42 protein-coding genes are annotated in these 41,365 nt (G+C 63.0%); 20 read left to right on the top strand and 22 right to left on the bottom strand.

Translation table 11 applies throughout. From position 1 onward, the window contains the following. Positions 1-256: 256 nt before the first annotated feature. The 4 genes from J4D52_RS25530 to J4D52_RS25515 are packed head-to-tail and all read left to right on the top strand — an operon-like array spanning position 257 to position 3,531. On the top strand, positions 257-1,006 hold the full coding sequence (locus tag J4D52_RS25530; protein WP_025803994.1) for an SDR family NAD(P)-dependent oxidoreductase: 750 nt from the start codon (positions 257-259) through the stop codon (positions 1,004-1,006). A gap of 13 nt (positions 1,007-1,019) precedes the next feature. Next, positions 1,020-1,319 (top strand): hypothetical protein, encoded by a 300-nt coding sequence (locus tag J4D52_RS25525; RefSeq protein ID WP_025803995.1) that lies wholly within the window; start codon positions 1,020-1,022, stop codon positions 1,317-1,319. Beyond that, complete coding sequence (locus tag J4D52_RS25520) at positions 1,316-2,323, top strand: GTP-binding protein (RefSeq protein WP_102677872.1); 1,008 nt, start codon at positions 1,316-1,318, stop codon at positions 2,321-2,323. The genes J4D52_RS25525 and J4D52_RS25520 overlap by 4 nt, the downstream gene beginning before the upstream one ends. After that, a complete protein-coding gene (locus J4D52_RS25515) occupies positions 2,323-3,531 on the top strand; it encodes a PotD/PotF family extracellular solute-binding protein (protein WP_102677873.1) in 1,209 nt (402 codons plus the stop codon). Before J4D52_RS25520 ends, J4D52_RS25515 begins: the two co-directional genes overlap by 1 nt. A 118-nt stretch (positions 3,532-3,649) precedes the next feature. Here the strand turns inward: J4D52_RS25515 and J4D52_RS25510 are convergent, their stop codons facing one another. The 3 genes from J4D52_RS25510 to J4D52_RS25500 form a co-directional block, all read right to left on the bottom strand. Then, on the bottom strand, positions 3,650-6,223 hold the full coding sequence (locus tag J4D52_RS25510) for a TonB-dependent receptor (RefSeq protein ID WP_102677874.1): 2,574 nt from the start codon (positions 6,221-6,223) through the stop codon (positions 3,650-3,652). Between the two features lie 119 nt (positions 6,224-6,342). Beyond that, on the bottom strand, positions 6,343-7,302 hold the full coding sequence (locus tag J4D52_RS25505; protein WP_102677875.1) for a FecR domain-containing protein: 960 nt from the start codon (positions 7,300-7,302) through the stop codon (positions 6,343-6,345). Next, a complete protein-coding gene (locus tag J4D52_RS25500) occupies positions 7,299-7,838 on the bottom strand; it encodes an RNA polymerase sigma factor (protein WP_102677876.1) in 540 nt (179 codons plus the stop codon). The genes J4D52_RS25505 and J4D52_RS25500 overlap by 4 nt, the downstream gene beginning before the upstream one ends. A 215-nt stretch (positions 7,839-8,053) precedes the next feature. Here J4D52_RS25500 and J4D52_RS25495 point away from each other — a divergent pair, with 215 nt between their 5' ends. Beyond that, positions 8,054-8,389, top strand: a complete 336-nt coding sequence (locus J4D52_RS25495) for a YegP family protein (RefSeq protein WP_025803954.1) — start codon at positions 8,054-8,056, stop codon at positions 8,387-8,389. Between the two features lie 225 nt (positions 8,390-8,614). Here J4D52_RS25495 and J4D52_RS25490 read toward each other — a convergent pair whose 3' ends face one another. Both J4D52_RS25490 and J4D52_RS25485 read right to left on the bottom strand, forming a co-directional pair. Continuing rightward, positions 8,615-9,502: a dihydrodipicolinate synthase family protein gene (locus tag J4D52_RS25490; RefSeq protein ID WP_025803955.1), complete on the bottom strand. Its 888-nt coding sequence runs from the start codon at positions 9,500-9,502 to the stop codon at positions 8,615-8,617. A gap of 30 nt (positions 9,503-9,532) precedes the next feature. Then, positions 9,533-10,315 (bottom strand): aldolase, encoded by a 783-nt coding sequence (locus tag J4D52_RS25485; protein ID WP_102677878.1) that lies wholly within the window; start codon positions 10,313-10,315, stop codon positions 9,533-9,535. A gap of 159 nt (positions 10,316-10,474) precedes the next feature. Here J4D52_RS25485 and J4D52_RS25480 point away from each other — a divergent pair, with 159 nt between their 5' ends. Then, a complete protein-coding gene (locus tag J4D52_RS25480) occupies positions 10,475-11,017 on the top strand; it encodes a helix-turn-helix domain-containing protein (protein WP_007922237.1) in 543 nt (180 codons plus the stop codon). A gap of 114 nt (positions 11,018-11,131) precedes the next feature. On the opposite strand, the gene J4D52_RS25475 is transcribed toward J4D52_RS25480, so the two are convergent. Beyond that, positions 11,132-12,151 (bottom strand): DUF4917 family protein, encoded by a 1,020-nt coding sequence (locus J4D52_RS25475; protein ID WP_102677879.1) that lies wholly within the window; start codon positions 12,149-12,151, stop codon positions 11,132-11,134. Between the two features lie 157 nt (positions 12,152-12,308). Between J4D52_RS25475 and yiaY the strand changes: the two genes are divergently transcribed. Then, positions 12,309-13,457 carry an L-threonine dehydrogenase gene (yiaY, locus tag J4D52_RS25470; RefSeq protein WP_063428809.1) on the top strand — a complete coding sequence of 383 codons (1,149 nt, stop codon included), beginning with the start codon at positions 12,309-12,311 and terminating at the stop codon, positions 13,455-13,457. Between the two features lie 74 nt (positions 13,458-13,531). On the opposite strand, the gene J4D52_RS25465 is transcribed toward yiaY, so the two are convergent. Both J4D52_RS25465 and J4D52_RS25460 read right to left on the bottom strand, forming a co-directional pair. Next, entirely contained in the window at positions 13,532-13,831 is a 300-nt protein-coding gene (locus tag J4D52_RS25465; protein ID WP_102677880.1) for a type II toxin-antitoxin system RelE/ParE family toxin, read from the bottom strand. After that, the gene (locus J4D52_RS25460) at positions 13,821-14,060 is read right to left on the bottom strand and encodes a CopG family ribbon-helix-helix protein (protein ID WP_102677881.1); all 240 of its coding nucleotides are present in this window, start codon (positions 14,058-14,060) and stop codon (positions 13,821-13,823) included. The genes J4D52_RS25465 and J4D52_RS25460 overlap by 11 nt, the downstream gene beginning before the upstream one ends. Positions 14,061-14,195: 135 nt before the next feature. Between J4D52_RS25460 and fos the strand changes: the two genes are divergently transcribed. From fos to J4D52_RS25440, 4 genes are all read left to right on the top strand, one after another. Then, complete coding sequence (gene fos / locus J4D52_RS25455; RefSeq protein ID WP_102677882.1) at positions 14,196-14,612, top strand: fosfomycin resistance glutathione transferase; 417 nt, start codon at positions 14,196-14,198, stop codon at positions 14,610-14,612. Between the two features lie 127 nt (positions 14,613-14,739). Then, the gene (locus J4D52_RS25450; RefSeq protein WP_009047449.1) at positions 14,740-15,378 is read left to right on the top strand and encodes a LysE family translocator; all 639 of its coding nucleotides are present in this window, start codon (positions 14,740-14,742) and stop codon (positions 15,376-15,378) included. A gap of 111 nt (positions 15,379-15,489) precedes the next feature. Continuing rightward, positions 15,490-16,839: a sensor domain-containing diguanylate cyclase gene (locus J4D52_RS25445; protein WP_063428814.1), complete on the top strand. Its 1,350-nt coding sequence runs from the start codon at positions 15,490-15,492 to the stop codon at positions 16,837-16,839. Positions 16,840-16,977: 138 nt separating this feature from the next. Beyond that, the gene (locus J4D52_RS25440) at positions 16,978-17,502 is read left to right on the top strand and encodes a DUF4142 domain-containing protein (protein WP_097302291.1); all 525 of its coding nucleotides are present in this window, start codon (positions 16,978-16,980) and stop codon (positions 17,500-17,502) included. Positions 17,503-17,615: 113 nt separating this feature from the next. Here J4D52_RS25440 and J4D52_RS25435 read toward each other — a convergent pair whose 3' ends face one another. The 11 genes from J4D52_RS25435 to J4D52_RS25385 all read right to left on the bottom strand — a co-directional run bounded on the left by J4D52_RS25435 (position 17,616) and on the right by J4D52_RS25385 (position 27,990). After that, a complete protein-coding gene (locus J4D52_RS25435; RefSeq protein ID WP_102677883.1) occupies positions 17,616-18,155 on the bottom strand; it encodes an AidA/PixA family protein in 540 nt (179 codons plus the stop codon). A gap of 119 nt (positions 18,156-18,274) precedes the next feature. Then, positions 18,275-18,778, bottom strand: a complete 504-nt coding sequence (locus J4D52_RS25430) for an inclusion body family protein (RefSeq protein WP_025803965.1) — start codon at positions 18,776-18,778, stop codon at positions 18,275-18,277. A 281-nt stretch (positions 18,779-19,059) separates the two neighbouring features. Further along, the gene (locus tag J4D52_RS25425) at positions 19,060-19,959 is read right to left on the bottom strand and encodes an AarF/UbiB family protein (RefSeq protein ID WP_102677892.1); all 900 of its coding nucleotides are present in this window, start codon (positions 19,957-19,959) and stop codon (positions 19,060-19,062) included. 348 nt (positions 19,960-20,307) lie between these two features. Next, positions 20,308-21,549, bottom strand: a complete 1,242-nt coding sequence (locus tag J4D52_RS25420) for an MFS transporter (RefSeq protein WP_256581575.1) — start codon at positions 21,547-21,549, stop codon at positions 20,308-20,310. Positions 21,550-21,586: 37 nt separating this feature from the next. Further along, the gene (locus J4D52_RS25415) at positions 21,587-21,859 is read right to left on the bottom strand and encodes a hypothetical protein (RefSeq protein WP_009047454.1); all 273 of its coding nucleotides are present in this window, start codon (positions 21,857-21,859) and stop codon (positions 21,587-21,589) included. Between the two features lie 52 nt (positions 21,860-21,911). Next, positions 21,912-23,141: a dTDP-4-dehydrorhamnose 3,5-epimerase family protein gene (locus tag J4D52_RS25410; RefSeq protein WP_102677884.1), complete on the bottom strand. Its 1,230-nt coding sequence runs from the start codon at positions 23,139-23,141 to the stop codon at positions 21,912-21,914. A gap of 404 nt (positions 23,142-23,545) precedes the next feature. Further along, complete coding sequence (locus J4D52_RS25405) at positions 23,546-24,322, bottom strand: AraC family transcriptional regulator (RefSeq protein WP_025803970.1); 777 nt, start codon at positions 24,320-24,322, stop codon at positions 23,546-23,548. 113 nt (positions 24,323-24,435) lie between these two features. Further along, a complete protein-coding gene (locus J4D52_RS25400; protein ID WP_102677885.1) occupies positions 24,436-25,701 on the bottom strand; it encodes an FAD/NAD(P)-binding oxidoreductase in 1,266 nt (421 codons plus the stop codon). Then, entirely contained in the window at positions 25,698-25,931 is a 234-nt protein-coding gene (locus J4D52_RS25395) for a 2Fe-2S iron-sulfur cluster-binding protein (protein ID WP_023968126.1), read from the bottom strand. The genes J4D52_RS25400 and J4D52_RS25395 overlap by 4 nt, the downstream gene beginning before the upstream one ends. After that, on the bottom strand, positions 25,928-27,061 hold the full coding sequence (locus tag J4D52_RS25390; protein WP_102677886.1) for an FAD-binding oxidoreductase: 1,134 nt from the start codon (positions 27,059-27,061) through the stop codon (positions 25,928-25,930). Before J4D52_RS25390 ends, J4D52_RS25395 begins: the two co-directional genes overlap by 4 nt. Further along, positions 27,058-27,990, bottom strand: a complete 933-nt coding sequence (locus J4D52_RS25385; protein ID WP_102677887.1) for a 4-hydroxyproline epimerase — start codon at positions 27,988-27,990, stop codon at positions 27,058-27,060. Before J4D52_RS25385 ends, J4D52_RS25390 begins: the two co-directional genes overlap by 4 nt. Positions 27,991-28,449: 459 nt before the next feature. On the opposite strand from J4D52_RS25385, the gene J4D52_RS25380 reads away from it, so the two are divergent. The 7 genes from J4D52_RS25380 (at position 28,450) to J4D52_RS25350 (ending at position 36,078) form a co-directional block, all read left to right on the top strand. Continuing rightward, positions 28,450-29,370 carry a dihydrodipicolinate synthase family protein gene (locus J4D52_RS25380; RefSeq protein WP_009047461.1) on the top strand — a complete coding sequence of 307 codons (921 nt, stop codon included), beginning with the start codon at positions 28,450-28,452 and terminating at the stop codon, positions 29,368-29,370. A gap of 172 nt (positions 29,371-29,542) precedes the next feature. Beyond that, positions 29,543-31,111: an APC family permease gene (locus J4D52_RS25375; protein WP_102677889.1), complete on the top strand. Its 1,569-nt coding sequence runs from the start codon at positions 29,543-29,545 to the stop codon at positions 31,109-31,111. Positions 31,112-31,151: 40 nt separating this feature from the next. Next, complete coding sequence (locus J4D52_RS25370; RefSeq protein ID WP_102677890.1) at positions 31,152-32,726, top strand: aldehyde dehydrogenase (NADP(+)); 1,575 nt, start codon at positions 31,152-31,154, stop codon at positions 32,724-32,726. A gap of 119 nt (positions 32,727-32,845) precedes the next feature. Continuing rightward, the gene (locus J4D52_RS25365; protein WP_102677891.1) at positions 32,846-33,859 is read left to right on the top strand and encodes an Ldh family oxidoreductase; all 1,014 of its coding nucleotides are present in this window, start codon (positions 32,846-32,848) and stop codon (positions 33,857-33,859) included. Positions 33,860-34,034: 175 nt separating this feature from the next. Continuing rightward, positions 34,035-34,874, top strand: coding sequence for a DUF2971 domain-containing protein (locus J4D52_RS25360; protein ID WP_063428830.1), 840 nt, complete (start codon positions 34,035-34,037; stop codon positions 34,872-34,874). Between the two features lie 149 nt (positions 34,875-35,023). Then, positions 35,024-35,554, top strand: coding sequence for a GNAT family N-acetyltransferase (locus J4D52_RS25355; protein ID WP_063428832.1), 531 nt, complete (start codon positions 35,024-35,026; stop codon positions 35,552-35,554). Between the two features lie 182 nt (positions 35,555-35,736). Further along, positions 35,737-36,078, top strand: coding sequence for a YXWGXW repeat-containing protein (locus J4D52_RS25350; RefSeq protein ID WP_063428834.1), 342 nt, complete (start codon positions 35,737-35,739; stop codon positions 36,076-36,078). A gap of 90 nt (positions 36,079-36,168) precedes the next feature. Here the strand turns inward: J4D52_RS25350 and J4D52_RS25345 are convergent, their stop codons facing one another. Beyond that, positions 36,169-36,831 (bottom strand): NADPH-dependent F420 reductase, encoded by a 663-nt coding sequence (locus tag J4D52_RS25345; protein ID WP_063428835.1) that lies wholly within the window; start codon positions 36,829-36,831, stop codon positions 36,169-36,171. 99 nt (positions 36,832-36,930) lie between these two features. On the opposite strand from J4D52_RS25345, the gene J4D52_RS25340 reads away from it, so the two are divergent. Beyond that, the gene (locus tag J4D52_RS25340) at positions 36,931-37,824 is read left to right on the top strand and encodes a LysR family transcriptional regulator (RefSeq protein ID WP_173678573.1); all 894 of its coding nucleotides are present in this window, start codon (positions 36,931-36,933) and stop codon (positions 37,822-37,824) included. 235 nt (positions 37,825-38,059) lie between these two features. Next, entirely contained in the window at positions 38,060-39,838 is a 1,779-nt protein-coding gene (locus J4D52_RS25335) for a bifunctional diguanylate cyclase/phosphodiesterase (protein ID WP_063428837.1), read from the top strand. Between the two features lie 33 nt (positions 39,839-39,871). On the opposite strand, the gene J4D52_RS25330 is transcribed toward J4D52_RS25335, so the two are convergent. Beyond that, positions 39,872-40,786 (bottom strand): SGNH/GDSL hydrolase family protein, encoded by a 915-nt coding sequence (locus tag J4D52_RS25330; RefSeq protein WP_063428839.1) that lies wholly within the window; start codon positions 40,784-40,786, stop codon positions 39,872-39,874. A gap of 129 nt (positions 40,787-40,915) precedes the next feature. Continuing rightward, positions 40,916-41,365 (bottom strand): GAF domain-containing protein, encoded by a 450-nt coding sequence (locus J4D52_RS25325; protein WP_207272170.1) that lies wholly within the window; start codon positions 41,363-41,365, stop codon positions 40,916-40,918.

Raw genomic sequence — 41,365 nt, 5'->3', positions numbered from 1 at the left:
AGAGCATCGTCATCGATGGTGGCCTGACGGTGCGCTGGCCGGATTGAACCCGCCCGATGGGCATCGGTTTTCGCTCGTAGCCGCTGCCGAGCCCGCGAGGCTGCGAAAAGGTCCGCAGGACCTTGCTTGACGATCTCTGGTCAAACACCAGGGTCCTTAAGACCGCCGCGGCCGCTGCTACGTCGGTATGCCGCCCAACCCGTTCGCGGCCTGCGGCAGCGGCTACGGGGTTCCAACTTTTCAAGGAGTGCTGCACATGCAACATCTGCACAACCGTCGCGCTGTGATCACCGGCGCTGGCAGCGGCATCGGTGCCGCCATCGCCCGGGCCTACGCCGTGGCCGGCGCACGCCTGCTGCTGGCCGACCGCGATCCGGCGCGCCTGGCCGAGAGTGCCCAGGCCTGCCGCGAACTGGGGGCCGAGGTCTTCGAGTGCGTGGCTGATGTCGGTAGCGTCGAAGGCGCCCAGGCCGGGGTCGATGCCTGTGTCGAGCACTTCGGCGGCATCGATATCCTGGTGAACAACGCCGGCATGCTGACCCAGGCGCGCTGCGTCGACCTGAGCATCGAGATGTGGAACGACATGCTGCGGGTCGACCTCACCAGCGTCTTTATCGCCAGCCAGCGGGCCTTGCCCCACATGCTGGCGCAGCGCTGGGGACGGATCATCAACGTCGCCTCGCAACTGGGGATCAAGGGAGGCGCCGAGCTGACCCACTACGCCGCGGCCAAGGCCGGGGTCATCGGCTTCACCAAGTCCCTGGCCCTGGAAGTGGCCAAGGACAATGTGCTGGTCAACGCCATCGCCCCGGGGCCGATCGAGACGCCGTTGGTGGCCGGCATCAGCAGTGCCTGGAAAACCGCCAAGGCCGCCGAGTTGCCCCTGGGCCGTTTCGGCCTGGCGGATGAAGTGGCGCCCACCGCGGTGCTGCTGGCCAGCGAGCCGGGGGGCAACCTGTTTGTCGGCCAGACCCTGGGCCCGAACTCCGGCGACGTCATGCCATGAAGGAGGGCTGAGCATGTGCGGGTTATGCGGGCTGTTGGGTGAAGACGCGCACTGGAGCGATCCGCTGGGGGATGAACTGCCCCGGCGCCGCGAGCGCTTGCGCAGGATCGCCGCGATCAACCGGGTACTGGCGCCGTTCCGGCTCAAGGTCGAGGACTTCCAGGGTTCGGCCTATCTGCTGTTGGGGGCCACTGGCCGCCAGGAACTGGCCAGTGGCCTGGAGCAACTCTGGAGCCTGGCCGAGTCCATGCTCGGCCGGCCCCTCGATCCTCTCGACCCCGTGGTCCTCAAGCACCTGGAGCAACAGCCATGAGCATGCCCCTGAACGTCATCACCGGGTTTCTCGGCAGCGGCAAGACCACCCTGCTCAATCGCCTGTTGCGGGACGAAAGCCTGGGGGACACGGCGCTGCTGATCAACGAGTTCGGCGATATCGGCATCGATCACCTGCTGGTGCAGGAGGTGGCGCCGGACACCGTGCTGCTGCCCAGCGGCTGTGTCTGCTGTTCGATTCGCGGCGAGCTGAAAGAGGCGCTGCTGGGGCTCCTGGCGCGGCGTAGCCGAGGTGAGATCCCGGCCTTTCGCCGGGTGTTGCTGGAGACCACCGGGCTGGCCGACCCGGCACCGATCCTGGCCACGGTGAACAACGATCCGCAATTGCGTGGGCGGGTGCATATCGGCCTGCTGGTGACCCTGGTGGATGCCAGCCACGCGGCGTTGCAGGAACGCCTGCACCCGGAGTGGCTGGCCCAGGTAGCGGCCGCGGACCGCTTGCTGCTGAGCAAGACCGACTGCGTCGACGAGGCGACCCGGGCGGCCTTGCGTGAGCATTTGCAGCGGCTCAATCCGGGGGCGCCACTGTTGCTCGCCGAGGAGATCCAGAGCGGCGATCAGCTGTTGCTGGGGCAGGGACTGCGCGGCGTGACAGCCGAGCGGGAAGTGGCTCGCTGGCAGTTGCAGCGGCCGCTGCAAGCCAATGCGCCGCAGCATGGCGCGGCAAAAGTTTGCAGTCTGGAGTTCGACCGACCGCTGGATTGGGTGGGCTTCGGGGTCTGGCTGTCGATGCTGCTAAGATGCCACGGCGAACGCATTCTGCGGGTGAAAGGATTGCTCAACGTCAACGCCAGCCAGGCCCCCATCGTCATTCATGGCGTGCAGCATTGCCTGCATGCTCCCGTGCACCTGTCGCGCTGGCCAGGTGCCGATCATCGCTCGCGGCTGGTGTTTATCCTGCGTGGGCTTGAGCCCGAGCAACTGCGCCGTTCCTTCGAGGTGTTTGCCCGCAGCTTCGCTCCGGCCGCCAGGGAGTGTGCCTGATGACAGAGACGCAACCGGTCACCCTGCGGGTACTGGGCACCTCGGTGACCTTGCTCGAATCCCTGCGGGTGCGTGCCGAACAGGACCTGGGCATCCGCCTGGTGTATCAAGTGCACGACGTGGAGCAGGCCCAGCGCATCGCGGTGATGCAGCCGGACAGCTACGACCTTTACGACCAGTGGTTTCACAACGTCGATTTCGTCTGGCCGGCCCAGGCGATCCAGCCCATCGACACCCGGCGCATTGCCCTGTGGCACGAAATCAATGACCTGCCCAAGCGCGGGCGGCTGTCCCCTGGCGACCGTCTGGGCAGTGGCAGCGTGCCCTGCGAGCGTCTCTACGTGCAGCACGACGGCAGCCTGGGCAGTGCGGTCAGCGAGCGCATCAGCATGCTGCCCCTGACCCACAACGCCGACAGTTTTGCCTACCGCCCGGAGCGCCTGCCGGCGGGCTTTTCCAGCGCAAACGAGAGCTGGGGCTGGTTGCTGGAGCCAGCCTGGAGCGGGCGCATCGCCTTGCAGAGTGACGCCGCCATTGGCGCCCTGGATGCCGCCCTGGCGGTTCAGGGCTGTGGCCTGGCGTCGTTCAAGGACATTGGCAACCTGAGCATCGAAGAGATCGACCGGTTGGCAGAGATTCTGGTGCGCAAGCAACGCGAAGGGCATTTCGCTGCGTTCTGGTCGGACGATGAAGAAGCCGCGCAACTGATGCTCAGCCCGCGCATCGATATCCAGAGCCTGTGGTCGCCGACCCTGATGCACCTGCACCGCGCCGGGGTCAAATATCGCCTGGCGGTGCCCCGGGAAGGCTACCGTGCCTGGTTTGGTGGTTTGTCGTTGTCGCGCCATGCCCGGGGTGCGGTGCTCGACGCGGCCTATGCCTATCTCAACTGGTGGCTGTCGGGCTGGCCCGGTGCGGTGATGGCACGCCAGGGCTACTACATCGGTAACCCGGCGCGCAGCCGCGATCACCTGAGCAGCGCCGAGTGGGATTACTGGTACGCCGGCAAACCGGCCCGGGAAGAGCTGCCGGGCAGTGACGGCGAGCCACTGATCGATATCGGCGAAACCCGTGATGGCGGCTCCTACCAGCAGCGCATGGGGCATATCGCGGTGTGGAACTCGGTGATGGACGAGCACAACTACCTGGTGCGGCGCTGGGGGGATTTTCTCCGGGCGGGCAGAGCAGCAGGCAGGGGGAAAGGCTAGAGCGCCCGAAGGCATCTCAGTGGTTTTCAGGGGGGAGGTCGATCTTGGCCCGGCAGGTGCGGAGCCTGCTCGTGATCTGCATGCTGCGGTGCATCGAATGCACCGCAGCCGGATACAGTCAGAAGAACCGCGTCACGCTGATCTTGGCGTTACGCCCAAGGCTGGAGGCGTTTTCGCCGCTCAGGGGCGGGCGGTAATCGCGGTTGAACATGTTGTCCAGGGTGAAGTTGACCTCGGTGCCCTTGAGGTACGGCTGCTGCGGTTTCCAGTTGGCGAACAGGCCTTGCACGTTGTATCGCTTGTTCTCGTACTGGTCCCAGTAGGAATCGCCCGAGGCGCTGGCCGGGCCGCTCGGGTAGATGTCGCTCGGTACCCGGTCGGTCTGGCGTACCCACTGGCCCTGCCAGCCCACTTGCGCGTCCCACTGCGGGATTTTCACCCCCAGGGTGGCGACCCACTTGCGTGGCGGGATGTCCCGGGCCCAGACATTCGGCCCCCAGGGGTTGGTGTAGGCGCCTTCATGCTTGCCGGTGATCCAGGAGTAGGACAGCGAGCCGAACAGGTAGGTCGAATCGTAGAAGCTCTCGACCTCGAAGCCCTTGATGGTCAGGTCGCCGATATTGCGGTAGACCCCGATGGTCGGCTGGTTGCACACCTGGCCGATGTTCTTGCCGCTGCTCAGTTGCTCGGGGCAGCCGATCCCGAGGTTCTTCATGATTTCGTCCTTGATCTCATTGCGGAACACCGTGGTGCGGATCTGCACGGTATCGGCATCGCTGAACACATCGGAGAAGCTGGTGATGTTACCGGCGCGCAACGCGGTGATGCGCTCCGGGTCGAGGTCGCGGCTGGTGGACGAGCGGGTGGTGCCGGCCGCCTGGACTTCGTACTGCTCGTCGATCACCGGCGCGCGCCAGGTCTTGCTGTAGTCGGCGAACAGGGCGAATTGCGGGGTGACCGTCCAGAACGCCGACAGCCGTGGCGACCAGCCGGTGTAGGTCTTGTCGCCGTAATCGTGACCGACCACCGGGTTGGGGCTGTTGTAGACCGACGCGTCGTTTTTCTGCCCGCGGTTGCGCACATGGTCGTAGCGCAGGGACGGGGTCAGGGTGAAGTTGCCCAGGGTGATGGCGTCCTGGATATAGAAGGCGTTGTTGTCGACCTTGCCATGGGGCATGAAGCCCGGTTGGTAATGCCCGTAGTTGTACTTGGGCACCTCATAGGTCTTGCCCGGCATCCACATGTCCACTTCGCGGTTGTGTTTGCGGATCTGGATGCCATTAGTCAGGGCATGTTCCAGCGGGCCGGTGCTGAAGCGGCTGGTGTTTTTCAGCGAGAGGATCTTGTCCTCGTAACCCACGGTGATCTTGCGGCCACCGGAGGCCGGCTGGGCGTAGGCATTCGGGCCGCGCTCGTCGGTCTGGTCGGTCTTGGAGTCGGAGTACTTGGCCTCGAAGTCGATCCACGGGTTGTCCAGCGGTGTGTACTGGTACTTGGCCTGCCAGGTGGTGTCGATGGTATTGCGCTGGGCCAGGAAGCGCCGGGTGGCGCCGTCGTAGCCGTACTTGTCGATATCATTCTGGGTCGGTGGCGTCGGGTAGCTCTTGGCCGAGAAGGGCGCCCAGATATCGCTGTTGGAACGCATGTAACTGAAGCCCAGGCGATGTTCGTCGGTCACCTGCATGTTCAGCTTGAACAGCTCGCCGTCCAGGTCCTGGGCGGTGTTGGGCAGGCGCTTGGGGTTGATCGGGTAGGCGTTGCGCGGGTCCGGCTGGGCGCTGGCTAGCTTCATGTCGTCGCCGTCGCGTTTGGTCCAGTAGGCCAGGGCATCGAAACGCCGGTCCTCGGTGCGTCCGTACACCGCGCCGGTGTAGGCCTGCTCATGGCTGTTGCTGCTGTAGCCGTACTTGAGCATGGCGCCGGTGTCGCGGCCTTCCAGCAGCAGGTCCGGGGCGTCCTTGGTCTCCATGTGCACGGTGCCGCCGAAACCGCCGTTGCCGGTTTCGGGCGAGTGCGGGCCCTTTTCCACTTCGATGCGCTTGATCAGTTCCGGCTCGATGAAGATCGAGCCCTGCTGGTAGCGTTCGAAGCCGCTCTTGGTTGCGCCGTCGACACTCATCGGCACGTCTTCGGCATCGCCCAGGCCCCAGATGTTGATGGTCTGGCCGCCGGGCTTGAGCGAGCCGCCGAGGCTGACGCCGGGCAGGGTGGCGATCAGGCTGGGAATGTTGGTGGCCTGGTGGCGATCGATTTCGGCCTGGTTCAGGGTCGAGCGGCCGACCGTGGCGGAGTCCACTTCCAGGCCGCTGCCGATGACGCTCATGGCGCCCAGCTGCAGCGCCGAACTGCGGGTACTGCTGTTTTCCGCGGGGCGCACCACGTAGGTCTGGTCGACCTTGACCAGGCTGAACTCGCTGCCGCCCAGCAACTGCTGGATAGCCGCCTCGGGGCTGAAATTACCCTTCAGCGCCGGGGCCTTCACGTTGCGCAGCAACTCTTCGTCGAACAGCAACTGGATCTTCGCCTGCTGCGCTACCTGGCTCAGCGAGGCCGCCAGCGGCTGGGCGGGCAGGGCGAAGGTGATCTGCTCTGCCTGGATTTGCGCCTGGGCCTGCAGGCTGAACGCCAGGCAGGCGGCGAGCAAGGTCGGACGCGAACAGATGAGCTGCAAGTGATAAGACGCGCGAAACATGAAATCCCCCGGAGCGGCGACAAAGGCCAGAAAAGGTGTGCATAAACAACGCAGACCGGAGGAAGACGCGTCAGTAAACTAAAACCTCATATGCGAATGCAAAATATTCGCATATGAGTTCAGCGCCGGGCTTCGATGCGCACGCGGCCGTCGGCCAGGGCCAGGGTTTTCACCGGAATCAGGGCTGGCAGGGCCTTGATCAGGGCGTCCGGATCCCGCACATCGAGGTTGCCAGAGACCTTGAAGTTGCCCAGGGCGCCGTCGGCCAGTAGCACCGGCTGGCGGCGATAGAGGTTCAACTCGTCCACCAGGCTGGCCAGGTCGCGATTGCGAAAGGCCAGGTGGCCGCCGCGCCAGTCGGCGACCTCATCGACGTTCACGGTCTGTTCCCGCAAGGTGCCGCTGGCGTAGTCATAGATCCCGCGCTGGCGGGCGCCGAGCAGCAACGAGTCGGGCTTTTGTTCGTCGGGAACGAACGCCACCTGGCCATGGGCGACGCTGACCACCAGTTGTTTCTCGCCGCGTCGTACATCGAAGCCGGTGCCGACCACCCGCACCCGCGCCGCGCCGGAATGCACCCACAGCGGCCGTTCCTTGTCGGCGGCCACTTCCAGGTACAGCTGGCCCTGGTCCAGATAGAGGTTGCGTTGCTGCGCCGTGAAGTCGATGCGCAGGCGGGTGTTGGCGTTGACGTACAGGGTGCTGCCGTCGGGCAGGTTGAAGCTGCGCATGCCCTGGTCCTGGGCGGCGATCTGTTGCGAATAGATCGCCGGCGGGGCGCCCAGTTCGATGGCCAGCAGTGCGCAGACCAGCGCGGCGGCCACCGCCAGGGCCGGGCGCCAGCGCGGCTTTTTGCGTACCGGCAGCGGCGTCGGTCGGTTCAGGTGTTCGAGTTCACCCAGGTCGGCCCACAAGCGCTCGAACTCGGCATAGGCCCGGGCATGGGCCGGTTCGCTGGACCAGGCCGCGAAGGCGTCACGCGTGGCCTGGCTGCGATCGTCGCGATTGCGGGTGAACCAGCCGGCCGCCTGGGCATCGATGCTGTCGATCTGCTGCTCGGTGTCGCGGAGGCGGGTCATTGTGCTTGCTCCTTGCCGTGTTCCTGTTCCAGGCGCTGCTTGCAGTGCAGCAGGGCAAAGGCGATGTGTTTTTCCACCATGCTCAGGGATATGCCCATGCGTTCGGCGATCTGCCCCTGACTCAGGCCTTCGAAGCGGTGCAGCATAAGGGCTTCGCGGCGGCGCGGCGAGAGTTCGGCGAGCACGCTTTTCAAGCGCTCCAGGCGTTGCAGGCGCTGGGCCGCGGGCAGTGGCTCGTGGTGTTCGTCGGCCAGCGGCTCGGGTTCTGTTGCATGCGGTTCGTGGTGCACCTTGTGCCTGACCTTCTGCCGGCGCCAGTGATCGCGCAGCAGGTTGCGCGCCATCTGGAACAGAAAGGCGCGGGGTTGTTCGACCTTGGCCCGGTCACGGTAATCGAGCCATTGGGTGAAGACGTCCTGGGTCATGTCCGCCGCATCGCTGGCGTTGTCCGTGCGTTTACGCAGGTAATGCAGGATGTCCGCATAGAACCCGCGGACGGTGTCCGCCGAGGTGGGGTCGGGCTTGAAGCGAGACATGAAAATCCTTCGCAAGTACTGCCGGGCAGAAAAGTCGCGAATGATATCGAGAATTATTACTATTTGTCTGCATGAGTTTCGCGTCATGAACCGGATGCGGTTTTTCCTGTCTGATGCTGCGTGCCTCAGCAACACACCCCAAACGCTGGTAAATCAGCAAAGACAGGCTTTACTCCGAAGTGCATTCGCATCTTTGGACACTCAGGAGCAGGACCATGGCTGGATGGTATGAATTGAGCAAAAGCAGTGACGGGCAGTTCCGCTTCGTTCTCAAGGCTGGCAACGCTGAAACCATTTTGACGAGTGAGCTGTATTCCTCCCGCAGCGCCGCCGAAAACGGCATCGCTTCGGTGCAGACCAATAGCCCCACCGAGGCCCGCTACGCCAAGGAAGTCTCCAAGGACGGCAAGCCTTATTTCAACCTCAAGGCGGCGAACCACCAGATCATCGGCAGTAGTCAGCGCTATTCGTCCGAGGCGGCGCGCGACGGTGGTATTGAAAGCGTCAAGACCAACGGTCCAACCACCACCATCAAGGACAAGACTGTTTAATCTTCTGCCCTGAAACGAAAAAGCCCGACAGGACAACCTGTCGGGCTTTTTGTTGGACGCTGCTTTTTTGTAGGGGCCAGGCGTGTGTTGTGCCTGATAGATCGCGATCGCGAGCAATCGAGCGTCGACCGGCCGCTCCTACAGAAGCCAGGGCGCCACAGACCTGTAGGAGCCAGGCTTGCCGGCGATAAGGCCGGCAAGATCGCCCCTACAGCGAAGGCCCGATCAGCGGACTGCGTTCAACATGGCCTGCAATTGATTACGCCCAGCTTCACCCAGCGGGAACACCGGCAAGCGTGGGTCACCGACCTGCAACCCGGTCATGTTCAACCCGGCCTTGATGGTGGTTGGCAGGCCGCCCTTGAGGATGAAGTCGAGCACCGGCAGTTGGCGGTAGAACAGCGCGCGCGCGAGGTCCAGGTTGTTGTCCAGCACGGCATGGTAGAGGTCCAGGTTGAGCTGCGGGATCAGGTTCGCCGCGGCGGTGCACCAACCCTTGGCGCCGGCGGCGAAGGCTTCCAGGGCCAGCGGGTTGCAACCGTTGTAGAACGGCACCTGGCCTTCGCCCAGCAGTTGCAGCTTGTGCATGCGCTGGATGTCGCCGGTGCTCTCCTTGACCATGGTCACGTTTTCCACGGCATTGAAGATCCGCAGGATCAGCTCCACCGACATGTCGGTGCCGCTGGTGGCCGGGTTGTTGTAGAGCATGATCGGCACGCCGATGCTGTCGCCGATGGCCTGGTAGTGGCCGAGGATTTCGGCTTCGCTGAGTTTCCAGTAGGAAGCCGGCAGCACCATCACCGCATCGGCGCCCTTGGCCTCGGCAAACCGCGCGCGGCGCACGGCCTTGGCGGTGGTCAGGTCGGAAACGCTGACGATGGTCGGCACGCGCTTGGCGATGTGGCGGATGCTGAACTCGGCGACCTGGTCCCACTCGGCGTCGCTCAGGTAAGCGCCTTCGCCGGTGCTGCCCAGGGGCGCGATGGCATGCACGCCGCTGTCGATCAGGCGATCGATGGAACGGCCGAGGGTGTCCAGGTCCAGTTGCTCACCCTTGGCGGTGAACGGGGTGATGGTGTAGCCGATGATGCCGTGAATGTTGGTGTTCGACATGGAGACGCTCCTTTAGCGAATGAGGTGGTTTCAGTTCAGGCAATCGGCGTGTTGCTTGAGGTTCTGCCGAGCGTAGTAGTTGAAGGCGGCGGCGTGACGCTTGGGCTTGGAGATCCAGTCATGGGCCTCGCGGCCGAGCTCCGGCTGGATCGGTTTGATGGTGTCGGCGGCCATGGCCAGCAATTGCAGCTTGGCGGCGCGCTCGATCAACTGGGCGATCACACAGGCTTCCTCGATGCTGGCGCCGGTGGACAGCTGGCCGTGGTGCGAGAGCAGGATGGCGCGCTTGTCGCCCAGGGCCGCGGAGATGATTTCGCCTTCTTCGTTACCCACCGGCACGCCTGGCCAGGCCTCGAGAAAGGCGCAGTCGTCGTACAGTGGGCACAGGTCCATGTGGGAGATTTCCAGCGGCACTTCGATCATCGACAACGCGGCGACGTGGGTCGGGTGAGTGTGGATGATGCAGTTCACGTCGGGGCGGGCGCGGTACACCCAGCTGTGGAAACGGTTGGCCGGGTTGGGCATGCCGTGGCCTTCGAGCACCTCCAGGTCTTCGTTGACCAGCAGCAGATTGCCCGCGGTAATTTCATCGAAACCCAGGCCCAGTTGCTGGGTGTAGTAGGTGCCCGGCTGCGGGCCGCGGGCGGTGATCTGCCCGGCCAGGCCGGAGTCGTGCCCGTTCTCGAACAGGATGCGGCAAGTCAGCGCCAGCTTTTGCCGGTCGGTCCACGTATTATCCGCCAGGGTGTTTTGCATCTGGGTCAAGGCTTGCTTGACCAGTTGCTCTTTGGGTAGTGCTAATGTCTTGGCCATATCGGTGTCCTTTGGTCGTTTCAATGGACGTCGGATTTGCCAGCTCCCGCTGCTCGCAAGGTCGTTGGGTGAAAGCAAATGACACTAAAGAGGCTATATGACACTTTGTGTCATTGGCAAGGACAAATCGTCGCCTCCTTGATGGGTTAACCGTTCTAAATGTCTATCCGCTTGAAATTATTGAGAAAAAAACTTGGCGTGACACTGGAGGCCCTGGCCGAGAAATCCGGCATGACCAAGAGTTACCTGTCGAAAGTCGAACGCGGCCTGAACACGCCCTCGATCGCCGCGGCGTTGAAACTGGCCAAGGCGTTGAACGTGAACGTCGAGGAGCTGTTCGCCGAAGACAAGGTCAGCCTCGACAGCTACAGCCTGGTGCGCAGCGACGAACGCCAGTCGCTGGCGGCCAACGACCAGGCGCCGGGTTATGCGGTGCTGGCGCATCAGGTCAGCGAGCGCAGCCTGCTGCCGTTCATCATCTACCCGCCCAGGGAGTTCACCGACAAGAGCTTCAAGGAACACCTGGGGGAGGAGTTCCTGTTTGTCCACGAAGGGCAGGTGGAAGTGGATTTCATGAACGAGCGGGTGATCCTCAACCGTGGCGATGCGCTGCACTTCAACGCGCAGAAACCCCACCGCCTGCGCTCGGTGGGCGAGGTGCAGGCGCAGTTGCTGGTGGTGGTGCACAGCGGCGAGGAGTGAGCTGCTGCGCTGTCTGTAGGAGCAAAGCTTGCTCGCGATGGCGTCCTGGCAGGTAGACCGCGATGCCTGGATCGCGGGCAAGCCTCGCTCCTACAGATGACCCTTGGATAGCTTTCAGCGCTCGACCGGCACCGACAGCGCAGGCGCGCCCAGGGCATGGCTCTTCGAATCGAAGAAGCGCAGCGTCACCTCCATCCCCTCGAACAGCTTGGCGTAGCGCCGCTTCTGGTTCTGGATAAAGGCTTTGCTGCGCGGGTGGATCGAGATCGCCAGGGTCTGCACCCCGGCCTGGCGGATCGCCTGCACCAGGTGGCTGTCCTGGGGGCCGAGGTCGTGGCCGAAGATGCACAGCGCGTCGCTGTGGTTGAGCAACTGCTGGTAGCAGAACGACAGGTAGTCGCTGCTGCGAATGGTCTTGAGCTTGTCCGCCACCGGCCCCTCGCTGACGAACAGCGGCACATCGTCGAGGGTCTTCAGGGTGTTGTTGATGGCGAAGTTGCCCAGCAGGGTGCCTTCGGTGGAACCCAGCTTGCGCGCGGTGCCGTCCTGGTTACGCACCAGGTGCAGGCCGCCGTGCAGGTACAGCACGCGGGTCTGTTCGCTTGCGGTCTGGCAGATGTCGAAGCTCGGGTCGGCGCCCTGGAACAGGTCGTCGATGCCCTGGGTATCATGCTGGATCGCCCAGTAATTAAGCAGGTCGTAGTTGCTGGTGAATACCGTGCGGTAACGGCGCAGTTCCTGGTTGATCTGCGAAAGAGTCGCCGGCTGCACCAGGCGCCATGGGATGTGCACCGCGTGCACGGTATTGATCAGCGCTTCCTTGATCGCGTAGTAGCGATTGCGCGGCGCCGCAGAGCTGACGGCCAGGGCCTTGTTGACCCGGCTGGTAGTCTTCAGCGCGCCCAGCACCTGCTCGAAACTGCGAGTCTGCAGGGCTTCGAACACGCTCAGCTCGGATTGGCTCAAGGGCTTTTCTTCGACGGTGCGGGCGTTCTCGAACAGCGAGTCGTAGGCGAAGTCTTCCCACACCGCTCGGCTGGCGCCGTTGCCGATCAGCAGGCCGGCGATCGGCGTGCTGGCGCGCAAGGCGTTCCAGTCTTCAAGGTCGGTATCAAATTCCTGGAAATCCATCATCGCGGTTCGTCGTCTCAAGGCAGAAGGTGTACAGGGCGCCGACTTTATCACGACCGACCCTTGAGCCAGATCAACAACGCGCGTGACCGATGGGTCGATCCTGTGCGCATTTGCCGGATCGGCACGGCTGATCCGCCCCTAGCCTGGAGGACGCGCCATGAGCAGCACTTTTTTCATTCCCGCCGTGAACATCATGGGTATCGACTGCCTCGACGAGGCCATGGTCGCGATTCGTAACTACGGTTTTCGCAAGGCGCTGATCGTCACTGACGCTGGCCTGGCCAAGGCCGGGGTGGCCGGCATGATTGCCGAGAAGCTGGCGATGCAAGACATCGATTCGGTGGTCTTCGATGGCGCCAAGCCCAACCCGAGCATCGACAACGTCGAGAAGGGCCTGGCGCAATTGCAGCAGAGCGGTTGCGATTTCGTGGTTTCCCTCGGTGGCGGTTCGCCCCATGACTGCGCCAAGGGCATTGCTTTGTGCGCCACCAATGGCGGGCATATCAGCGATTACGAGGGCGTCGACCGTTCGACCAAGCCACAACTGCCGTTGATCGCCATCAACACCACCGCCGGCACCGCCAGCGAAATGACCCGTTTCTGCATCATCACCGACGAGAAGCGCCACGTGAAAATGGCCATCGTCGACCGTAACGTCACGCCGCTGCTGTCGGTCAACGACCCTGCGCTGATGGTCGCCATGCCCAAGGGCCTGACCGCCGCCACCGGCATGGACGCGTTGACCCACGCGATCGAAGCCTATGTGTCCACCGCGGCCAACCCGATCACCGACGCTTGCGCATTGAAAGCCATGACCATGATCAGCCAGAACCTGCGCCAGGCGGTGCACGATGGCAGCGACCTGGTGGCCCGGGAAAACATGGCTTACGCCCAGTTCCTCGCCGGCATGGCTTTCAACAATGCGTCGCTGGGTTTCGTGCATGCCATGGCGCACCAGTTGGGCGGCTTCTACGACTTGCCCCACGGCGTATGCAACGCGGTGCTGCTGCCCCATGTGCAGAGCTTCAACGCCATGGTCTGCGCCGAGCGCCTGACCGATGTGGCCCACGCCATGGGCGCAGACATCCGTGGCTTCAGCCCGGAGGAGGGCGCGCAGGCGGCCATCAGCGCCATTCGCGGCCTGGCCCGGGATGTCGAGATCCCCAGCGGCTTGCGTGACCTGGGCGCCAAGCTGACGGACATTCCGGTCCTGGCCGCCAATGCCCTGAAAGACGCTTGCGGCCTGACCAACCCCCGCAGCGCCGACCAGCGCCAGATCGAGGAAATCTTCCGCAGCGCGTTCTGATACCTACAGATGTTCTACCGCGCGCTCGGGCCCTTGCTGTCCTGGGCGCGCTGCCGCTGGCCCCAATGCACGAGCTATTGGCGGTCGTCTTGCCAACCGGCAGGCGGCAAGTGCCGGGTATGGAAAATCCGCAGTATCTGCAAGCGTCCCTGACGTACGCGGTAGGGGATCAGGTAAGGACGATTGGGTACCACCCACTCCCGGGTACCGGGCAGGCGACCTTCGCGACCACTGGCAGGAAAACGGCTCAGGTGTTGAATGCTACTCAGGATGGCTTTGACGAATTCCGCGGCGGCCTGAGGACTGTCCTGTGCAATGTAGGCGGCTTCGTCATCGAGGTTCTTGAGGGCGGTGCGCAGCCACTCAACGTGCATTGCCAGTCCATTTGTTGAGTACGCCATCCAGCTCTTCGGCGCTGGCGAAGTCGCCTGCCTCTGCTTCAGTCAGGGCTTTCTGGATCTCGTCGATTTGCCAGGCTTCACGGGCCAGATATTCTCTCAGTGCATCCACAGCGAGGAATGACTTGCTGCGGCCTGTCGCCTTTGCCAAGTGAGCCAGAGTATCGGCAACATCATCGGGCAGGCGCAAGGACATGACGGACATGGTGATCTCGATGTAGTGGTTTGTAATACAACATACTACATCGCCACCCGGGGCTCGCCGCCAGAGCCATTCGTCCAGTGCGAACGCTGCTTTGATTCAAGACGATTCAGGAACTTCCTCTTACAAGGACTTTGCATGCTCACCGGCTTCAACCACCTGACCCTCGCCGTTACCGATCTGAACCGCAGCCTGGGGTTCTACCGCGACCTGCTGGGCCTGCGCCTGGACGCCAGCTGGGACGGCGGCGCCTATCTGTCGCTGCCGGGCCTGTGGCTGTGCCTGTCGCTGGACTCGTCGCGCCGCCCGGCGGAAGTGCCGGACTACACCCATTACGCCTTCAGCATCGAGGCCGGGCATTTCGTGGCGTTCGCCCAACGCCTGCGTGCTGCCGGCGTGCGGGAGTGGCGCGACAACCGCAGTGAAGGGGCCTCGTTCTATTTTCTCGACCCTGACGGCCACCAACTGGAAGCCCATGTCGGCGATCTGGCCTCGCGCTTGCGCGCCTGCCGGCAGCAGCCCTATGCCGGGATGACGATCTTTACCGACGAATGACCGGCTGCCGCCGTTTCAAGACGCCTGACTGTCGCTGTGACGACCATTGTGGGGTGGTGCGGGGGCGCACAAGCCGGCAGAATCCTGCGATCAAAACCGCGCCACCTTCGGCGCTTCGGAGTGTGGCATGACTTCTTCGCTGTTACTGGCCGTCCTCGCCTCGGGCTTTATCTACGGCATTACCCCCGGGCCCGGCGTGCTGGCGGTATTCGGCATCGGCGCCGCGCGTGGGCGACGGGCCGGGGCCGGTTTTCTCTGCGGGCATCTGCTGGGCGATGTGGTCTGGTGCAGCACCGCGTTGATCGCCATCGTCGGCGCGCGGGAGATCGGCAGCAGCGCCTTCGATGTGCTCGGCGTGCTCAGCGGCCTGTATCTGTTCTGGCTTGGCCTGCGAGCGATCCGCAGCCAGCGCGGCAGCGGGCAGGAACCCCAGGGCCCGGCGCGCCAGCCGTTCTGGCACGGCATCCTGTTCGGCCTGACCAACCCCAAGGCTTACCCGGTGGCCGTGGCGACTTTCACCGCGCTGCTGTCCAGTCGCGCCGAGCTGCTCAACTGGTCGATGCTGCCCTGGCTGATCTTCCTCAGTTTCCTCGGTGGCATTGGCGCATACGCTATTCTCATTGGCATCGTCGGTGCGCGGCGGGTGCGGACCCTGTATCAGCGCCACGAACTGGCGATCACCCGGCTTTGCGGCGTGATGTTCATCGGGTTTGCCATCAACGCCTTGCTGCATGCCGTTCCGGGATTGCTGGCGAACAAGGCATAAAGGCTGTTCGCATGGTTGCGACAGTCACGGACAAGCAGCGGCTTTGCGCCGCTGCCGGAACCCAGGGATTGATACTCGGCGCTTTATCTTCACAGGCAGTGTCGTTCCCTGATGGCAACCAACAACTCCGCGCCCCTGGCCAGTTTCATCGACCTTCTGCTGGACGCCGTCTGTGCGGTGGATGTCGAAGGCCGTTTCGTCTTCGTCAGCGCCGCCTGCGAGCGGATTTTCGGTTATACGCCGGACGAGTTGGTCGGCCGGCGCATGATCGAGCTGGTGCATCCCGCGGATCGTGCGCGCACCCTGCAGGCCGCCGACCGGATCATGGCCGGCGAACCCATGCCCAACTTCGAGAACCGCTACCTGCGCAAGGATGGGCAGGTCGCCCATATCCTCTGGTCGGCGCGTTGGTCCGAGGTCGACCAGCTGCGCATCGCCGTGGCCCGCGACATCACCGAACGCAAGCAGGCCGAGTCGCGGCAGGCGGCGCTGTATGCGATTTCCGAAGCGGCCCATGCCGCCGAGGACCTGCTGGCGTTGTTCGGGCGCGTGCACCGGATTATCGGTGAATGGCTGCCGGCGCTGAATTTCTCCGTCGCCCTGTACGACGAGCAATGCCAGGCCCTGAGCTTTCCCTATCACGTCGACGACCGTGAGCGTTGCCCGGAGCAACCGGGCACGGTGACCGGCAGCCTGTGTGCCGAGGTGATCCGCAGTGGCCAGCCGTTGCTGCTGACCCCCGGCAATTACGGGCCGTTGCCAGCGCTGCCGGATGCCGTCGCCGACCAGCACTCACCCTGTTGGCTCGGTGTACCGCTGAACTCGCAGAAGGGCACCATCGGCGCGCTGATCGTCAAAAGCGCGCCGGGCGACGAGCGATACACCGAGCAGGACAAGGAGTTGTTGCAATACGTCTGCGCCCAGCTCGCCACCGCCATCGAGCGCAAGCAGCTGCATGCGCGCCTGCAGTACATGGCCCAGTACGACCAGTTGACCCTGCTGCCCAACCGCGAATTGCTGCGCGAACGCCTGCGCAGCGCCCTGGCCCGAGCCCGTCGCGAATCCGGGCGCATGGCTTTGCTCTACGTCGACCTGGACCGGTTCAAGCAGGTCAACGACACCTTCGGCCATGCCGTGGGCGACATGCTGTTGCAGGCCGTGGCCAATCGGCTCAAGGCCTGCGTGCGCGAGAGCGACACCGTGGCGCGGATCGGTGGCGATGAGTTCGTGGTGCTGCTCGGTTGTATCCAGCATGCGGAAGATGCCGGCATCGTCGCCGGGAAGATTCGCCAGGCACTCAACGAGCCGCTGCGCCTGGACGGCCATCAGCTGAGCATTCTGCCGAGCATCGGTATCGGCCTGTTCCCCGAACACGGCCATGATGAAAAGCAGCTGTTCAAGCACGCCGACGAAGCGATGTACGCCGCCAAGCGCGCCCAGCGGAGCCCGTCCCGCGCCTGAAAGAAGCCGCGGATCCGATGGTCTCGTTGGCAACCGTTCGTCGTGGCCGATGCAACTTTTTCAAACCTTCGATGGCCTGAAAGCTCTCACTCTGTGCAGGCGCCGTGCGCCGCCACCTGATCAAAGGAGGCCGACACCATGAGCTTCATGGCCACCCATCTGTCCCGCACCGGCTTCGCGTTGCTGCTTGGCCTGAGCGCCAGCGCGGCGTTCGCCCAATCCCCCGCGGAGTTTATCGACGACGCCTCGGCCAAGGGCATGGCCGACATCGAGGCCAGTCGCCTGGCCCACCAGAAGACGTCCTCCAAGGCGGTCAAGGACTACACCATCCTGGTCATCAACGACCGCACCACCGCCAACCAGCACCTGGCGAAAATCGCCAGGAAACTCGACCTGCCCGTGGCGCCCCGGGAAGAAGTGATCAGCAAGGCCAAGGCGCTGATCCCCGAGGTTCCGGAAGGCGAAGCCTTCGATGCCGCCTATGCCGAGAGCCAGGTCAAGGCCACCGAAGAGGCCATCGAGCAGATCCAGCAACAGGCCGAAATCACCGAGGTCCCCGAGCTCAAGGCCTTCGCCGAAGAGACCCTGCCGAAACTGCAAAACCACCTGCAAATGGCCAAGGCCCTCAAGGCTGGCCGGGCCTTGGATCAGTTGGATGGTTGATGCACCTGCAGGCGCCGCCTGAAGACAGCGGCGCTGCCGGAGTCCGGTAATGCAGAGCGTCGTTGTCGCGGCTGACTGGATCGGGAACTCGATCGAAGGGGTGAGCCATTGAATCAGCTTGCTGTCTGCTCCGTCAGCGTCACCTCGATCCCCCGCTTGAAATACCCCAGCACCTGGCACTGGGTGTCGACCAGCATGAAGCTGATCTCGCAGGTTTCGACGCCGGGTTTGAGATGGGTAACGCGCCAGAAGTGGTCGTCGGCCTGGTGGCAGATCGGCTGGTCGGGATTCTCCAGGTCGAGGGCCGGGATGTCCTGGTCCGGCTTGACCAGCAGTTCCGGCTGCGACAGCACGCCGGCGGCGCCAATGGCGATCTTGTAGATCAGCACGCTGTGCTCGGCGCGCAGGGCGATGGTCCGGCCACGGAGATGAAAGGCCTGACCGATGCTGGCAACCAGGTTCAAAGCGTCGTCGGTCCCGCCGGCGCCTGCCAGGTGGGCACCGCCGAGGGTGAAAATGAAGCCCAGGTCGATGGCGGTCGGATCGTCGGGGTCCTGGCTCGGTTGCGGGTAGCGCGAGAGCAGCGTTTCGGCGTCGACGATGAGCAAGAGGTGGGCTGCGCCGGAGGCAGAAACTGAAGTGTCGGTAGACATCACGTTTTCCTTTCATGATGTTGACGAGCAGCAACGGCTCCGGCTTGGGCGAGACATCCTGTTTCAGTCGGAACGGTCGCGGGGCAGGTTGGCCCCTTGTCGCCAAGGGGCCGCTTGCATCAGTTGCGGATGGTAATGAACGGATCCCACGAGCAGCAGCCGACGATCTGGCAGCTGCGATCCACGATCAGGAAGTTGAAGTGGTAGGTGACACTGCCGCAGGCCAGGGTTTCGGACGACCAGTAGTAGTTGTCCACTTTCTGACAGCTTGGCACCGACGGGTTGCTGGTGTTGGGAACTGCCACGCAGGCGGTGGCCTTGCGTGGGGTCGGGGTGGAGATCAGGTCGTTGCCCTGGTTGCCGATGAACTTGTAGAACACCACCGCGGTTTCGAAACTCTGCGACAGGCTGGTTTCGCGCCAGCGGATCAGGTCGCCGACCTGGGCCTTGAGGTTGAGCTCACCACCGGCCTGGCCGCTGACGACGTTGTTCTGGTTGGTCACCATATAGACGTGGTTGACGTCGATCATCGTCGGCGCAGCCGGGTTCTTGCTGATGTTCGGGTAGTTTTTCAGGATGGTTTCGGTGTCGATCGAAACGAGAATATCCGTGACTCGAGACATGGTGAAGCTCCTTTTCAGAGTAAGTGTCTGGCGCTTGCCAGAGACCACAACGTTGAATGCCTTGCGGCCGTTGTACGTGCGCACTTCTTTGCGGAACCCGTCTGTCACGGATACGAGCTGGCCTGGCTCCCTGCCTACTGTCTGACGACCCGGGTTCCTTCCAACAGGCCGCGTCTGGACTATAGATCTGTCGAAGGGGCTGTCAAAAAGGACCGTCGTGCTGGCGACGGACGGTTATTTTTGGACTAAGCACCTGCTACTTGGCGATAAAAAAACGCTTATCAAGAGCGCTTGAGCGGGGTAGTGGATTGGCCTCGGGGGCCGCTGATTTCACGCTGGAACGCCGCTTGTGCCCGGGCGCAGGTGAGGATGCGGTAGCGCGTGCTGCGTGAGACGTTTTGGTCGCGAAAGCGCTGGTACACCGGCTGGAAGATGGCGCGATCCAGGTTGGGTTGCGCCTCGTTCAGGTAGGCCTCGCAAAGCCGGTCGTAATCCTGCTGCGAGATGAAGCGTCGGAACCAGAAGCGGTAGAAGTAACCCAGCAGGAAACCCAGGCTGAAGTCGCGGTCGAGTACCGAGTGGGCGCAGCACTCGAAGTCGATCAGGCGCAGCCGGCCATCGGCGGCGACAAGAATGTTTTTCGGGTGGGGGTCCATATGTACGAAGTCGTCGTCGAGCATCTGGCCGAACAGCCGGAAGATCGCCGACAACAGGGTTTCGGCCTGCTCGGGATGGGCCAGCAGGCGGTCGTCGACACTGCAATGATCCGCCCAGAAACCCACCAGCAAGTACTCTTCGTGCAGGAACGGAAAGCGCCCCTTGTAGCCAAACGCCGAGACCTGGGGCGAGAGGGCGGATTTGCCCGACACCACCGACAGGTTGATGAATTCATTGGTCAGGTCGTGCAGGCCGAAGCTGCGCTTGAGCCCGAGGAAGTTCTGCAGCTGCTTTTTCCAGTGAGTCAGGCGGTTGCGCTTGAGCACCCATTGGCGTTCGCCTTCGAGCAGGAAGACGCCTCGGGTGTCTTCCGGAATATCCAGCGTGGGGTACTGCTCAGGCTTGGCAAAAAAGCGTCGTATCAGCCTGTCGAGTTCGTGCCTATGGGATGGATCGAAATGGAAGGTCACGCCATTGATCTGCTGCCGATGCAGCGTTCGGGTGAAGCTCCTGAGGTGAAGCATGTAGGGTTCCTGGCCTTGGATGGCGAACGAGGGGTGGCGCTGTGAGCCTGCGCTGATACGCGAGCCGAAAGGGCGCGCATCATAATTCATCGCAGGTCCTGGCGTTCACGAAATTCATCCGGGTTCTGCGGCCTTGTGTGCCCTGGCGATGGAAAAAAACCATGCAACGATTTGTCCGGCCGCTGCCGTGGGGTGAGGTGGAAGATGCGTTTGCAGTAGCGCTCCAGTTGGGCGCTATCCAGCCGTCTCTTTCGGTTACCTCCGCCTCCGGAGCGGGGAGTGCCGATAACGCTCCCCTTTGAAATCCCCCAGTACCTGGCGCTGAGTCGGACCGAGGTGCGCGCAGCCTCAGGTATTGACCAACCAGCGAGCCTGGCGACTGCTGCGCCAGTTGAAACTGCTCAGTGCCAGCAAGAGTAAGAGTATCGAGTAGATGGCGTAGGTCCCGAGCTTATCGTAGGCCCAACCCGCCAGCAGAATGCCAACGAGTCCGGCAAAGCGGCTGATGAAGTCTATCGAGCCATACCAGCTGCCAATGATTTCCTTGGGTACGGTGAGCTGGATGGCACTGGCCGTGGTACGAAAATACAGCGTGGTACCGAACTGGAATACGAACATGCCGGTGCCCGCGAACCAGATGTTGCCGCGCAGACATAACGTGATGCAGACCCCCGAGATCATGATCAGGTGGGACAGCAATATCGTGCCCGGCACCCGGGAGGCCTGGCCACTGGCGCGCAAGGCGAGTCCGCCGGCTATGGCACCTGTTGCTCCAACGGAGAACAGGTAGCCGGTCTGTGCTTCAGAAAACCCATGAAAGCCCCGAAGCAGGGGGACCCACAGGAGCGCCAGCACGCTGACCACCAGCAGGCAGGTGGCATAGGAGGCAAGGAAATACCGCCAGCGTGGAGCGCGCAATAGATCGACAGTGGCTCTTGACGCGCCGGTGACACTTTCCTGGAAGCGTTGGGCAAACGACGTGCTGCAGATATCGAGGGTCGAGGTCTTTTCATTCAAGGCGCTCAGGCTGATCGTCAAGGCGAGTGCCGCCAGCATGAAGGCAATGGAGGCCAGCAGTGAGATCGACAAGCCGAAGTTGAAGATGACCAGGGCGCCGATGACCGGCCCCAGGGTCCTGGCGATGCCATTGAAGGTGGCGAGCAGGCCGTTGATTCTGGGGATGTTGTCAGCGGTGAAAAGGAAAGGGATCAAGGCAAACATGAGCAGCCGTGAGTACTGATGGATCAGGTCGACGAAGAAGGCAAAAAACCACACCCACTCCACGGACCTGTCGTAGATCCTGAGGACAAAAACGGCCAGGGCAAACACCGCAATGTTGGCCAGTTGCGTGGCAATGAACAGTTTCCATTTGTTGAAACGATCGATAAAACCCGCGCCTAGCAGGGTCACCAATATTTCAGCGCTATAGCCGATGGCGTAGGTAGTAGTAACGGCGAGTGTCGTTCCGCTGATGGAGTAGGCGAGGTTGGCGAATACCAGGTCGTAGATGGCTTCGGAAAGTATGAGTAATACCCCCAAAGCCACAAAGGACCACACTGACCGCGTCGTTGAGTTGAAAGAGGTGTGCACAGAAATTTAATCCGTTAAATTTTTTATATGCCCGGTATCACGCAGCCAGGGCTTTGATATTGGCAGGCAAGAACGATTGGAGCTCTTCTATGCTGTTGAACTCCTTTTTGGATGTAAGGCTATCCAGCGCAACAATTTCCATCGCTTGTATCTTGCCCAGGAGTGTACGCAGTGCTCCAGGTTCTTGCAGATAAGGAGACAGCGCTTTCTCGAACGCTGCAAGGGCCAGAGACTCTTCTGCGTTTTGAGCCGAACCAACCAGGTCAGCCAGTTCTTCTTTCCAGGATACTGCTTCTTGAGTTGCTTTCATGTGAATCTCCATGCTGTAAGTAAGTTTGCAACTTGGGTGCACACCCCAAAAACTAAGTTCTTTCCAGTGTCTGCTGCTCGAACTTGGCCATCTTGTACAGCAGGATGTCCGGGCAGCGCATGTCAGGTAGTTTGATATTTGGATAGGGCTGGTCGACAGTGAATGGAATCAAGTCCTGACCGAACATGGGAATATCCGAGCGTGGCTCATTCTGACTGACGAAGACTTCATGTTCACAGCGAACCAGTGTCGGTTTACTGCAGTTGAACGTGTAGGCAATACCTTGCTCGATATGAATGCTGGTGCGTGGATCACAAATGATCTGGAGAGACTTGTGCTGACCGTAAGTGGCGGAGTCATGCCTGAGATCAATCAGGTTCAAGTCGATTTGCAGTTCCTGATTATTGAGGAAGGTATAGGTCTTTCTCGTTCTGGCATGCCAGTAATACTGCTGAGGACTGCCCGGAACGGACGTTGGAAGTACCAGGACGTCGGCCACGCAGGAGGCGGTATTGGGCACCAGCGTATAGGACTTGGCACCCGTCAGGGCATAGCGGTTGCGTTTTATCCGTACGCCGCAGAACTCCTCGTCCGTCAGCCGTTCAGCGACGCTGCGGGCATCGTCCGACCAGGTCTTGGGCTCGAACATCACATACTGTTCGGCGCCGCGGATGGTTACCGGGTATCGGGCCAGATAGGATTTGGGGTTCTCCAGCAGAGACTGGGAAATCTTCGAAAGAAAACGATGGGCTTCATCGGGCAAGCGGTATCTGTTGGCCTTGATAATTGGGAACTTTGCAAGTTCCGTAGTGCGAGGAACTGAAACCAGATCGTTGTCCAGATTCCAGGCCGTATTGTCTTGATCCGAGTGCCAGATTGGTTCGTCCCGGGTGACAATGTACTCCAGGTTATCGAAGGTATGAGCCACGCCTCGTGGAATGACCAAGTGTCGATACAGACTTGGCGAGAATCTGAGTTGGACAATGTGATGGATACTAGGGCTGCCTTCTCGACAATCGACAAAAAAACCTTCTATTTTCTTGCCGTTGTCCCCCATGAAGGTCAGGCGATCGTCCTGGCCGACATGTATGCCATAGGTTGAATAACTGAAGTCTGGCTCATGAGTGACGAAGTCCGATATGAGCGGACCCTTGCTGGACATTAGTTTTCGACTGAACCAGCCGTTTCCGGCATAGGTATTACTGACAGAGTTCTTTTCGAACCTGAGGCCTGGAATTAAAAAGTCGGCCTGATGAGTATCGTTGCCAATTTCCTCGAACATAGATCCCTCTTTCGATAGAAAAAACGTACCTGCACCAGCGTCTGTCCTGACGTCTTCGGTGTTGTTTGTGTGAGCAGCTGTGGTACTGGAAAGTGCTTGTCTGATAGAAGGCTGTCAATAACTTTTTTATGAGGCTGATGAATTTGTCTGGTCGCCATCTTATGGTGCGCAGCGGCACAAAAATAGTGCGAATCATAAAAATCATATGGAACATTAAGTTATAGATTTGAATGTTTCAGATCTAGTATATGTTCTTTTGTTAAGTGCTTAGATCGAACCAAAATGGATCGCTCAAGAGAGTGGACAGATGAAGAGAGCCAACTTTCTTCTTTTCAGACAGTCTCCGGTTTCCATCCCTGCGTATTCCTTCATCCGATAAAACTTCAATCTGCGGCCTGCCCAGGTCAGTGCGCAGCGTTCTGCCGGAACTGTCGTGGGCTGACGCCGGTCAGGGCCTTGAACTGGCGGCTGAAGGCGCTGTGGTCGGTGTAGCCGCATTGCAGGGCGACGTCGGTGATCGGCAGTTCGCCGAGCAGCAGGCGCGAGGCGTGTTCCAGGCGCACCTTGTGGATCATCTGCCGGGGTGTGAGGTGGAAGATACGTTTGCAATAGCGCTCCAGCTGGGCGATGGACAGGTCGGCGATGTGGGTCAGGTCGTCGAGGCGGATGGCTTCGTTGTAGTGCTCGCGGATATGCCGGTCGACCGCGGCCAGGCGTTCGTAGGCCGGGTGCGCGTCGCGGGCGGCCTGCAGGTCGAGGGAGATGCCGGCCATGCCGATGATCCGCCCATCGCGCCCATGCAGCGGCAGCTTGTGGGTCAGGCACCAGCCGGGTTCGCGGCTGCCGTACAGGTGCAATTCCAGCTGGCCCTTGATGGTGATGCCCTGGCGCAGCACGCGCTGGTCCTGCTCGGTATAGACCGGGCCGAGCACGGCGGGAAACACCTCGGCCGAGGTCTTGCCCAGTAGCGGCGCGACGTTCTTGAAACCGCAACGCTGGGCCAGGGTCAGGTTGGCGGTGAGGTAGCGGGCTTGCAGGTCCTTGATGAAAAACACCGCGTTGGGCAGGGTGTCGAGTAGCGGGATCACCAGGGCCATGCTGCCCAGGAGGCTGTGAATATCCTCGGGCGCCTGGCTGGCGATGGCTTCGGGCAGGCGGTGCAGCTGAGCGGTGTCGATCATCAAGGGCTGCTCTTGTTAGGGGGCAGGGCGCGCCCCGCGACTTTGGGTCTACTGGCTCATCCTTGAATCCCACAGCGGCTGCTGGCATGCGGCATGCGGTCGCGAACTGTTCCTCACTTCACGCCGGGCGTCGATGACTCCATCAGCAAGGTCTCGATCCGCGCCGGCACCAGGGGCGCTCGTGGTGTCGGCGCGGCCCAGCCGAACAGGGCCTGTGCCGCCGTGGCGCAGACCCGCCCCTGGCAGGCGCCCATGCCGCAGCGACTGTGCAGTTTGGCCTCGCTCCAGCCCGCTTCGCCAGCCACGGCGGCGTAAGGCACATCCTCACAGCGGCACAGCAGCGTATCAGGTCGCGCCAGGCGCAGAAGCGCGGGTTGCAGAGCGAAGGTTTCACTCACTCGCTCGGCGAACGCCTGCCAATGGGCCCGACGCTGGATCAGCGCCATGGCCTCCTGGGTCTGCCCGCTGGCGGCCAGCCCGGCGATCTCGCCTTCGACCCTCGCCAGCTCGCTGCCGCCGACCCCGGTGCATTCGCCGGCCGCGTAGACCTGGGTGAGGCTGGTGGCCTGGTAACGGTCCACTGCGATGGCGTTGGCCTGTAGCTGGCAGCCGAGGTGGCTGGCCAAGGTGGTGTTGGGCACCAGGCCGAAACCGCAGGCGAGACGTTCGCAGGGTATTTCCCGAACCTGCTCGCCCTGTTGGATGCGCACCGCTTCCAGGCGATCGTCGCCCAGGGCTTCGAGCACATGGGCGTTGTAGCGATAGGCCGTGGTGACCAGCCCCGCGGCCTGGCCGAGCTTGGCCGGCCAGCGCCAGAGCCCGGCGGCGAATCTCGCCAGCGCGGCCAGCGGGGCTTGTTCCAGGACCGCCTCGACCCGGGCGCCGGCCTGGCGGGCGGTGGCGGCGCTGGCCAGCAGCAAGGGCCCGCTGCCGGCGATGACCACCCGCTCGCCGGCCATGGCCAGGCCGTTTTTCAGCAGGGCCTGCAAGGCCCCGGCGCCTGTCACTCCGGGCAAGGTCCAGCCGGGGAAGGGCAGCAGCAGTTCGCGGGCGCCGCAGCACAGAATCAGGCTCTGGTACTGGACGAGCAAAGCCTGCTCGGCATTTTCCAGGAGCAGGGCATTGGCGCCGGCGCCGGCCACCACCCGGGTGCCCGGCAGGTAGCGCAGCCGCGGATGCTCCAGCACCTGCAAGGCGTCGCGGGCGATACCGGGGAGCGCGACGCCGGGCCCGTTGCGCCAGATCTGGCCGCCGGGGCGCGGGTTGTCGTCGAGCAGGACGATGGAGAGCTCGCTGCGGCTCGCCGCCCGGGCTGCCGCGAGGCCGGCCGGGCCACCGCCGACGATAAGGATGTCGCAGCTCAGGCGCTGTGGGTTCATGGCGTGCGCTCCACATGCATGCCTTCGCGGCACAGGGTCTGGCAGGCCAGCTGGCGCCGGCCGTCGATGGTCATGCGGCATTCCTGGCAGATGCCCATGCCGCAGAAGGGCGCCCGGGGCTGGCCGGTGCAGGAGGTTCGGGTACGTGGGTCGCCGCTACCGGCGATGGCCGCGGCGACGCTCAGGCCATCGCCCACGGTCAGCGCCTGACGGTCCAGGTAAATGATCATGGGGCGCTTCCTGTCAGGGGGGCGGTCAGCTCGGCGAAGCGTTCGGGGCGATAGGCCCAGGCGTCGATATCCGGCCGTTCGCCGAGCATCAGGTGGGTCAGCAGCCGGCCGCTGCCGGGGGCGGTGGTGACGCCCAGGCCTTCATGACCGACCGCCAGCCACAGGCCTCTGTGTCGTGGGTGTTCACCAAGGATCGGCAGGCCATCCGGGGTGGCGGCGCGAAAGCCGGTCCAGGCGCGGATGCCGTTCAATTGCGCCAGGCCCGGCAGATAGGCCACGGCCCGTTGCAGCATCGGCCGAAGCACCTCGGGCTCGATGGCCGGGTCGAGAGTGTCGAACTGGCGGGACGAACCGATCAGCAATTGCCCGGTCGGCCGTGGTTGCACGTTGAACGCCACCGAGGTGCCGTTGCTGGCGTGGGCGCTGGCGGCATAGCCCAGCTCCACCAATTGGTGGGACACCCGTTGCGGGTAACGATCGGTGATCAGCAGATGGCCTTTCTTCGGCCGCAACGGCAGCTCCGGCAGCAGGCTCCGCGCCGCCAGACCGTTGGCCAGCACCAGGTACTCGGCACGCAGCACGCGGCCGTCATCCAGCTCCACGCGCTGGGCGGCGATGGCGCTGACCCTGGCCCGCTCGCAGCTGATCCCCGGTGTGTTGTGCAACAGCCAATGGGCCGTGGCTGGGGCGTAGAGAATGCCGTCGCCGGGGATCTTCAGGGCGCCGCCAAGACCTTTGCGCAACATGGGTTCGAGCTCGGCCAGGGTTGCGCTGTCGAGCAGTTCGCCCGCCACTCCGTGTCGGGCCAGGGTCGCCTGCTTGGCCCGGGCCAGGTCCATTTCCGCCTGGTCGGCGGCCAGCCACAGGGTGCCGCAATTGCGGAAGGCGCAGGCGGCCGGCAGGTGCGCGCGCAGCTGGTTCCACAGGCCGATGGAGTAGTGACTCAACGCCAGTTCGGCGGGGTTGTCGTCCATCGCCACCAGGTGGCCCATGCCCGCGCCGGTGGCGCCGCCGCTGGCGTTGTCGAGCACCCGCACCCGCAGGCCGCGGCGGGCCATTTCATGGGCGCAGGTGGCCCCGACTATGCCGCCGCCAATCACCAGCACGTCAGCTTCGGCCGATTCGCTCACGAGACAATGCCCCAGCCGAAGGGATCGCTGTCTTCGATCAGCAAGGTGGCTTCGGCGCTGATATGGGCGGTGCCGCGAATGGTCGGGATAACCTGCTCGCCGGCCTGCTCGTAGCTGGCGCTGAACTGGCTGCCGATCACGCTGGCCTGACGCCAGGTCGCCCCGGGCGCCAGCTTGCCGTCGGCGGCCAGGCAGGCCAGCTTGGCGCTGGTGCCGGTGCCGCAGGGTGAGCGGTCGTAGGCCTTGCCGGGGCACAACACGAAGTTGCGGCTGTCGGCGTGCGAGTCGTCGGCGAACAGCTCGATATGGTCGATCACACCGCCGTCGGCGCCGCTGATACCGGCGGCCTCCAGGGCTTCGCGCACGGCCCAGCTGTAGTGGGTCAGGGTTTCGACGTTATCCAGGGCGATGCGCTGGCCATGCTCGCTGACCAGGAAGAACCAGTTGCCGCCCCAGGCGATATCGCCGCGGACGGTGCCGTGGCCGGGCAGCTGCAGTTCGACGGCGCTGCGGTAACGGTAGGCCGGCACGTTGCGCACGCTGACCGAGAGGTCGTCGTGCAGGGTGGCACTGACGGTGCCCACCGGGGTTTCGATACGGTGCACTCCAGGTTCGATGCGGCCCAGGTGATACAGGGAACGCACCAGGCCGATGGTGCCGTGGCCGCACATGCCCAGGTAGCCGCTGTTGTTGAAGAAGATCACCCCGGCACAGGCATCCGCCGCCTGGGGTTCGCACAGCAGGGCTCCCACCAGCACGTCGCTGCCCCGCGGTTCCAGCACGCAGGCCGTGCGCCAGCGATCGTGATGCTCTTGCAGGATCGCCAGCCGTTCGGCCATCGAACCGCTGCCCAGATCGGGAAAGCCGTCGACAACCAGGCGAGTCGGCTCGCCCCCTGTATGTGAATCGATGACGGTTATTTTTTTCATGGCATCACCTGGCGGAAAAGGCCTACAGATTGGCTCGGGAAAGGGCCGTGTTGCTTGTGGGTTTTCTCTGCGGCGGATGACGAAATCGGCACAGTGGGGTTTTCCGTTAACCCTGTAGCCGCTGCCGCAGGCTGCGCACGGACGCGCAGCGTCCGCCAGATCAAGCGACGCAGTGCAACAGAAGGATCGGGGATACCGGCTCTGCGTCTGCTGCGCAGCCGTACGCAGCCTGCGGCAGCGGCTACAGGTGCGCGCTGGTGTTGGGATTTTCGGCGGGTCGAGGGGCGTGGTTCTGCGGGAAAAAGCTCGGGAAAGTTCTGTAGGTGATTGGGCAAATGTGCCGATTTCGTCTTGCTTAGACGGGAAAAGTCTCAAGCTCCAAGGCGGCGAAAGGCGGAATCTGTTTTTCGTTTCCAACGCCTGTCGGCCCCGACCGACTCAACCAACAAGGACAAGACCATGAGCCGTAAAGCCATCCATTGGAGCGGTGTGTTCCCTGCTGTCAGCACCCAGTTCAAAGCTGACTTTTCCCTGGACCTGGACGCCACCCACAGCGTCATGCGCAACCTGGTGGCCGACGGTGTGTCGGGCCTGGTGGTGTGCGGCACCGTGGGCGAAAACACCTCGCTGAGCACCGCGGAAAAACTCTCGGTGATCGAGGTCGCCAAGGACGCCGCCGGCGGTCGTGTACCGGTGATCGCCGGGATCGCCGAGTTCACCACCGAGTTCGCCCGCAACACCGTGCGCGAAGCGGCCAAGGTCGGGGTCGACGGGGTGATGGTCATGCCGGCCCTGGTGTATTCGGCCAAGTCCCATGAAACCGCCGCGCACTTTCGCAGCATCGCCACCGGCACCGACCTGCCGGTGATGGTCTACAACAACCCGCCGATCTACAAAAACGACGTTACCCCAGACGTGCTGATCGCCCTGCAGGACTGCGAAAACATCGTCTGCTTCAAGGACTCCTCCGGCGATACCCGGCGCTTTATCGACCTGCGCAATGCCGTCGGCGACCGCTTCGTGCTGTTCGCCGGCCTGGATGACGTGGTGGTGGAAAGCATCGCTGTCGGCGCCGAAGGCTGGGTCTCCGGCATGTCCAACGCCTTCCCGAAAGAGGGCGAGACCCTGTTCCGCCTGGCCAAGGAAAAACGCTTCGAGGAAGCCCTGGCGCTGTACCGCTGGTTCATGCCGCTGCTGCACCTGGATGCGCGTCCGGACCTGGTGCAGTGCATCAAGCTCTGCGAGGAACTGGTCGGTCGCGGCTCCTCGATCACCCGTCCACCCCGCTTGGCCCTGCAGGGCGAGACCCTGGCCGAGGTCAAGGCGATAGTCGCCAAGGCCCTGGCCGAGCGTCCGCAGTTGCCGGACGTCGGTCTGTAAGCCCGCCAACAGGGTGCTCCCGCGCGCTGGGTGGCGGGGGCGCCCTGGTCCACGAGAAGAACAATCAGGTACTCGCGCAGTGCCGTGTTTCACCACGTCGGTACCCCGTCCGCGGGAGGCCGGCGCGACATTCGATCTGCCTACTCCAATAACTCAATAAGAAGGCGCGCCTATGTCAGGCCAAGGCAAATTCAAGAAACAGCTCTCTCTGGTTGACCTCACATTCATCGGCCTGGGGGCGATCTTCGGCTCTGGCTGGTTGTTCGCCGCCAGCCATGTCTCGGCCATCGCCGGGCCGGCGGGAATCTTCTCCTGGCTGCTCGGCGGTTTCGCCGTCCTGCTGCTGGGCATCGTCTATTGCGAACTGGGCGCGGCCTTGCCGCGAGCGGGCGGGGTGGTGCGTTATCCGGTGTTCTCCCACGGGCCGCTGCTGGGTTACCTGATGGGCTTCATCACCCTGATCGCGTTTTCCAGCCTGGTGGCCATTGAAGTGGTGGCGGCGCGGCAATACGCGGCGGCCTGGTTTCCGGGGCTGACCCATGCCGGCAACAGCAACCCGACCATTCTCGGCTGGCTGGTGCAGTTCGCCCTGTTGTGCCTGTTCTTCTGGCTCAACTACTCCAGCGTCAAGACCTTCGCCAAGTCCAACAACCTCATCAGCCTGTTCAAGTTCGTCGTGCCGCTGCTGGTCATCGGCGTGCTGTTCACCTTCTTCAAGCCGGAGAATTTCCATGTCCAGGGCTTTGCCCCTTTCGGTCTGTCTGGCATCGAAATGGCGGTCTCCGCCGGCGGCATCATCTTCGCCTACCTGGGGCTGACGCCGATCATTTCGGTGGCCAGCGAAGTGCGCAATCCACAGCGCACCATTCCCATCGCATTGATCCTTTCGGTCCTGCTCTCGACCCTGATCTACGGCCTGCTGCAACTGGCGTTCCTCGGCAGCATTCCCACCGACATGCTGGCCAACGGCTGGAGCAGCATCAGCAAGGAATTCTCCCTGCCGTACCGCGACATCGCCCTGACCCTGGGCGTCGGCTGGCTGGCTTATCTGGTGGTGGCGGACGCGGTCATCTCCCCCAGCGGCTGCGGCAACATCTACATGAATGCCACGCCACGGGTGGTGTACGGCTGGGCGAAGACCGGGACCTTTTTCAAGATCTTCACTCGCATCGACGAGCAGTCCGGCATCCCGCGCCCGGCGCTATGGCTGACCTTCGGCCTGTCGGTGTTCTGGACCTTGCCGTTCCCGTCCTGGGAAGCGCTGATCAACGTGGTGTCGGCGGCCCTGGTGCTGAGTTATGCGATTGCCCCGATCAGCGTGGCGGCGCTGCGCAAGAGCGCGCCGGACCTGCCGCGGCCGTTCCGGGTCAGCGGCTTCGGCCTGTTGGGGCCGGTGTCCTTTGTCATCGCCGCGCTGATCGTCTACTGGTCCGGCTGGAGCACGGTGTCCTGGCTGCTGGGCCTGCAGATCCTGATGTTCGTCATCTACCTGGGCTGCAAGCGCCTGGTCCCCACCGACCACCTGAGCCTTACCGAACAGGTGCGCTCGTCCCTGTGGCTGATCGCCTTTTACGCCCTGACCATGGTCATTTCCTACCTGGGCAGCTTCGGCGGTATCGGTACGCTGACCCATCCCTACGACACCCTGGCCGTCACGCTTATGGCCCTGTGCATCTACTACTGGGGCGCCAATACCGGGGTGCCGGGCAGCAAGTTGGTGTTGGAAGGGGAAGACGAATGACTGCTAGGCATTTCACGCCATTTATTCAGAGAGGTAACCCATGCCTGTAACAGGACAACTGCTGATCGGCCAATCCCGCGTGCGTGGCGGCCACGGCGAAGTGCATGCGCTGGCCGCCGCCACCGGCGAGATTCTGGCGCCGAGTTTTGGCGGTGCCGGCCCGCATGACCTGGAGCGCGCCTGCGCCCTGGCCGAGGCTGCATTCGACCGCTATCGGGAAACCAGCCTGGAACAACGGGCGGCGTTCCTGGAGAGCATCGCCAGCAACATCCTTGCCCTGGGCGACGAGCTGATCGAGCGCTGCATGAGCGAGACTGGCCTGCCTCGCGCCCGCCTGGAAGGCGAGTGGGGGCGCACGGTCGGCCAACTGCGTTTGTTTGCGGCGGTGGTGCGCGACGGCAGTTTCCTGGAGGCACGCATCGACCCGGCCCAGCCGGAGCGCCAGCCCTTGCCCAAGGTGGATCTGCGCCTGCACCAGATCGCCATCGGGCCGGTGGCGGTGTTCGGTGCCTCGAACTTTCCCCTGGCGTTTTCCGTGGCCGGCGGCGACACCGCCTCGGCGCTGGCCGCCGGTTGCCCGGTGGTGGTCAAGGCGCATTCGGCGCACCCGGGCACCTCGGAACTGGTAGGGCAGGCGATCCAGCAGGCGGTGCACAGTCACGGCTTGCCGGAAGGGGTGTTCTCGCTGCTGTTCGATTCCGGCCGCAGCATTGGCCAGGGGCTGGTGGCGGACAGCCGGATCAAGGCTGTGGGCTTTACCGGTTCGCGCAGCGGCGGTGTGACGCTGATGAAGATCGCCGCGGCCCGCGAGGAGCCGATCCCGGTCTATGCCGAGATGAGTTCGATCAACCCGGTGCTGCTGTTGGCCAATGCGCTGGCCGAGCGGGGCGAAGCCATCGCCAAGGCCTTGGTCGGCTCCCTGACCCTGGGCGCCGGCCAGTTCTGCACCAACCCGGGGTTGATCCTTGCCGTCGACAGCCCGGCGCTGCGGGCATTCGAAGCCGCGGCGGCCGTATCGCTCAAGGTGGAGCCCGCCCAGACCATGCTGACGCCGGGCATCCACGCCAGCTACTGCCAGGGTGTCGAGCGGCTGCTGCGGCATGCCGAGGTGGACTGCCTGGGGCAGGGCGGCGATGACGAACGTTACCAGGCCCGCGCCGCGCTGTTCGCCACTTCGGCCGAGGCCTTTATGGCCAGGACGGAGTTGCGCGAAGAAGTCTTCGGCCCGGCCTCGTTGATCGTGCGCTGCACCGATGCGGCCCAGATGAAAGCGCTGCTGGCGAGCCTGGAAGGTCAGCTGACCATCGCCCTGCACCTGAGCGACGACGACCATCCGCAAGCCCGGGAACTGCTGCCGTTGCTGGAGCGAAAGGCCGGCCGCCTGCTGGTCAACGGTTTTGGCACCGGTGTCGAAGTCGGCCATGCCATGGTCCATGGCGGCCCGTTCCCCGCCACCTCGGACACGCGCACCACCTCGGTGGGCAGCCTGGCGATCCAGCGCTTCCTGCGCCCAGTGTCCTATCAGGACTTGCCGCAAGCACTGCTGCCGCAGGCCCTGCGCAGCGACAACCCCTGGCAGATTCCGCAGCGCCTCAACGGCGAACGGCCGCGTTGAGAGGGTTGTAGCGAGTGCGCCGGGTTGGCTGTGTGCTGCTCAGGCGCATCTCATCAACCGGTTTTATGTCGCACCGCCTGATCGAGGCGGTTATGTCTTCACGATCATGAGGCAGTGAAATGTCCGAACTCATCACCCTGTCCCTCGACCAGGTCCGTGAGCTGTCCCTCAAGGTGCTGACCCGCCACGGCCTGTCCGATGCCCATGCCCGGGCCATTGCTGAGGTCATCACCCAGGGGCAGCGCGACGAGTGCCACTCCCACGGGGTGTATCGCCTGCTGGGCTGTGTGCGCTCCGTGCGCGAGGGCAAGGTCGACCCGCTGGCCGAGCCGAGCCTGCGGCATATTTCCGCGGGTGTGCTGGAGGTGGATGCGCACTACGGTTATTCCTTGCTGGCGTTCCAGAGCGGTCTGCCGTTGCTGGCGGAAAAAGCCCGCAGCCAGGGCCTCGCGGCCATGGCGATCAAGCGGTGCTTCCACTTCTCGGCGCTGTGGCCGGAGGTCGAGGCCATCGCCGCCGAAGGGCTGGTGGGCATCGTCATGAACCCCAGCCACAGTTGGGTAGCGCCGGCGGGTGGCAGCAAACCGGTGTTCGGCACCAACCCCCTGGCGTTCGCCTGGCCACGGCCGTCGGGCCAGCCGTTCGTGTTCGACTTCGCCACCAGCGCCATCGCCCGCGGCGATATCGAACTGCACGCGCGCCAAGGCAAGGCCATCCCTGAACACTGGGCTATCGATGCCCAGGGCCAGCCCACCACGGACGCCAAGGCAGCCCTGCAAGGCGCCATGCAAACCTTCGGCGGGCACAAGGGTTCAGCCCTGGCGGCGATGATCGAACTGCTGGCCGGCGCCCTGATCGGCGACCTCACCAGCGCCGAATCCATGGCCTTCGACGCCGGCGTCGGCGCCGCGCCCTGCCACGGTGAACTGATCCTCGCATTCGACCCCAAAGTGTTCTTGGGCGAGGACTACCCGCAAGGCCTGGCGCGCGCCGAAGGACTGTTCACGGCCATTACCGAGCAAGGCGCGCGGCTGCCGTCGCAGCGGCGTTTCGAGGCTCGAAAGCGCAGTCTCGAGCACGGTGTGCAGATTCCTCGTTCCCTCTGGCAAGACATTCAGGCGCTACTGTCCTGAGCGTCTGCATAACCAATGGGCTTACGTGTTGCCTGGCGCTTTATCCCGCTGAAAAACCGCAAGGCATGTTCGCTTTTGCTTGAGTGATATCACATTGATATGTGTGGTGGGGCTTCTGTATTCTTGCCCTGGCTTTTAGATAGGGACCTTATGCGGGTTGAACAAGGACAGTGTGATGAGTGTTGATAAAATCGAGAAGTTGTTGAAGTTTCTACCGCCAGAAGACTATGTCTTGGATTCTTTGAAAGGCGAAAAAGTCTGGTTCAGTTACTTGAAGAATCTGAATGATCCCTTTGAGGGCAATGTCCGCTTTTCGAAGCTGGAGCGTGAGGAAGTTATTAATGTGTTTCTGGAGGTTGTCACTTCTAAAGGGGCCATTGCCCCGGCGGAGCTTCCGGAATACAGAAAAGCTTTGGAGATTGATGGTCACTATGATGGGCTTGTGGAAGCCATTGGCGAGATAGAGAAAGATACTGTCCGAAACATCATGGAAACCTTCTCCGCCTTCTCATGCTGCCGAGTCATGTCTGGAAGTACCGTCGCAGAACGAGCGAATGAAATCCTTATGTGGGCTCACTACACGAAAAGCTTCCGCGGCTTGTGTATAGACTTTGACTTTCATGTGCTCGACAGATCGCTTCGTGAGCTCAATCGCGATGACGCCATGGATAACGAGCTGATCAGTTACGAACCTGAAATGTGTGAGCTGGATTTTCCGCAGTTCATGCGTAATGCCATCAAGCCCCATCAGGTGGGAATGGACGATTACATCAAGACATCGATTCTAAGAAAACATTCGATCTGGGAGTATGAAAAGGAACTCCGCTTCCTGAGTGGCAGGGAAGGGTTGTTCAATATTTCCAATGAGGCTATCAAAGGTGTTTATCTGGGGCCGAATATGGATGAGAAGTACCGCGAGGACGTGGTCGATATGTTTCGGAGTAAGTTTCCTTATGTGAAGCTCTATAATGTCGCTCCGTATGGCTATGGCTTTAATTATAAAGAACTCAAATGATCTCGCATGCCGGGTGTTGTTGTTCTTGAGCACACGCTGGATGCAAGGTGCAAAGGACAGGGACCGGGTGCTGTAGAGGTATTCTCTCCAGCCTGTGGTTATTGCTCCTTGGGTGCTGCCAATGTCATGGAATATGGATATCACGACAAATGAACCTCCACTTCGAAACCCCCAACCTGCTGCTCCGCCCACGCACCCTCGAACACTTCGAGGCCTGCATCGCCATGGACCTCGATCCGCAAGTCACCCGTTATCTTCCTGGCCCCTGGGACGGTGGGGAGGAGCACCGCAATTTTGTGCGTTCGCGTATCGAGCGCGATTTCGGCGAGTCCTGCGGTTACTGGGCGATCTTTGCCAAGTCCGCGCCGGAGGAGTTTCTCGGCTGGGTATCGTTCATTCCCTATGAGGCTGTCGGCCCCGAGCTGGAAATGGGCTGGCGCCTGGTGCGGCGGGCGTGGGGCAAGGGGATTGCCTCCGAGGCGGCGGGGCGCATTGTCGAGCATGCTTTTCTTGGGGCTGGAGTCGAGCGCATCGTCGCCGATGCCCATGCCTTGAACGAAGCGTCTCTGGCGGTGGCGCGCAAAGTGGGTTTTCGTTTTGTGCGCGATGGTGAGTTCGAAGGCTTGCCGAGCAAGTTTTTCGAGATGACCCGGGCGGATTTCGACGCTCGACGACGTTGATCTGCCGCCGCTGACTGGCCGTTTGTCGCCCCCCTGCTGTCGCTATCTGCCGGCCGCTGTCAGGTTCAGCAAGCAGACAGTTTCGAGCTGTTAAAACACTCCGTACGCCTGGCAGGAGCCGGGTGGTTGCAGGGGGCGTTGTCAGCAGTTCAAGCGTCGGCGTCAAGCGCCGGGGAGGCAGCATGTTGTTACGTTACACGGCTCTGGTGGCGGTGGTCGTAGTGGCCTCCGGGTGTGTGCAGGAACGGGTGGTGCATGAGCGGCGGGTGGTCGAACGCGCGGCGCCGGTGGAGTACACCGAGGTGGTTGCGCCGCAGCCACCGCCGGTGCGGGTCATCGAAGTCGAGCCCATGCATCGCCCGGGTTATGTCTGGTCCCGGGCTTACTGGCACTGGGATGGCCGGCAATATGTGGCGGTCCATGGTCACTGGGAGCCGTTGCGCCCCGGGTACCATTATGTGCACCCGTTCTGGGAGCCTCGCGGCGATGGCTGGCACCTGCATGCGGGTGGCTGGGCCAGTTGACCGAGGGCAAGCCGGCGCACAGGCAAGCCGATGAAAACGACCCGAATGGGTCGTTTTTTTTGCGCTCGCAGAACGCTGCCTACCCCGATGTCAGGAGCGCCACGAACCTTCGGGCAGTTCAACCTCCCGTTGCGCCTCCGCCAGGGCCGCGCGCAGCCCCGGTTTATCCAGCGGGATGCAGTAGGCCGGTTTGGCCCGTTCGAAGCGCCAGCTTTCCGCCAAGTTGCCGCCATCGACAGCGTCGAAACCCAGCTCATCCAGCAATTGCACGACCTGCGCCTTGGCCTGCGGATCGTCACCGGCAATGGGCAGGGCACGACGATCAGGGGCGCCGTTGGGACGGCCGTCAGTCAGCAGGTCCTGGGCGAGGATCGCATTGAACACCTTTACCACCCTGGCGCCTTCGAGGTGCTCGGCGAGCAATTGGCTGGTGGTGGTTTCGAAGCGGTCCAGGGCTTCGATGTGGTCGTCGCGGGACGGGTAATAGTTGTTGGCATCCAGCACCGTCTTGCCAGCCAGCAGGGCGGCGGGGAGGCTGCGGTAATGGGCCAGTGGGATGGCCGCCAGCACCAGTTCGCCGAACTGCACGGCGTCTTCCACAGTGCCGATGCGGCTGCCGCGAATACCGCTGGCCACGCTGCTCATGGTCTGCGGGCCACGGGAGTTGCTGAGCATCACCTCATGCCCCGCCGCCAGGGCCAGTTGCGCCACGGCGCGCCCGATAAAACCTGCTCCGATAATGCCGATACGCATGTCTATGCTCCGTTGAAAGGGTCGAGCGGCTATGATGATTCGCCACCAGATGGCAATAAATAAGCGTCTGGTAGTTGGTCTTGTTACTGGGAGTGTTGAATGGTGGATCGTCTGACCAGCATGGAGGCCTTTGTCGCGGCCGCCGAAAGCGGTTCCTACGCGCGTGCGGCGACCCGCCTGGGGCTGTCACCGCAGATGGTCGCCAAGCATGTCGCGGCGCTGGAGCAGCGGCTGGGCGCGCGCCTGCTCAACCGCACCACGCGCCGGCAAAACCTGACAGAGCTGGGCAGTGCCTACCTCGAGCGCTGCAAGCACATTCTCGGCGAGGCCCAGGCCGCCGACTCCCTGGCGCAGATCATGAACGCCACGCCCCGGGGCAAGTTGCGCATCAGCGCGCCGGTCACCTTCGGTTCCTACAGCCTCATGCCCTTCGTGACAGGCTTTTTGCGCGAGCATCCGGAGGTGGAAATCGACCTGCACCTCACCGATCGCTACATCGACCTGGTGGAGGAGGGCTACGAGGCGGCCTTTCGTATCGGGCCGCTGGCCGATTCCAGCCTCACCGCCAGGCCGCTGGCGCCCTATCGGCTGATCGCCTGCGCGGCGCCTGCCTACCTCGCTGCCCGGGGCACGCCACGGGTGCCGGCCGATCTCGAGCAGCATGAGTGCCTGGGGTACGCCTACTGGTCACGGCCGGCGGACAACCAATGGCAGTTCCGCCGCGACGGCCGGGTGCATGAGGTTCAGGTGCGCAGCCGCTTGCAGGTCAACGAGAGCAAGGCGCTGCTGTCGGCGGCCGTGGATGGCTTCGGCATAGTGCTGGGGCCGGCGGATTTTCTCGAGCCGGCGCGGGCCGCGGGGGAGTTGGTGCAGTTGCTACCCGGCTATGAGGCGCCGAGCCGCGCCATGCATCTGCTGTACCGGCCGGACCGGCAGATGACCGCCAAGCTGCGGCACTTCGTCGATGCGGCTATCGCTCGTTTTGGCGCCTGAGATCACTGCCTGAAACCCTCGAAGCGCTCTAGACCAAAGGTCTTGAGAACCATACTTTTTTGTAACCGATACCGTTCGTCCGACGGATGGGTTTGGCAAGCGCCTGCCCGTCAGTCATTCTGGAGGGCGAGATGTCCTAGTGCCACTACTGCATTCATGGCTGTCGTGTCCCTCAGCCTCCCTGCGAATAGGTTGTTTATTGTGATGATCGCATTATCCCGGCCCGAGGTTGTGTATGCCCGATAAGGCGATTGCCGAGGAGCGGCGCCTGGCCGCCCTGCATGCCCTGGAGTTGCTGGACACCGCCAGTTGCGAGAATTTCGACCGGATCTGCCGCATGGCGGCCGAGTACTTCAAGGTGCCGACTGCCTTGATCAGCCTGGTGGACCGCGATCGCCAGTGGTTCAAGTCGCGGGTCGGCTTCGATGAGCCGCAGACTCCCATCAGCCAGTCGTTCTGTGCCTTCACGGTGCAAGGCCGCGAGGTGCTGGAGGTGCGCAACGCGGCGCGCGATCCGCGCTTCCACGACAACCCCTTGGTGACCCGGGACCAGGGCATCCGCTTTTACGCAGGGGCACCGCTGTTGACCGCGTCCGGTTATGCCATCGGCAGCCTGTGCATCATCGACAAGGTCGAGCAGCAGTTGACCATCGTCGAACGCCAGCAGTTGCGGGACATGGCGGCGATGGTCATGGAGCAGGTCGAGCAGCGCCAGCGCCTGCGCCGTCGTGACCCGGTCAGCGGCCTGGCCAATCGCGAGCAGTTCCAGGGCGACCTGCGGGACCTGGCCGAGCACCACCTCGGCGAAAAGCGCGTGCTGGTGCTGATCGATGCCCTGGACATGAAGGTCGCCCACGAACTGACCCTGGCCCTGGGGCTGGCACCCTTCGAGACCATCATCCGGTTTCTCGCGCTGCGCCTGCAGGAGTACATGGGGCGGCATGTGCGGGTCTATCACGTGTCGGTCAAACGCTTCGGCTTCCTACTACCGGCGCCGGCCCAGGGGCTCGATAAGCTGCTCGACGCCCTGGTCAGCCGCCTGCGTCGCCAGCCGCCCGGGTTGGGGTTTCCCATGATTCCCACGGTCTGCGCTGGAACCGTGGAGTTCGAGATCGATACCCAGTCGGTGGACGATGCCTTGCGCAAGGCCATGTTCGCCCTGGAACTGGCCATGGCCAGGCGCAGTTTCTGGGCGCATTACGATGCCGGGCGCGATCATGCCCAGCGCCGTGCGTTCAACCTGGCCTCGGACCTCAACGATGCCTTGCGCAGTGGCCAGATCTACCTGATGTTCCAGCCGCGCTTCGCCCTGCCCGATGGGGCCCAGGTGAGTGCCGAAGCCTTGCTGCGCTGGGAACATCCGTGGCTGGGGCCGATCTCGCCCGCCGAGTTCATTCCGGTGATGGAGCGCAACGGCCTGATTCATCAGGTGACCCGCTGGGTCATCGACACGGTGTTGAGCAAGTTGCACAGCTGGGGCCTGCCCGAGAGCAGCAAGCTGTCGATCAATCTGTCGCCCAAGGATTTCGAGGACCAGGATATCGCCGAGCTGATCCGCCACGCCTGCGAGCGGCACCGCATCGACCCGCGGCGCCTCGAAGTGGAGATCACCGAAGGCGAGTGGCTGCGTTCCAACCCGAATGTCCTGGCGCAACTGACGCGCATTCGCGAGCTGGGCATGGATGTGGCCATCGATGACTTCGGCACCGGCTACAGCAACTTCGCCTACCTGCATCAGATTCCGGCCAATGTGGTGAAGCTCGACAAGTCGATGATCACCGACCTGGAACGCAACACCCAGCACCAGAAGATCACCCGCTCGATCATCAGCCTGGCCCGCGAACTGGGCTATCGCACCGTGGCCGAGGGCATCGAGAGTTTCAAATGCCTGCAGATGCTGTACGCGTTCGGCTGCGATGAAGCCCAGGGTTATTTCCTCGCCAGGCCAATGCTGCAGGAACGCTTCCTGGCCTGGAGCGGGGCGAACCGCTTTCCGTTGCAGCCCTGTGTGTAGGGCGGGCCTGCGGCTCGCCGACGAGGCTGTGCCTTAGCGGGCCTGGCCGAGGGCCTTGGCCATGGCTTCGCCCGCCAGGGCATGGACCTTGCGGGTCGGGTGCCATTCATCCCAATAGAAATATTCGTCTGGATGGGCGCATGCCGGCTTCACCTCGGGGTAGGTCGGCTGGCATGGCTGGTCGAGCTGGGCCAGGCCATGTTCGGCAGGCTGGCGGCGCAGCTGGTCGCTGAAGGCGATGTGGTCGAAGTAGGTGATCCGCACATCGAGCTTTTTGCTCTCGGCCACCAGCAGCGGCGGCAGTTTCCGTTCAAGTATCTGTTGATAGCGCAGCGCTTGTTCGCTCTGCCAGCTGGCCACCACCGCCGGGGCATGGCGCAGGTCGGTGCTGCCGACCACCAGGAAATGCCTGGCGCCGGCCTTGGCCAGGCGGCCGACGGCATTCTGGATATGGCCGATGCTGCTGGCGGCCAATTCGTCGATCGGCTCCTTGTGGCCGAAGTCGGCGTGCTCGAAAAAGTCGTTGGCGCTGATGAAGATGAAGTACAGCGCGCGCGGGTCGGCCTGGCCTTTGGCGTTGGCCAGGTAGTCGTCGATCTGCCCGCTCACTCCTGTGTCGCGGTACGCGGTCATCCAGGCGTAGTAATTGTTCTGCCCGCTTTTCGCGCCGCCAACGGCGTGGTCGGTGAGGGGCAGTTGCAGGCTTTTTGCGAGCATTTCGACGGCGGTCGGACCGTTGCTCCAGCGGCCTTGCCAGTACAGCTCGCCGGGCAGTTGCTGAGCGTCCTTGAGCTGGTGGGCGAGCATGTCCCGGGTCAAGCGGTCGCTGGCGCCGTTGTCGGAGTAGCTGTCGCCGAAGGCGTAGAGATGATCGAACGAAGGGCCGGCCAGGCAGCTGCCGGCGACCAACGAAAGTGCGAGCAAGGGAGCGAGCAGGATCTGGCGCATGGGCGGTCTCTACGGTGAAAGGCGAGGGCTCATCGTAGAAGTTTCGAGCGCTGCCGATGCACCGGATGCGACCTGGGCGTAGCCGTACTCGTCCGCACGTACCTGTGGGCGACCCGTACGACTAAAGTCTCATCGCGACGAACCAGCGAGCAAAGCCTCGACCTTTTGCCGGAACGCCTCCAGCGCAGCCTGCTCTTCGGTGCTGTATTGCTTGGCGCTTTCATGCAGCGCGCAGACGGTACCGAACACCTCGCCATCGGCATCGCGCACCGGGTAACCCAGGTAGTTGCTCAGGCCGAATTCCACCTCGTCCTCGTTGCCCGCCCACTCGGCTTCCAGCCGTGAATCCTTGACGTACAGCGGCTGGCCGCTGTCCACCACCCGCTCGCAATACAGCGCCTGGCCGTTGTGCGCGAGGCTGCTTTTCTGGCCCTGGGCGCCAATCGGATAAGTATCCTCATGCCGCCCGCCGGAAGCTTCGACCTGCATGTGCTGGGGCAGTGAACGCATGATCAGAATGGAGCTGACGCCCAGCTGCCTGGCCAGGGCATCGATATCGGCCTGCAGCGAGTCGAACAA

Source organism: Pseudomonas sp. GW460-12-10-14-TSB1 (genome assembly GCF_017349775.1).
Lineage (GTDB): Bacteria > Pseudomonadota > Gammaproteobacteria > Pseudomonadales > Pseudomonadaceae > Aquipseudomonas > Aquipseudomonas piscium.
Note: the sequence above shows the minus strand (reverse complement) of the source record. Positions and strands in the feature narration are given on the sequence as shown.

What these genes read in the sequence shown, in the direction of transcription:
- J4D52_RS25530 (WP_025803994.1), top strand. Translation starts at nt 257, where the DNA reads ATGCAACATCTGCACAACCGTCGCGCTGTGATCACCGGCGCTGGCAGC.
- J4D52_RS25525 (WP_025803995.1), top strand. Translation starts at nt 1,020, where the DNA reads ATGTGCGGGTTATGCGGGCTGTTGGGTGAAGACGCGCACTGGAGCGAT.
- J4D52_RS25520 (WP_102677872.1), top strand. Translation starts at nt 1,316, where the DNA reads ATGAGCATGCCCCTGAACGTCATCACCGGGTTTCTCGGCAGCGGCAAG.
- J4D52_RS25515 (WP_102677873.1), top strand. Translation starts at nt 2,323, where the DNA reads ATGACAGAGACGCAACCGGTCACCCTGCGGGTACTGGGCACCTCGGTG.
- J4D52_RS25510 (WP_102677874.1), bottom strand. Translation starts at nt 6,223, where the DNA reads ATGTTTCGCGCGTCTTATCACTTGCAGCTCATCTGTTCGCGTCCGACC.
- J4D52_RS25505 (WP_102677875.1), bottom strand. Translation starts at nt 7,302, where the DNA reads ATGACCCGCCTCCGCGACACCGAGCAGCAGATCGACAGCATCGATGCC.
- J4D52_RS25500 (WP_102677876.1), bottom strand. Translation starts at nt 7,838, where the DNA reads ATGTCTCGCTTCAAGCCCGACCCCACCTCGGCGGACACCGTCCGCGGG.
- J4D52_RS25495 (WP_025803954.1), top strand. Translation starts at nt 8,054, where the DNA reads ATGGCTGGATGGTATGAATTGAGCAAAAGCAGTGACGGGCAGTTCCGC.
- J4D52_RS25490 (WP_025803955.1), bottom strand. Translation starts at nt 9,502, where the DNA reads ATGTCGAACACCAACATTCACGGCATCATCGGCTACACCATCACCCCG.
- J4D52_RS25485 (WP_102677878.1), bottom strand. Translation starts at nt 10,315, where the DNA reads ATGGCCAAGACATTAGCACTACCCAAAGAGCAACTGGTCAAGCAAGCC.
- J4D52_RS25480 (WP_007922237.1), top strand. Translation starts at nt 10,475, where the DNA reads ATGTCTATCCGCTTGAAATTATTGAGAAAAAAACTTGGCGTGACACTG.
- J4D52_RS25475 (WP_102677879.1), bottom strand. Translation starts at nt 12,151, where the DNA reads ATGATGGATTTCCAGGAATTTGATACCGACCTTGAAGACTGGAACGCC.
- yiaY (WP_063428809.1), top strand. Translation starts at nt 12,309, where the DNA reads ATGAGCAGCACTTTTTTCATTCCCGCCGTGAACATCATGGGTATCGAC.
- J4D52_RS25465 (WP_102677880.1), bottom strand. Translation starts at nt 13,831, where the DNA reads ATGCACGTTGAGTGGCTGCGCACCGCCCTCAAGAACCTCGATGACGAA.
- J4D52_RS25460 (WP_102677881.1), bottom strand. Translation starts at nt 14,060, where the DNA reads ATGTCCGTCATGTCCTTGCGCCTGCCCGATGATGTTGCCGATACTCTG.
- fos (WP_102677882.1), top strand. Translation starts at nt 14,196, where the DNA reads ATGCTCACCGGCTTCAACCACCTGACCCTCGCCGTTACCGATCTGAAC.
- J4D52_RS25450 (WP_009047449.1), top strand. Translation starts at nt 14,740, where the DNA reads ATGACTTCTTCGCTGTTACTGGCCGTCCTCGCCTCGGGCTTTATCTAC.
- J4D52_RS25445 (WP_063428814.1), top strand. Translation starts at nt 15,490, where the DNA reads ATGGCAACCAACAACTCCGCGCCCCTGGCCAGTTTCATCGACCTTCTG.
- J4D52_RS25440 (WP_097302291.1), top strand. Translation starts at nt 16,978, where the DNA reads ATGAGCTTCATGGCCACCCATCTGTCCCGCACCGGCTTCGCGTTGCTG.
- J4D52_RS25435 (WP_102677883.1), bottom strand. Translation starts at nt 18,155, where the DNA reads ATGTCTACCGACACTTCAGTTTCTGCCTCCGGCGCAGCCCACCTCTTG.
- J4D52_RS25430 (WP_025803965.1), bottom strand. Translation starts at nt 18,778, where the DNA reads ATGTCTCGAGTCACGGATATTCTCGTTTCGATCGACACCGAAACCATC.
- J4D52_RS25425 (WP_102677892.1), bottom strand. Translation starts at nt 19,959, where the DNA reads ATGCTTCACCTCAGGAGCTTCACCCGAACGCTGCATCGGCAGCAGATC.
- J4D52_RS25415 (WP_009047454.1), bottom strand. Translation starts at nt 21,859, where the DNA reads ATGAAAGCAACTCAAGAAGCAGTATCCTGGAAAGAAGAACTGGCTGAC.
- J4D52_RS25410 (WP_102677884.1), bottom strand. Translation starts at nt 23,141, where the DNA reads ATGTTCGAGGAAATTGGCAACGATACTCATCAGGCCGACTTTTTAATT.
- J4D52_RS25405 (WP_025803970.1), bottom strand. Translation starts at nt 24,322, where the DNA reads ATGATCGACACCGCTCAGCTGCACCGCCTGCCCGAAGCCATCGCCAGC.
- J4D52_RS25400 (WP_102677885.1), bottom strand. Translation starts at nt 25,701, where the DNA reads ATGAACCCACAGCGCCTGAGCTGCGACATCCTTATCGTCGGCGGTGGC.
- J4D52_RS25395 (WP_023968126.1), bottom strand. Translation starts at nt 25,931, where the DNA reads ATGATCATTTACCTGGACCGTCAGGCGCTGACCGTGGGCGATGGCCTG.
- J4D52_RS25385 (WP_102677887.1), bottom strand. Translation starts at nt 27,990, where the DNA reads ATGAAAAAAATAACCGTCATCGATTCACATACAGGGGGCGAGCCGACT.
- J4D52_RS25380 (WP_009047461.1), top strand. Translation starts at nt 28,450, where the DNA reads ATGAGCCGTAAAGCCATCCATTGGAGCGGTGTGTTCCCTGCTGTCAGC.
- J4D52_RS25375 (WP_102677889.1), top strand. Translation starts at nt 29,543, where the DNA reads ATGTCAGGCCAAGGCAAATTCAAGAAACAGCTCTCTCTGGTTGACCTC.
- J4D52_RS25370 (WP_102677890.1), top strand. Translation starts at nt 31,152, where the DNA reads ATGCCTGTAACAGGACAACTGCTGATCGGCCAATCCCGCGTGCGTGGC.
- J4D52_RS25365 (WP_102677891.1), top strand. Translation starts at nt 32,846, where the DNA reads ATGTCCGAACTCATCACCCTGTCCCTCGACCAGGTCCGTGAGCTGTCC.
- J4D52_RS25360 (WP_063428830.1), top strand. Translation starts at nt 34,035, where the DNA reads ATGAGTGTTGATAAAATCGAGAAGTTGTTGAAGTTTCTACCGCCAGAA.
- J4D52_RS25355 (WP_063428832.1), top strand. Translation starts at nt 35,024, where the DNA reads ATGAACCTCCACTTCGAAACCCCCAACCTGCTGCTCCGCCCACGCACC.
- J4D52_RS25350 (WP_063428834.1), top strand. Translation starts at nt 35,737, where the DNA reads ATGTTGTTACGTTACACGGCTCTGGTGGCGGTGGTCGTAGTGGCCTCC.
- J4D52_RS25345 (WP_063428835.1), bottom strand. Translation starts at nt 36,831, where the DNA reads ATGCGTATCGGCATTATCGGAGCAGGTTTTATCGGGCGCGCCGTGGCG.
- J4D52_RS25340 (WP_173678573.1), top strand. Translation starts at nt 36,931, where the DNA reads ATGGTGGATCGTCTGACCAGCATGGAGGCCTTTGTCGCGGCCGCCGAA.
- J4D52_RS25335 (WP_063428837.1), top strand. Translation starts at nt 38,060, where the DNA reads ATGCCCGATAAGGCGATTGCCGAGGAGCGGCGCCTGGCCGCCCTGCAT.
- J4D52_RS25330 (WP_063428839.1), bottom strand. Translation starts at nt 40,786, where the DNA reads ATGCGCCAGATCCTGCTCGCTCCCTTGCTCGCACTTTCGTTGGTCGCC.